Source organism: Mesorhizobium sp. M0189 (assembly GCF_040322135.1).
Lineage (GTDB): Bacteria > Pseudomonadota > Alphaproteobacteria > Rhizobiales > Rhizobiaceae > Mesorhizobium.
The window spans coordinates 57,672-114,436 of record NZ_JAMYSW010000011.1 but is presented as its reverse complement, the minus strand read 5'-3'; the positions used below and the strand labels follow the sequence as shown (position 1 = coordinate 114,436).

Sequence of the window (56,765 nt, the reverse complement as noted above, 5' to 3'; positions counted from 1 at the left end):
GTCGAATTGGCCGAAGCCGCCGGTATTGCCATCGCCAACGGCATCCGCGTCGACCAGCAGATGCGCACGTCGGTGCCGGAAATCCTCGCCATCGGCGACGCCGCCTCCTACCGGCACTGGTTCACCGGCGGCGATGTGCGGCTGGAATCGGTGCAGAACGCCACAGACCAGGCGCGGCTCGCCGCGCGCACCATCATCGGCCATGCCGACAATTACTCGGCGGTGCCGTGGTTCTGGTCCGATATCGGCGACATGAAGCTGCAGATGGTCGGCCTGATTGCGGGCGGCGACAGCCATGTCGTGCTGGGCGACGTGGCCGAAAACAAATTCTCGATCTACCACTACGCCGCAAGCCGGCTGCTCGGCATCGAATCGGTCAACCGGCCCGGCGACCATATGCTTGGCCGCAAGATGCTCGGCGCCGGCTTTTCGCCGTCGCCGCAGATTGTCGCGACCGGGCCCGACGGGCTGAAGGCGGCGCTCGCCGCCTTCCAGCAGGCAGAGCCTGCAAGAGCGGCCGGATAGCTCAGGCGGCGCGAACTTCGCGGATCGAGCTTTCGAGGATGTCGAGCGCTTCGTTCATGACGGCGTCCTGGATGGTGATCGGCGCGAGGAAGCGGATGACGTTGCCGTAGACGCCGCAGGTCAGCAGGATCAGGCCCTTGTCGAGCGCCTTCAGCCGCACCGCATTGGCGAGTTCCGACGACGGCAGCCCCTTCGTCACATCGTTGAACTCGACCGCGTTCATGAAGCCAGGTCCTCGGATATCGACAATCTCAGGCGCTTCGTCGCGGATCGATTGCAGGCGCTGCTTCAGACGGTTGCCTAGCGTGTTGGCGCGGTCGCAGAGCTTCTCCTCATCGATGACGTCGAGCACGGCATGCGCCGCGGCGACGCCGATCGGGCTGCCGCCATAGGTGCCGCCGAGCCCGCCGGGGCTCGGCGCATCCATGATCTCGGCACGCCCGGTGACGGCCGCCAGCGGGAAGCCGCCGGCCAGGCTCTTGGCCATGGTGGTGATGTCGGCCGCCACCTCGTGGTGGTCCATGGCAAACATCTTGCCGGTGCGGGCAAAGCCGGTCTGCACTTCGTCGGCGATCAGCAGCATGCCGTGCTGGTCGCAGATCTTGCGCAATGCGGTCATGAAGTCGCGCGGCGCCTCGTAGAAGCCACCCTCGCCCTGCACCGGCTCGACGATGATCGCGGCGACGCGGGCCGGGTCGACATCGGCCTTGAACAGCCGGTCGAGCGCGGCCAGCGAATCGGCGACCGAGACGCCGTGCAGCGCCACCGGGAACGGCGCATGGAAGACATCCGCCGGCATGGCGCCGAAGCCGACCTTGTAAGGCACGACCTTGCCGGTCAGCGCCATGCCCATGAAGGTGCGGCCGTGAAAGCCGCCGGAAAAGGCGATGACCGCCGGCCGGCCGGTGGCATTGCGGGCGATCTTGATCGCGTTCTCGACCGCCTCGGCGCCGGTGGTGAGGAAAATCGTCTTCTTGTCGAACTTGCCGGGGAGCATGCCGTTCAGCCGTTCTGCCAGCCTGATATAGCTCTCATAAGGCACGACCTGGTAGCAGGTGTGGGTGAAACGGTCGAGCTGCGCCTTGACCGCTTCGATCACCCTAGGGTGACGGTGGCCGGTGTTGACGACAGCGATGCCGGACGAGAAATCGATATAGCGGCGGCCTTCGACGTCCCAGATCTCCGAATTTTCGGCGCGATCGGCATAGATCTGAGTGGTCATGCCGACGCCGCGGGAAATCGACTGGTTCTTGCGTTCGGAAATGGCTGAATTTGTCATCGTACCCCTCGCCGGGCCGGCGCCCGCTCTCGTTTGATGGCTGTTGAGACTCTTCTGGGCTTATTTCAGTTTTTCCTCAAGTTGGCACCGCCGCCGGGCGATTGGGCCTGCCGGTCGGCGTCAGCAACCGAACGCCCGTCGCTCATGCCGTCCTGACAAACCCCTCGCTGGCCCTCAGCAGATTGCGCGTGTAGTCCTTGGTGACGCGGCGCTCGACAAGGTCGCCGGCGGCGAGGTGCTCGACCGCCTCGCCGTTCTGCATCACCATCAGCCGCTCGCACATATGGGTGATGATGGCGAGGTCGTGGCTGACCATCAGGAAGGTCAGCTTGCGGCGCCGCCGGATCTCCTCCAACAGGTTGAGCACTTCGGCCTGTACGGAAGCGTCGAGCGCCGACGTGGGTTCGTCGAGCAGCAGGATCGAGGGTTCGAGGATCAGGGCGCGGGCGATCGCGACGCGCTGGCGCTGGCCGCCCGACAGTTGATGCGAATAGCGGAAGCGGAATCCGGTTCCCAGGCCGACCTCGTCCAGCGCCCGCTGGATGCGCTTTTCACCGTCAGCGAAGCCGTGAATGGCGAGTGGCTCCTGCAGCAGGCGGTCGACGGTCTGGCGTGGGTGCAGCGAGCCGTACGGGTCCTGGAAGACCATCTGCACCTCGCGATAAAACGCCTTGTCGCGGCGCGCGCCGAGCGTTTTGCCGTTGACGGTAATGGTGCCTGATGCGGCCGGCGCCAGGCCGGCGATTGCCCTGAGAAGGGTCGACTTGCCGGAGCCGGATTCGCCGACGAGGCCGAACGATTCACCGGATTGCACCTCGAGGCTGACGCCTTTCAGCGCGCGGAAGCGGTCGAACATCACCTCCAGCCTGTCGACGGAAAGGGCTGCCGTCATGCCGCCCACTCCGGCTTGCGGTCGAGCACCGGCAACGGGTGGCGGTCGGCGCCGATCTTGGGCATGCAGTTGAGCAGGCCGCGCGTATAGGGATGCTGGGCGCGGCCGAGCTCCGAGGCCTTGAGCTGTTCGACGACCTTGCCGGCATACATGACGATGACACGATCGCAGAAGGACGAGACCAGGCGCAGATCGTGCGAGATGAAGATCAGCCCCATGCCGCGCTCGCTGACCAGCCTGTCGAGGATGCCGAGCACGTCGAGCTGCACGGTGACGTCGAGTGCCGAGGTCGGCTCGTCGGCGATCATCATCTCCGGCCCGGCGATCAGCATCATGGCGATCATGGCGCGCTGGCCCATGCCGCCGGAAACCTCATGCGGATGCAGGTCGAAGACACGGGCCGGATCGCGGATCTGCACAGCCTCCAGCATGGCAAGCGCGCGCTCGCGGGCTTCGGCCTTGGAGACCTTCTCATGCGTGCGCAGCGTCTCGACGATCTGGCGGCCGATGCTCATCACCGGGTCCAGCGAATATTTCGGATCCTGCAGGATCATGGCGATACGCTTGCCGCGCAGCGCGCGGCGCTCGCGCGGCGAGGCGGCCAGCAGGTCGATGCCGTCGAAAGCGAGCGTCTTCGCGGTCACATCGGCCTGCGGCGGGGTGACGCCCATGATGGCGCGGCCGGTCTGCGATTTGCCCGATCCGCTCTCGCCGACGATGCCGAGCCGCTCGCGGCCGAGCGAGAACGAAACGCCGCGCACCGCCTCGATCAGGCCGGTGCGCGTCGGAAAGGTAACGCGCAGGTCGTCGACTTCGAGAAGCGTGCTCATTGGTCACCGCTTCGGGGATCGAGCGCGTCGCGCAAGCCGTCGCCGAGCAGGTTGAAGCCGAGGCTGACGATGAGAATGGCAAAGCCCGGCGCGCCCGCAACCCACCACTGGTCGAGCACGAAGCGGCGGCCGGACGCGATCATCGCGCCCCATTCCGGCAGCGGCGGCTGCGCGCCGAGACCGAGGAAGCCGAGACCGGCGGCGGTCAGGATGATGCCGGCCATGTCGAGCGTCACCCTGATGATCAGCGAGGAGATGCAGAGCGGCATTATGTGGCGGAGCACGATGCGGAACGGCGAGGCGCCCATCAGTTGCACGGCCTTGATGTAGTCCGAATTGCGCACCGTGAGCGTTTCGGCGCGCGCGATGCGGGCATAGGGCGGCCACGAGGTGATGGCGATGGCGAGCACGGCGTTTTCGATGCCGGGGCCGAGCGCGGCGACGAAGGCCAGCGCCAGGATCAGCTTCGGAAAGGCGAGAAAGATGTCGGTGATGCGCATCAGGATCGCATCGGTCCAGCCGCCGGCATAGCCGGCGACGGTGCCGACCAGCAAGCCGATGGGCGCGGCGATGATGGCAACCAGAATGACGACGTAGAGTGTCCAGCGCGAGCCGAAGATGATGCGCGAATAGATATCGCGGCCGAGATCGTCGGTACCGAACCAGTGCGACGCACTCGGCGCCAGCAGCCGCGAGCCCTTGAGGTCGCCGAATGTCGGCGAATAGGGCGCCAGCACATCGGCGAAGGCTGCGACCAACAGCAAGGCGATGATGATGAGCAGGCCGAGAAATGCCAGCCGGTTGGCCGAGAAGCGTCGCCAGGCCACATAGGCGCGGCCGAGCCTTGCCTGCACGCGCGACGCCGGCCGCTCGCTGAGCAGCCAGTCGCGGCGGGTTTGAATCGCTTCCGTGCTCATCCTGCCTTCGTCCTCATCCTGCCTTGGTCCTGGGATCGAGCACCCGGTAGAGCAGGTCGGAGAATAGATTGATGGCGATGAAGACCGAGCCGATGATGATGGTGCCGCCGAGCACGGCATTCATGTCGGCGTTCTGCAGCGAGTTGGTGATGTAGAGGCCGATGCCCGGCCACGAAAACACCGTCTCGGTCAGCACCGAGCCTTCGAGCAGCCCGGCATACGACAGAGCGATCACCGTAACCATCGGTACAGCGGCGTTGCGCAGCGCGTGACCCCAGATGATGCGCGTTTCCGACAGGCCCTTGGCTCGTGCCGCGACGATGTATTCCTGGGTGAGTTCGTTCAGCATGAAGGAGCGCGTCATGCGGCTGATATAGGCGAGCGAGAAATAACCGAGCAGCGAGGCCGGCAGGATGATGTGGCGGAAGGCATCGGCAAATACGTCCCACTGCCGCTGCCAGAGTGCATCCAGCAGGTAAAAGCCGGTAATCGGCGTGAAGGTGTATTCGTAGACGACATCGAGGCGGCCGGGAAAGGCGACCCATTGCAGCTTGGCGTAGAACAGAACCAGCGCCAGCAGCCCCAGCCAGAAGATCGGCACGGAATAGCCGACAAGGCCGATGATCCGCACGACCTGGTCGATGACGCTGCCGCGCCGCACCGCGGCCAGCACGCCAAGCGGCACGCCGATCACCGAACCGATCAATGTTCCCAGCGTCGCCAGTTCGAGCGTCGCGGGAAAGGCGCGGCGGATATCGGTCATCACCGGATTGGTGGTCAGCACCGAGGTGCCGAAATCACCGTTCAGGGCATGTTTGACATAGATGTAGAACTGCTCGACCAGCGGCAGGTCGAGGCCCATCTCGCGGCGCGTTCGTTCGACGACATTGGCCGGCGCCCGGTCGCCGAGCACCGCCAGCACCGGGTCGATCGGGATGACACGGCCGATGAAGAAGGTCACCGCGAGCAGACCGAGATAGGTCGTTATCGCGATGACCAGGAACCGGGCGATCGATGAGGCCACGGCAACGGCGCGGGCGCCGCCGCGCCCTGCCGTCACTTCGCTTTCAGCCACACTCATACGGCGCGTCCGCCGGCGTCACTCCTTCGAGACGGGGCCGACGAAGTTGGTGTCGAAGCTCGGGCCGAGCGCAAAGCCCTTGAGGTTCTTGCGCAGGCCGGCCACTTCCAGCTGCTGGTGGATGATGACGAAAGGACTGGTGTCGAGGATCTTCTTCTCGAGATCCTGGTACATTGTGGCGCGCTTGGCCGCGTCCTTCTCGAGCAGGGCGGCCTCCGTTTGCTTGGTCAGGTCCGGAATGTCCCAGGCGTTGCGCCAGGCCAGCGTCTTGGTCTTGCCTTCATCCGAATTGTCCGGGTTGCTGGCAAAGGTCTGCGCATTGGAATTCGGGTCGAAATAGTCCTGGCCCCACTGGCCGATATAGATGTCGTGGTTGCGGGCGCGGTATTTGGTCAGCGTCTGCTTGCCGTCGCCGGGGATGATCTCCAGCTTGATGCCGGCCTGTCCCAACGTCTGCTGGATCGATTCCGCCATGCCCGTCGTCGGCTGGCCGGTGCGCACGTCCATGGTGACGCTGAAGCCGTCGGCGAGACCCGCCTTGGCGAGCAGTTCCTTGGCCTTGGCGACGTCGAACTTGAACGGATTTTCGTCCAGCTCGCCGAGTACGCCCTTGGGCAGGAAGGTCTGATGGATCTCGCCGATGCCCTTGAGGATGGTCGTGCTCAAGGCATCGTAGTCGACCAGATATTTGAACGCCTGGCGAACCTCGGGCTTGGCGAGGTTCGCGTTCTTCTGGTTGAGGCTGATGTAATAGACCGTGCCCTTCGGCGCGCTGGTGGTGGTGAGGTCGGCATTCTTGGCGATGGCGTCGAGATCGTTCGGCTCGAGATTGCGGGCGACGTCGATGTCGCCGGCTTCCAGCGCCAGGCGCTGGCCCGAGCTTTCCTTCATGTTGCGATAGATGACACGGGCAAGCTTGGCCTTCTCGCCGTTGTAATTGTCGTTGCGTTCCAGCACGACGGCCTCGTTGGCGCGCCATTCGCGCAGCTTGAAGGCGCCGGAGCCGGCATAGCCGGTCTTCAGCCAGGCATTGCCGAAATCATTGTCCCATTTGTAGTCGGCGCTCGGCGTGACCGCGGCGACATGCTCCTTGACCAGCTTGGCGTCGACCACCGAGGCGACCGTCGCCGACAGGCAGTTCAGCACGAAGCTCGGCGCATAGGCCTTGTCGACGGTGAACTGGAACGTCGTATCATCAACGGCCTTCGCCTTCGCGGTGACATTGCCGCCATCGATGCCGAACTGGCCGATGATGAAGGCCGGGCTCTTGTCGAGCTTGATGGCGCGCTCGAACGAATAGGCGACGTCCGCCGCCGTGATCGGATTGCCGGAGGCGAATTTGAGGCCGGGCTTGAGCTTGAACGTGTAGGTCAGGCCGTCGTCGGAGACGCTCCAGCTTTCCGCGAGATCGCCTTTGACCTTGGAGGTGTCGCTGAGGTCGAGGCGTACCAGGAGATCATAGGTGTTGCCGGTGATTTCGGCGGTCGACAATTCGAATGCCTCGCCCGGATCCATGGAGATGATGTCGTCGATGGCGAAACCCTCGACCAGCGTGTCGGCGGGCGTGACCGCGAAGGCAGGCGCAGCGGCCAGAAGCAGCGCGGACATGGCCGCGCCCGCGAGCAAGAAGCGGGAGCGTAGAGCAAACTTTTCCATCATCATTTTAACTGTTCCCTGTTTTTGTTGACCTGAGTTCCCGGCTCAGGGTTGTGGCATTTTCTTGCCGCGTCGAACGGTGATTCCCGGACCATTGTCTTGGCAATTTTTGTGCAGTTCCGGCTCACCATATCCGGCGGTTTCGAGCGCGGCAACGAGCATTTGCAGAACGGTCGATTGGGCCAGACCGGCGGTGCGAAAACCCGGCTATTTCAGCGCGGTAACCAGGTCGGCGTCGGGAAAGCAGGTAGCGGAACGGCCGTTGCTGGCCTGCCATTTGCCGATCGAGCGGCGCGTCTTGAAGCCGGGCAGGCCGTCGGCGCTGCCGACATCATAGCCCTTGGCTTCCAGCGCCCGCTGCAGGGCGGCGATGTCGGAGCGGTAGAGCCCGCCGACCGCGCCCCAATTGCCCGAGAAATTACTGTCGCCATGGGCGATGCGATCGGCGCCATGGCCGATAAACAAGGCATAGAGATCGCTGGTGTTATACTGCTTCAGCACGTAGAAATTGGGCGTAACTATGAAGGCCGGGCCGCTGCGGCCGGCCGGCATCAAAAGAAAGCCCTCGGCTTTCAGTTCGCTCGCCGGGAACGGTTTACCCGACACACGCCTGATACCCATATCAGCCCATTGCGAAATCTTCTTGCCCTGGTCGGGACCTTCGAGCGAGCACGAGACGCTGTCCGGTATCGTCACCTCGAAGCCCCAGCCGCGGCCCCTGACCCAGCCATAATGCACGAGATAATTGGCGATCGACGCCAGTATGTCGGGCCTCGAATTCCAGATGTCGGTGCGGCCGTCGCCATCAAAATCGACGGCATGCTTCAGAAACGACGTCGGCATGAACTGCGGCTGACCGAGCGCACCGGCCCAGGACGATTTTATCGCGCCGACCGGGGCAAGCCCGCGCTCGACGATCTCGAGCGCCGCCAGCAGCTCGGTGCGGAAGAATTCTTTCTTCGTCGACATGAACGCCTTGGTGCCCAGCACCTCGAAGGCGTCGTAGGGCAGCTTTGCCGCACCGAAGCCGCTCTCGCGGCCCCAGATCGCCAGCAGCACTTCGCCGGGCACGCCATAGCGCTTCTCGATAGCGGCAAGGGTCCTAGCGTTGGCCGCCTCGCGGGTGCGGCCGCCGGCGGTGACCGCGCGAACTATCTTTTCGGCGAAATAGGCGCCCGGCGAACCGAACTCGGCCTGATGCTGCTTCCGCGGCGTCGTCGCCTTCTCGCCCGGCAGCACCAGGTCGGGCAGCTTGAGGTTCGGCTTGACGCCGTCGAAGGCGGCATCGAAGGTTTTCCTGGAGATGCCTTTGGCCTTGGCTTCGGGCCAGAGGTCGTTGCCAAGCCAGGCGCGGAACTGATCGTCGATTTTTGCCGCGGAGACGGGGGTGGCGAGGAGGAAGGCGGCAAGTGCGGCGAGAAGAAACGCGACGGCTATTTTGTGAAAGCAGCGATCCGTCCCACCCCCCTCTGTCCTGCCGGACATCTCCCCCGCAAGGGGGGAGATTGGCTGTCGCCTCTGCTTCCGCCAATTTTCGACGTTGAAAGATTGGCGGCGAGATTGACGCTGCCGATCTCCCCCCTTGCGGGGGAGATGTCCGGCAGGACAGAGGGGGGTGTGACAGAGTGCCCGCCTTAAAAAATGCGCAGCAGCCATCATCCGCACTCTCCCCGCCACTCGCCTCAAAACGCCGTCCGCGAGCGCAGTGCGGCGGCCAGCGTGCCTTCGTCGAGATAATCGAGCTCGCCGCCGACCGGAACGCCATGCGCCAGCCGCGTCACCTTGATGTCGAAGCCGGAAAGCTGGTCGGTGAGGTAGTGCGCGGTGGTTTGGCCCTCGACCGTGGCGTTGACGGCGAGGATCACTTCCTTGACTTCGCCGCCGGCGACGCGATCGACCAGCGAACGGATGTTGAGCTCATCAGGACCAATGCCGTCGAGCGGCGACAGCGTACCGCCGAGCACATGGTAGCGCACGTTCATGGCGGTCGCCCGCTCCAGCGCCCAAAGGTCGGCCACGTCCTCGACGACGATGAGCGTGGTGGGGTCGCGGCGCGGGTCGGTGCAGATCATGCAGGGATCGGAGGTGTCGACATTGCCGCAGGTCGAGCAGATGCGCACCTTGTCGACCGCCTCGCCCATGGCGGCGGCGAGCGGCGCCAGCAGCTGCTCCTTCTTCTTGATGAGGTGGAGCGCGGCGCGCCGTGCCGAACGCGGGCCGAGCCCCGGCACCTTGGCCAGCAGCTGGATCAGGCGTTCGATCTCGGGACCGGCGATTCGCTTCGACATCGCACCGGTTTAGGATTTTTCAACGGGTTTTGGAACACCACTGAGGCGCGTGCTGTCCAGCGGGCAGAGAGGCAATCGCCAGGTTTGCGCCGCCCCTCATTGCCCTGCCGGGCATTTCTCCCCGTATAGCGGCGGGGAGAAAGGGCTGACCGCAACCTCGGTCCCTTTTTTTGCGACGCCGGAAATTGGCGAAATCCTTGGCCACAGCGTCCTTCTCCCGTCACTATACGGGGAGAAGATGGCGGCAGCCAGATGAGCGGCGGCGCCGACGTTGACCGTCTCAGTTTTCTTCCAGCGGCCGGGTCTGGCCGGCGATCATCGCGCCGATGGCGTCGGTGTTCTCGGGCGTCGCCTCGAACGACATTGTCGGCTCTGCCGGCGCTGCCTCGAAGGAGGTGACAGGCCGTGCGCTCGCGGTCCCACCGAAACGGGCCGCATCGGGCTCCTGCATTGGTTCTTGCAGCGCCACCAGCACCGGCTTCTCCTGGGTGGGCTTCTCTGGGGCAGCCCTCTCCGGGGTCGCCATCCCGGCAGTCACCCTTGTCTGCTTTGCCGGCTGCGATGCGGCGGCGGTCACATAGGTCGCCTTGGCGAATGTCGGCTTGGCGTCGCGCGCCGGCTCGGCCGAGGCGACAAGTATGGCCTGAGCGGCAGGCGCTTGCGGCTTGGCCTGGGCCACGGCGACCACCGGTTCGTCCGGCAGCGGCTGCCAGTTGCGGCCGCGCTTTTCATAGAAGGCATTGCCGCCGGCGACCATGGTGTAGTGCATGTTCTTGTAGGGGAAGCGCAGGCCGGCGGTGTGGAAGTACATCGTGTTCTTCAGCTTGGCTTTGCGCTCGCCCTTGAGCACCGCCGCGGCGGCTTCCTCGACATCGGGCATCGCCTTCGAATTCATCGGCCGCGTCATGACGCCCGGCGCGAATTGGCCGCGCTCGCCAACGACCTGGCAGATGGTGTTGCCATGCTTGCCGGACCGCAGCCGGTTCATCACCACCGTGCCGACCGCAATCATGCCGTCACGGCTCGACCGGTTGGACTCGAAGAACATTGCCCGCTCCAGGCACTCCTTTTCCTTCGGCGTGGAATTGTAGGAACGCGAGCTCAGGAAACCCGGCGTAATGGCATCGGTCAGGCTGGACATGCCGTGCGAGGCGGTCTGACTGCAAGCGGCCAAAAACAGCGGCGAGATAACGACGCCGAGCCGCAACGGCGTCTTCCATCGGGTAGAGATCAACAGGCGTCCCCTCATTCTGCTGCCAGCCCGCCCCTGGTTGCGGCAAGAATGAGACACTTTCAGGCAAAAAGATGGCTAAAGCGTTATTAAGTGTGGGGAGTTGCCTAATAGACACAGCCGGCGGAAGAGCAAGCACTGGCTGCTGCACTCTTCGGCCACTGTAACGGCATACCGATTGACTAAAAGCGCGTCGCGTTCGACCGGCCTCAGGCGACGCGCTTTACGTTCTTGTTTCGATGCATGTCGTTACCGCAAAACCGCTGCACACTTTTGCGCGACATGCATTAGCCTTAGAAGGGCAGTTTCATTCCCGGCGGGATCGGCAGTCCCGCGGTCAGCGCCTTGGTCTTTTCCTGCATGGTTTGCTCGACCTTGGTCCTGGCGTCGTTGTGGGCAGCGAGAAGCAGATCCTCGAGAATCTCGACCTCGTCCTCCTTGAACAGCGACGGGTCGATCTTCAGCGACTTCATCTCGAATTTGCCGGTCAGCGTCACGCTGACCAGGCCGCCGCCGGCCTGTCCGGTGGCTTCCAGCGTGGCGATCTCATCCTGCATGGCCTGGAACTTGGCCTGCATTTCCTTTGCCTTGCCCATCAGGCCGAGAAGATCTTTCATCGCACGGTCCTTTGCAGTTGGTGCCGGTTGTTTCAGGTTTCGTCGTCGTCTGCCGGCGGCTCGACCGGCACTTCGCCCTCGGCCGCATCGGCCTCCGGCGCGTCGGGAATGCGCACGTCGATGATCTTGGCGCCGGGAAAGCGCGCCAGGATGGCGGCGACCGTCGGATCGCTCTTGGCATCGAGGAAGGCATTTTCGCGCTTTGTCGATTCCATCTCGGCCAAGGTCTGGCCGCCCTCTTCCTTCGACAGCGACACCAGCCAGTTGCGGCCGGTCCAGGCGCGCAATTTGGCGGTCAAATCGTTGAGCAGCATCTTCGGCGCATCGTCGGTCAGGCTGACGTCGATACGGCCGGGCTCGATGCGCACCAGGCGCACGCAACGCTTGACCAGCACCTTGAAGGCCATGTCGCGCTGGGCGTCGGCAAGGGCAACAATGTCGGCCAGCGATTTCACCGCCACCGGCGGCGCCTCGACCACCGGCTCCGGCGGAGCAACGAAATTGGTCGGCACCGGCTCGGGCTCGACCAGGCGCATCGACTGCGCGCCGCCATTGGCCGTCGGCATCCGCGTCTGCGCCACGGCACCGGCACCACCGCTTGCAGGCCCATGGCTTGCGGGGCCGGGGCTTGCGGGGCCGGGGCTTGCCGGCGCGCCATTCGCGCGCGGCGCGGAGCCGGGCAGCGAAACGCCGCTCTCCAGCGATCTCAGCGCCTCGTCCAGCGTCGGCAGGTCGGCGGCATGCGCCAACCGGATCAGCACCATCTCGGCGGCGCTGACTGGACGGTTGGAAGTCTGCACCTCGGGAATGCCTTTCAAAAGCATCTGCCATGTCCGCGACAGCACCTTGACCGACAGCGTCCTGGCGAAATCGGCGCCGCGCCGGCGCTCGTCCTCGGACAGCGAGGCGTCGTCGACAGCAGCCGGCACGAAGCGCAGACGGGTGACCAGATGGTTGAACTCGGCAAGGTCGGTCAGCACCGCGGCAGGATCGGCGCCGGTATCGTACTGGGCACGGAATTCGGCAAGCGCGGCGGCGACGTCGCCCTTCATGACATGTTCGAACAGGTCGACGATGCGGGCACGGTCGGCCAGGCCCAGCATGGCGCGGACCGCTTCGGCGCTGACCGCGCCGCCGCCATGGGCGATCGCCTGGTCGAGGATGGACTGCGCGTCACGCATCGAGCCTTCGGCCGCGCGGGCGATCATCGCCAGTGCATCGTCTTCGACTTCGATGCCCTCCAGACCCGCTATCCTGGCAAGGTCGGCCTTGATCATTGCCGCATCGATGCGCCTGAGGTCGAAACGCTGGCAGCGCGACAGGACGGTGATCGGCACCTTGCGGATTTCGGTGGTGGCGAAGATGAACTTGACGTGCGGCGGCGGCTCTTCCAGCGTCTTCAGCAGGCCGTTGAAGGCCTGGTTGGAAAGCATGTGCACTTCGTCGATGATGTAGACCTTGTAGCGCGCCGATACCGGGGCGTAGCGCACGCGTTCGATGATGTCCCTGATGTCGTCGATGCCGGTATGCGAGGCGGCGTCCATCTCGATGACGTCGACATGGCGGCCTTCCATGATCGCCTGGCAATGCTCGCCGAGCACGGCAAGGTCGACTGAAGGCTGGTCGACGGTCGATGTTTTATAGTTCAGGGCCCGCGCCAGTATGCGCGCGGTCGTCGTCTTGCCGACGCCGCGCACGCCGGTCAGCATCCACGCCTGGGCGATGCGGCCGGTGGCAAAGGCATTGGTCAAGGTGCGGACCATCGGCTCCTGGCCGATCAGTTCGGAGAAATTCGACGGTCGGTATTTGCGCGCCAGCACGCGATAGGCGGCAGGCTTGTCCGATTTCCCGGCGTCGTTTCCGGCTTCGCTCATTCGCCCGTTAAGCTCCAAGGGCTGCCACTGGAGGCGGCCGATTCCTGCGCATAGTTTCGCCCGCACGGCTTGGCGCCGTCAATGTCGGGGCAAAAGGCGAAGAGGCGGGAGGCTGGAACAATGACCCGTTCCGGGCTCGTTAGGGCTGCTTCCTTCCGGACCTGACCCGGTTGGCGAGTGGACCGTCCACCACCAACCTCCCGGCCTCCATATCGGCAATCCGGCGATGAAATGCAAGTGCGGATGATAGGACGTGAGCGACGGCGAAAGCTGAAAGCAAAAACCCGCCTCGGCGGGCGGGTCGTTGGCGCGAATAGTCACCATAGCGAGATTAGTAGCATAGCTGCCGGCACAAAGCAAGAACAAAATGTGGCTGCGGTCAAAATTGTCGACCTCGGCGGGGCAGCGCCAACCTGATGCAATGCCTTGGTCCTCGGTTCTTCGCGCACAATCAGCGCCACGACGGCCAATGTTGCTTGCTGCCCCTTGCGGCCCCCCGGTAGCCGCTCTAGCGTCGATAAAGTTCAAAAAACGTCAAAATGCGAGGGAAACGCCGATGCTGCCGGGCCTCAAGGCCGGATTCACGCTTGACGCTCAGCTGGAAGCCGACAGCGAACAGCTGATGTGGCTCGGCCTGTGCGAATTGCGCGTCATGAACGACCGCCGCTGGCCGTGGCTGCTGCTGGTGCCGCAGCGACCGGGCATCGAGGAAATCCACGACATGACGCCGCTCGACCAGGCGATGCTGACCTTCGAGACCAACATGGTGGCGCTGGCGCTGAAGCGGGTGACCGGCTGCACCAAGATCAACACCGGCGCGCTCGGCAACATCGTGCGGCAGTTGCACGTGCATGTTATCGCGCGCTCGGAAGGCGATCCCGGCTGGCCCGGCCCGGTGTGGGGGCACGGCCTGCGCGAGCCCTACCAGCGCTCCGACATTCGCAAGTTTGCGGAAAAGATCAAGGCAGCGCTATAAGCCTCTCCCGTGTCCATCTTGAACCTTCCCGAGTCCGCATGAGCTTTAGCCTGTTTGACGCGCCCTTGCGCGAGCCGAGCCAGTTCGTCGGCTTCGCCGGCAACATCATCGACCGGCAATCCGAAAACCGCGCCGACGATTCCGTCGAAAAGGCGCTCGCCGATCCGACGACTCGGCTTTTGCTGATGCATGGCGGCCGGCTCTATCTGAAGCTTGCGCAAGACGCATTCGATCCCTGGTTCGGCGTGGCCGAAAGCCGGCCGCTCGAGGCATCGCCCGAAAACGGCGTCCTGCTCGGCTTTTCCGAAAGCGGCCCGGTGCTGGCGGTGCCGGCCGGGATCGAGCCCGAGCAGCTTCCCGAGACGATCAAGGCGATCGACTATCGCTCGGTCTATATGCAGGGGCTGATCGACGAAGCGGCGGCCGGCGCGCTGGCACAAGGGGCGGCGCTGCTCGCCTGGCATGCCAGCCATCGCTTCTGCAGCAAATGCGGCACCGAAGCCGAGATGCGGGCCGGCGGTTACAAGCGGCATTGCCCGGCCTGCGGCACCGAGCACTTTCCGCGCACCGACCCGGTGGCGATCATGCTGACGGCGACGCGCGAAAAATGCCTGCTCGGCCGCGGCCGGCATTTCGGGCCCGGCATGTATTCGGCGCTCGCCGGTTTCATCGAGCCGGGCGAGACGATCGAGGCGGCGGTGCGCCGCGAAACGCTGGAGGAAGCCGGCATCCGGCTCGGCCGCGTCGTCTACCACGCCAGCCAGCCCTGGCCGTTTCCCTATTCGCTGATGATCGGCTGCTTCGGCGAACCGCTCAACGACGATATCCAGGCCGACCTTAACGAGCTGGAAGATTGCCGCTGGTTCTTTCGCGACGAGGTGCTCTCGATGCTGGCCCGCGAGCATCCGGGCGGCCTGGTGACGCCGCCAAAGGGGGCGATCGCCTATAACCTGATCCGCGCCTGGGCCGACAGCGCGTAGCGCAGGGACATCACAGGAGCAGAAAATGATCCGTCACACCGTCGTGTTCACGCTGAAGCATCCGCCGCACTCGCTCGAGGAAAAAAGGTTCCTCGCCGATGCCAAGAGAATCCTCGCGGCGATAAAGGGCGTCACGCATTTCGAGCAGTTGCGGCAGGTCAGCCCCAAGAACGAGTACCGCTTCGGCTTCTCGATGGAGTTCGCCGATCAGCGGGCTTACTCCGGCTACAACGATCATCCCGACCACGTCGCCTTCGTCCGCGACCGCTGGATCCCCGAGGTCGAGGCGTTTATGGAGATCGACTACGTGCCGCTCGGCTGGGGCTGAGACGGGGAAGCGGCGCTCCAAAAAATCAATACCCCGCGTCGCGGTCCACCACATTTTCCAGCGCTTCGCCGCGCTCGAAGGCGTCCATCTGGCGCAGCATGATCGGCGCCAGGTGGACCGGATCGGAAGTTGCCGCCGCATGCGGCGTCACGAACACTTTAGGATGGTTCCATAGCGGGCTGGTCTTCGGCAGCGGCTCGACCTCGAACACGTCGAGGCTGGCTTCCTTCAGCGTGCCGTCGTCCAGCGCGCGCAAAATGTCGGCGTCCTTCTGCAGCCTGCCGCGCCCGGCATTGATCAGCACCGAGCCGCCGAGACCGTTGCGCTTGCGTAGCTCCTTCAGCACGCCGTGGTTGACGATGCCGTGCGTCTGCGGCGTCAGCGGCAGAAGCACCACCAGGATGTCGGTAGCGTTGAGGAACGGGATCAGGCCGGCCTCGCCCGCATAAGTCGAGACACCTTGCATCGGCCGATCGCTGCGCGACCAGCCATTGACCGGAAAGCCGAGCGACAACAGCACCGACGCCGCCGCGCGGCCGAGCGTGCCGAGCCCCATAATGCCGACCGAGATGTCGCTGGCCGGCCGCTGCTGCGGTTCGTGCCAGATCTTCTTCTGCTGCTGGGCGCGGTAGAGCATGCCCTGGCGATGGTGGTCGAGCACCCGCCAGACGACGTACTCGGTCATGTACTGGGTCAGGTTGTCGGCCACCACCTTGACGACCGGTACGTCGGGCAAGGTGGGATCGGCGAAGATGTGGTCGACGCCGGCGCCGATCGAGAAGATGGCGCGCAGATTGGGCAGCGACGACAAGAGGTTCGGCCGCTGTTTCCACACCACCGCATAGGTGATCGACGGATCGGCGGCGCCATTCGGCTCGAGCACCACTTCGCGCTCCGCCGACAGCAGTTCGCGCCAACGCAGCGGATGAATACCGGTGAGGGCAAGCAGGATGCGGCCTTTTTCCATTGCGGATTGTTTTTCCTTTTTACCAACAGCGTTCGCGTCCCGACGTGCAAGGGCGCGGCAGCGTTTTGATTTTGTGCATGATCTCTGGCGAAAATCTACTCGCTAACGATGCCGACCGGCGCCGTTTCGATCTTGAAGGCGGCCGAGATCAACGCCTTTGTATAGTCGGTCCGCGGGTTGCCAAAAATCTGATCGGAAGGTCCGGCTTCGACGATCCTGCCATTGCGCATGACGATGACTTCATTGGCGAGCGCGCGGATGACCCTCAGATCGTGGCTGATGAAGAGATAGGCGAGGTCGTGCTTGGCCTGCAGGCTGCGCAAGAGGTCGACGACCTGCGCCTGCACGCTCATGTCGAGCGCCGAGGTCGGCTCGTCCAGCATGACGAAGCGCGGGTTGAGCACCATGGCGCGCGCGATGGCGACGCGCTGGCGCTGGCCGCCGGAGAATTCGTGCGGATAGCGGTTGCGCGTCGCCGGATCGAGGCCGACTTCCTGCAGCACGTCGACGACACGCTCGTCGCGCGCATCGGGCGACAGTTTCGGCTCGTGGATCTTCAACCCTTCCTCGATGATCTCGGCGACCGACATGCGCGGGCTGAGCGAGCCGAACGGATCCTGGAAGACGATCTGCAGTTCGCGCCGCAGCGGCCGCATTTCGTTGAAGGATAGCTGATCGATGCCGCGTCCGTTGAACTGGATATTCCCGGTCGACGAGATCATCCTGGCCAGCGCCAGGCCGAGCGTCGTCTTGCCTGAGCCGGATTCGCCGACGACGCCAAGCGTCTGACCGGCCCGCACGGTGACGTCGATGCCGTCGACCGCCTTCACATTGTCGACGGTGCGCCGGAAGAAGCCCTTCTTGATCGGAAACCAGACCTTGACGTCGTTGCCGACCATCACTGGCTTGGCGGCCTGGTTGGCCGCCGGCGGCTTGCCCTTCGGCTCGGCGGCAAGCAGATGCCGGGTGTAGGCGTGCTGCGGATTGGCGAATATCTCCTTGGTCGGGCCGGTCTCGACGATCTTGCCCTTGGTCATCACGCAGACCCGGTCGGCGATCTTCCTGACGATGCCGAGATCGTGGGTGATGAACAGCATCGACATGTTCTTGCGGCTTTTCAGGCCGGCGAGCAATTCGAGGATCTGCGCCTGGACGGTGACGTCGAGCGCCGTCGTCGGCTCGTCGGCGATCAACAGTTCAGGCTCGTTGGCCAGCGCCATGGCGATCATGACGCGCTGGCGCTGGCCGCCGGAAAGCTGGTGCGGATAGGCGTCGAGCCGCTTCTCCGGTTCGCGGATGCCGACCTCGTGCAGAAGTTCCAGCGTGCGCGCCTTGGCGGTGCGATCCCCCAGGCCCTGGTGCAATTTCAGCACCTCGACGATCTGCTGCTCGATCGTGTGCAGCGGGTTGAGCGAAGTCATCGGCTCCTGGAAGATCATGGTGATCTTGTTGCCGCGCACACGGCGCAAGTCTCTCTCGTCCGTGGCCAGCAGGTCGGCGCCGAGGAACAGGATCTTTCCCGAGGGGTGGCTGGCGGTCGGATAGGGCAGCAGCTTCAGCACCGACAGCGCGGTGACCGACTTGCCGGAGCCGGATTCGCCGACCAGCGCCACCGTCTCGCCCTTGGCGAGGTCGAAGGAAATATGGTCGACGGCGATCGACTGGTTGCCGCCTTGCGTGAAGGCGACGCTGAGGTCTTGTATGGAAAGGAGAGGGGCGGTCATGGCTCAACTTCCGCGACAACCCTGTCCAAGGCGGAAATTTCCTGTCGCATGATCGAAATTTTGACTGCCATTTGAGGGGGGACGAGACGATTTGGTGCGATAGAATAGGTCTCTTTCAATCTCGTGTCCGCGGTCTGCTTTCTGCCGTCGTTCAGTGAAATGAGCTGAAGCATTTTTTTGCAAGCGCATCGTTGTTTTCAAAGGCATAGATGAAAATGTTGGTGTCGACATAAAGCCGGACTGCAGCCATCAATCCTCCCACTCATCGCGGAGGGCACGAACACGCGCGACAGCCTCGTCGAGGCTTGTTCCCGGCGCGTTGGCCTGAGCATTCCGCATGAGTTCAAGCAATTGTTCGCGGCCAAGAGGCCTGTTGGCCTCCTCTTCCACTGTCACTTTGACCGAGGCGCTCGGAGCTGTGCCCCTTCGCAGTTCATCCGGGAGCTTCGATGCCGGGTAGTGTTCAAGGATGACCTTATTCATAACCCTTTCCTTCCCCGACGTGCGGCTTGACGGACTGAACCGACGCCAACACCGTCATGGGTCCGGGTTCGCTCGATATCGGCCGGAATATAACATGCCGAATGCCAGCCCGCATCGCTCTCATCTGAACGTCTTGCGCGGATCGAAAGCGTCGCGGGTGGCCTCGCCGACGAAGACCAGCAGCGACAGCATCAGCGAGATGACGACGAAGCCGGAAATGCCGAGCCATGGCGCGTTGAGATTGCGCTGTGCCTGCTTCAACAACTCGCCGAGCGAGGCGGAGCCGGGCGGCAGGCCGAACCCGAGATAGTCGAGCGAAGTCAGCGTCGAAATCGAGCCGCTGAGCAGGAAGGGCAGGAAGGTCAGCGTCGCCACCATGGCGTTGGGCAGCAGATGCCGGAACATGATGGTGATGTTGGACACGCCGAGCGCGCGCGCCGCATTGACATATTCGAAATTGCGGGCGCGCAGGAACTCGGCCCTTACTACGCCGACCAGTGCCACCCAGGAAAACAGCAGCATCAATCCGAGCAGGATGAAGAAGCCGGGCGGCAGGATGGCGGCGACGATCAAGAGCAGATACAGCACCGGGATGGCCGACCAGATCTCGATGAAGCGCTGGAACAGAAGGTCGGTCCAGCCGCCGAAATAGCCCTGCAAGGCGCCGGCCGCCACGCCGATCAGCGCCGAGCCGGCAGTCAGGACCAGGCCAAACAGCACCGAGACCCTGAATCCGTAGATGACGCGCGCCAGCACGTCGCGGGCCTGGTCGTCGGTGCCCAGCCAGTTCCAGTTGCCGACGTTGCAGTTGGGGTCCGCTTCGCCTTTCGGATACTGGTTGCAGCGCGTCTTCTTGTCGTAGAGCCAGGATGGCTTGGTCGGTGCTGCTTCGGGAATGGCATTGTTGACGGTCTGATAGGAGTAGCGCACCGGCGGCCAGATCATCCAGCCATTGGCGTTGATCTCGTCCTGGATGACCGGGTCGCGGTAGTCGGTGACCGCATAGAAGCCGCCGAACTTCTCCTCGGGATAGGCGACCAGGACCGGAAACAGGATCTCGCCCTTGTAGGAGGCGATGATCGGCCTGTCGTTGGCGATCAGTTCGGAAACCAGCGACAGCATGAACAGGAACAGGAATATCCACAACGACCAGTAGCCGCGCCGGTTGGACTTGAAGTTCTGCAGGCGGCGCCGGTTGAGCGGCGACAGAAAGGGCCGCGCGATCCGTGCCGGCGCCGCTTCGGCTATGGCCTGCGCCATCAGACGTCTCTCCGCTCGAAGTCGATGCGCGGATCGACCCAGGTATAGATCAGATCGGACAGCAGCCCGACGAACAGGCCAAGCAGCGAGAAGATGTAGAGATTGGCGAAGACCACCGGATAGTCGCGCTGCACCACCGAATTGAAGCCGAGCAGGCCAAGGCCGTCGAGCGAAAAGATGTTCTCGATCAGCAGCGAGCCGGTGAAGAACGCCGAGATGAAGGCGCCGGGAAAACCGGCGATGACGATCAGCATGGCGTTGCGGAAGACGTGGCCGTAGAGCACCTGCCGCTCCGACAGGCCTTTGGCGCGGGCGGTGACCACATATTGCTTGCGGATTTCCTCGAGGAAGGAATTCTTGGTCAAAAGCGTCGTCGTGGCGAAGGCCGACAGCACCAGCGCGGTCAGCGGTAGGGTCATATGCCAGAAATAGTCGACGATCCTGGCCGGCCACGACAGCTGGTCCCAATTGTCGGAGGTGAGGCCGCGCAGCGGAAACCAGTCCCAGAACGAGCCGCCGGCAAACAGCACCATCAGCAATATGCCGAACAGGAACCCGGGGATGGCGTAGCCGACGATGACGACGCCGCTGGTCCAGACGTCGAAGGTGGAGCCGTCCTTGACCGCCTTGCGGATGCCGAGCGGGATCGAGATCAGGTAGGACAAAAGCGTGATCCACAGCCCGATCGAGATCGACACCGGCATCTTTTCCAGGATCAGGTCGAGCACCGATATGTCGCGAAAGTAGCTGTCGCCGAAATCGAAGCGGAGATAGTTCCACAGCATCATGCCAAAGCGCTCGAGCGGCGGTTTGTCGAAGCCGAACTGCTTCTCCAGCTTCTTGATGAATTCCGGGTCGAGCCCTTGCGCGCCGCGGTATTTCGAGCCGACGTCGCCGGCCACGTCGAAATTGGCGCCGCCGGCATCACCCCCGCCGCCGCCGAGGCGATCGCTGCCGCCCTGGTTGGTCAGCCTGGCGATGACCTGCTCGACCGGCCCGCCAGGCGCGAACTGGATGACGGCGAAGGACACCGCCATGATGCCGAACAGGGTCGGGATCATCAGCAGGATGCGGCGCAGTATATAGGCGCCCATCAGTTTTTACCCTCCTTAGGGAGGACCACTGTGGCTGGGGGTGCCCCCGAGGCAATCGCTTCAGGCCAATTGTCGACGCCGGCGCCGCCTCTCGTTGTCCTGCCGGACATTTCTCCCCGTATAGTGACGGGGAGAAAGGGGCTGGCCGTAGTCTCGGCGCTTTTGTTGCCATGTTTGTGGTTGGCGAAATCCTCGATGAAAGCCCCCCTCTCCCCGTCGCTATACGGGGAGAGGATGCCGGCAGGCAGGTGAGGGGCGGCGCCAACGCCCGCAAGAAATTCAGCCTTTGCCAATCTTTGCCGCCTTGTCCCTGTCGAACCACCACAGCGCTTCCATCGCGAAGCCGTAGTCGGGTTTCGTTTCGTCGAAACCGAACATGTCCCAGAAGGCCACGCGGTGATTCGCCGAATACCAACTAGGAATCCAGTCCATGCGCGCGCGCAAGACCCGATCCAGCGAACGCAGCACTGTCGTCAGTTCCCGACGGTTTTTGACGCGGTCTATCGCCTCGACAAGCATGTCGATCGCCGGGTCTGCCGTGCCGGACAGATTGCGCGATCCCTGCAGGTTGGCCGAGCGTGAATGGAAGATGCCGTCCATTCCCTCCCGTGTTGGCGTCGGCGAGAACAGCACCGCCATCGCTATCATGTCGAAATCGAAGCTCGCCTGCCTGGCTTGGTGCTGTGCCGACTCGACCAGGCGGATTGAGGCGTCGAAGCCGATGGCCTTCAAATTCTCTGCCCACGGCCCATAGATGCGCACCAAACCTTCGTCGTCAGCAAGGATTTCTAACCTGAAAGTTTCGCCGGCGGCATTCTGGAAAAATTGACCGGACCGTTTCCATCCCGCGTCAGCCATCAGCTTTTGCGATGCGCGCAGCAATTTCCGGTCACGGCCGCTGCCGTCGGATGGGGGCAGAGCATAGACTTCGCCGAAGACTTCAGGCGCAAGCTTGTCGCGAAGCGGTTCCAGCAGCGTCAGTTCGTCAGGAGACGGTACGCCGGTGGCTTTGAATTCCGATCGTTCGAAATTGGATTGCGAACGATCATAGAGGCCGTAGAACAGCGATTTGTTGGTCCATTCGAAATCGAAGCACAACGCAATGGCGCGGCGCACGCGCATGTCCCGAAACCGTTCGCGCCGCTGGTTCAAGGCTGTCGCGTACATTAACGGGCGCTTTTCGGAAGGAAACTCGCGTTTAACCACCTTGCCCGCGGTGAGCGCCGGAAAATCGTAGCCGGTAGCCCATACGCGCGACGTTGCCTCTTCGCGGAAATGGACTTCGCCCTTCTTGAAAGCCTCGAAAGCCGCCTGACGGTCGCCATAGAACTCTATGCGCAGCTTGTCGAAATGGAACTGTCCTTTATTGACCGGCAGGCCGCGGCCCCAATAGTCCACGACGCGCTCGAACTCGATTGTCTGTCCCGGACGCACCAACCCGACCTTGTAAGGGCCGGATCCGAGCGGCGCCTTCATGCGGGAGCTGTCAAACGGGGCGATCGCGAAATATGCCTTGGAGAGGATCGGGAACGTTGCGACATCCAGGATGGTGCGTTCCGATTGCTTGCCCGAAAAAGTCAATCTCAGCGTTCCAGTATCGGCGGCGACGGCTTGGGTCATCTCACGGAGCGGCAGCGAGAGATCGGGATGGCCCTGATCCTTGAAAAGGGTGAACGTATATGCGGCATCCTCTGCGGTCAGCGGCGAGCCGTCATGCCAGCGCGCCTGCGGGCGCAGGGCGAACTCGAACATGTTGCGGTCCGCCGAGATCGTCACGCTTTCAGCCAGCAGTCCATAGATGGAATCCGGCTCGTCCTGTGCGCCGGTCATGAGCGAATCGAAACACATTTCCATGCGCGGCGGGGCGTCACCCTTGGGCACGAAGCTGTTCAGCGTGTTGAAGGTGTAGGGATTCTGGTTGAACACCCATTGCGATGGGCCGAAATTGAAGATGCCGCCCTTGGGCGCGTCGACATTCACATAGTCGAAATGCGGGAAATCAGGAGGATATTTGAGATCGCCGAAGGCCGACAACCCGTGCAGTTTCACGCCGGTCGGGATCGCGGCGAAAGCCCGGCCCGGCAGCCATGAAGCTGCCGCGGCGGCACCACCCAGGGCGAGGAAGCCGCGACGAGGCAGCGCTGCCATCAATTGCCACTCTTGTATTTGGCCGCCAGCGCCTTTTCCTTGACCGGATCGACCCACCAGGAATCCGTGTCCACGCCTAAATAGGCAGGCTGCTTTTCAGGCATGCCGAACTTGTTCCAGTAGGCCAGCCAGACCACGGGCCTGTGCCATTGCGGCACGACATAGTAATTCCACAACAGCACCCGGTCGAGCGCATGGGTGGCAGCAACCAGATCGTCGCGGTCGGTGGCGTAGATAACGCGGTCGACCAGCGCGTCGACAATCGGATCCTTAATGCCCATCAGATTGCGTGAGCCAGGTGCGTCGGCGGCTTTTGAGCTCCAGAAGTCGCGTTGCTCGTTGCCGGGCGAATCCGACTGTGGGAAGATCCCCGTCACCATGTCGAAGTCGAAGCTACGGGTGCGGTTCACATATTGACTGGGGTCAACAATGCGAAGTGCGGCATCAATACCGATCTTTCGCAAATTATCGACGTAGGGATTTGCGATGACTTCGTCTGTCGGGTCCCGTCCCAGGATCTCCAGCTTGAATTGCTGGCCCGTTTGGGCATTGACCATTTTGCCGCCCTTGATGACCCAACCAGCCTTGGCGAACAGGTCGACCGCGGACTTCAGGTATTTACGCTCCGCCTGCGGCGTGTCGTAGACCGGCAGTTTGAATTCCTCGGTGAACACTTCAGGCGGCAGCTTGTCACGATATTGCTCGAGAATCTCCAGCTCCTTGCCTTTCGGCAGGCCGCTGGACGCCAGGTTGGTGCCCTGGAAATAGCTGCTCGTGCGGGTGTTAAGACCGAAGAACAGCGTACGATTCATGCTTTCGAAATCGAGCACGTCGGTCAACGCCTCGCGTATGCGTCGATCCTGAAACTGCGGACGTCGCAGATTAAGCGCGAAACCCTGCATCGGCTCGGGCGACTCGGTCTTGAACTCCCTCTTGATGACGTCGCCTTGCTTGATCGCGGGAAAGTTATACGCCGTCGACCAGCGTCTGGAGCTGTTTTCCGCGTTGATGTCCTCAAGCCCACCCTTGGTGAATGCCTGCCAAGCCGCATTCTCATCGAGGATGTAGGTGTACCGCTTCGTGTCGAAATTCTCTCGGCCGATCTTCACCGGCAACTTGGCGGCCCAATAGTCAGGCACGCGCTGCCATACAATTTCCGAACCTGGCTTGAAGCTGGCGATCTTGTAAGCGGCCGAACCCAGCGGCGGCTCCAGCGTCGGCCGGGTGACGTCGCGCTTCTTGCCGTTGGCGTCAGTGCCATCCCACCAGTGCTTGGGCAGTACGACGAGGTCGCCGAGAATCTTGGGCAGTTCGCGATTGCCCTTCTGGCTGAAATGGAACTCGACCTCACGATCGGAGATTGCGACCGCATCGGTAACGTTCTCGAAATAACGGCTGTATTGCGGGCTGTTGGCCTTTAGCACCTGGAACGACCAGATCACGTCGTCGACGGTGATCGGCTGGCCGTCATGCCACTTCGCCCGCGGATCGAGCCGGTAGGTCGCCGAGGAATAATCGGCCGGATATTTATAGGCTTCAGCGACCAGCGAATGGCTGGTGCTGCCTTCGTCGGTCGCCTGCTCCATTAGCGTGTCGTAGAGCAGACCGCCGCCAAAAGGGACGAAGCCAGCGGCGGCAGAACCCTGGACGATGTAGGGATTGAAGCTGTCAAACGTGCCGGGCGCCACCGAATTCAGCGTGCCGCCCTTGGGTGCATCCGGATTGATGTAATCGTAGTGCTGGAAGTTGTCGCCATATTTGGATTCGCCGATCAGCGACGAGGTCGTGCGCCATTCGTCCGCGAGGGCCGCCTGCAGGCCGCCGGCAAAAGCAGCCAGCATAAGCACCGATTTCAGAAGCGTCCGCGCTCGGCCAACCGTCATGCGTTCTCCTCTTCGCGATATAGCGCCGTCACGATAGCGTCTGGGCCCAATCTAGATCATTTGGCGCCGCTGAAAACCGCAACCGAGCGGCTTTGTCGTCGCATATGCATTTTTCCTAACGAAAAAGCCGGGCTGAACCCGGCTTTTTCAAGGATTATGTCATTACAGTTTTGTTATTTTGCGGGTGCAGCCGGAGCGGCTGGCGCCGCGCCTTCTGCCGGCTTGGCAGGGGCTGCACCTTCGGCCGGCTTGGCGGGCGCGTTCTCGGCCGAGGCGCCGGGCGCCGGCAGCGGCTTCGGATTGTCCGACAGCGTGCGCAGATAGGCGATGACGTTGGCGCGGTCCTCATCCTTCGGCAGGCCGGCGAAACCCATCGCGGTGCCCTTCACGAACTTCTTCGGCGAGGTGATGAAGTGGTTGAGGTTGTCGTAGGTCCACTTCTCGCTGCCGCCCTTGGAGAACTCCTTCATGCCGGCAGAATAGGCAAAGCCCTCATGCTCGGCGACCGGACGGTCGATGATGTCCCACAGATCGGGGCCCACCTTGTTGGGGCCGCCCTTTTCGCCGGAATGACAGGCCTGGCATTTCTTGAAGACGGCGGCGCCCGCTTCGGCGTTGGCGGTGGTCAGCAGCTCGGCGATCGGCTTGGCCTCCGCGGCGGGAGCGGCCGGGCCGCCTTCGGCAGGCTCGGTCGCCTCGATGGCAAAGCCGGGCTTTTCCGGCGCCGGCGAGGCAAACAGCGCGTCGGACACGATGCCAACGGAAAAGACAATGAACACCGTGCCGAGGAAAGCGGCGAGCAGCTTGTTGACTTCGTTGGAATCCATACGCCCCAGGCTCCCTTTTCCGGCGGACCGATCCGTCCACTCCGTCCGTCGGTATCGTGAACCACCCTGCGAGGCGGTCAAATCGCGCGGAAACTAGGTCTTTTGCTCCGGCGTTGCAACACCTATAAGGGCGCTGCCAGTGAGACCTTTTGCCACTTTTGTCCTCCTCTTTTTCGAGCCCCTGCCCGCCTCATGTCCACCCTCATCCTGATCCCGGCCCGCATGGCCTCGACCCGCCTGCCGGGCAAGCCGCTGGCCAACATCGCCGGCACTCCGATGATCGTCCACGTCGCCCGCCGTGCTGCCGAGGCCGGGCTCGGCCGGGTCGTCGTCGCCACCGATACGCAAGGCGTTGCGGAGGCGGTGCGCGCGCATGGTTTCGAGGCGGTGATGACACGGGCGGACCACGAAACCGGCTCCGACCGCATCTTCGAAGCGCTGACCATTCTCGACCCTGGCAACAGCGTCGAGACCATCGTCAATGTGCAGGGCGATCTGCCGACCATCGAGCCCCTTGTTATCGGCGCCGCGCTGAAGCCTTTCGAGAACGCAGCGGTCGACATCGCCACGCTCTGCGTCGAGATCGTCCGCGACGAGGAAAAGACCAATCCGAACGTCGTCAAGCTGGTCGGCTCGCCACTCTCGGCGACGCGGCTCAGGGCGCTCTATTTCACCCGCGCCACCGCCCCCTGGGGCGAAGGCCCGCTCTACCATCATATCGGCCTCTATGCCTATCGCCGCGCCGCACTCGAACGCTTCGTTGCGTTGAGGCCGTCGCCGCTGGAGCGCCGCGAGCGGCTGGAGCAGTTGCGGGCGCTCGAGGCCGGCATGCGCATTGATGCGGAGATCGTGCAGTCGGTGCCGCTTGGCGTCGATACGCCGGACGATCTCGAACGCGCCAGGGCACTCCTTTCCAACTAAGAAATTCTTCCCCCAATTCCCGAGACTCTGCGCATGCCTGAAAAGACCAACAAAATATCCTTCCAGGGCGAGCCGGGCGCCAATTCCGACACCGCCTGCCGCAACATGTTCCCGTCGATGGAGCCGTTGCCGTGCCCGACTTTCGAGGACGCCTTCAACGCGGTCGAGACCGGCAAGGCCGATCTGGCGATGATCCCGATCGAGAACACCATTGCCGGCCGCGTCGCCGACATCCATCACCTCTTGCCGGAATCGAAGCTGCACATCATCGGCGAATATTTCCTGCCGATCCACTTCCAGCTGATGGTGTTGCCCGGCGTCAGGCGCGACGAGATCAGGACCGTGCACAGCCACATCCACGCGCTCGGCCAATGCCGCAAATACATCCGCAAGAACGGCTGGAAGGCGACGGTTGCCGGCGACACGGCGGGCGCCGCCAAGATGGTCGCCGCGATGAAGGACCGCACCATGGCCGCGCTGGCGCCGGCGCTGGCCTCGACCCTCTACGGGCTCGACATCATCGAAGAGAATGTCGAGGACACCGACAGCAACGTCACCCGCTTCGTCGTGCTGACAAAGAACAAGCAATGGGCCGAACGCCCCTCGGCCGACGCCAAGATGATGACGACCTTCATCTTCCGCGTCCGCAACGTGCCGGCGGCGCTCTACAAGGCGATGGGCGGCTTCGCCACCAACGGCATCAACATGACCAAGCTGGAAAGCTACCAACTCGGCGCGTTTACGGCGACGCTGTTCTACGCCGACATAGAGGGCCATCCCGACGACCCGCTGGTGAAGCTGGCGCTCGACGAGCTCGCCTTCTTCTCGCGCGAAATGCGCATTCTCGGCGTCTACCCCGCCAGTGCCTCGCGCGAGCAATGGAAGGTGGCGGATTAGGGTCCGGTCAGGTCAGGCTGAGCTTGTTCTGCTTGGCCGGCTTGCCGCATTCGCGGCGGCTGATCGACCGGCTCATGGCGTCGATCTTGCCGCTTGCCTGGTCGGCGTCACGTTTGGCTTTTGAGCGCATGTCCGGCGTGAACGGGCCGAAGCCCGTCGCCGGGTTGGAGAAGGACGGCTTGGCGTCCACCGGCAAATGATATTGCTGCGCCAGGCCGTTTCGTTGCGCCAGCAATTGGTCGCAAGGCACCTTGTCATATAGCAGCGAGGACTGGACGTTTTCGTCCTGCCGTTCGGACATCGAATTGCCGACGCAGCCGGCCATCGCCAGGCAAGATGCCAAGACCATCATGTTCCAGCGCATGAACGTGCTCCTTGTCTTTCGCAGCTGCCACTCTCCTGTGCAGCGGCAGGAGTCTTAGCCAGATTTTACGCTGCCGGAAAGCAAGCTTGCCAGTACGGCAAGCCCTTCGACCGGTTCGCGGCGATCCTGCCGGATAATCGTTGCCTGCAGCGACAGGACCGAAAAGCCGTTGGCGTCCAGAACCCGCTCTACATAGCTTTGCGAATGCGCATAGCGGCGCGACGGCTGCAAGGCGAAATCGCCGCTGCCAGATAGGTCGCCGCCGGAGAGCGTCTCGACGGAGAACGCAAACAGACCGCCGCCGGCAAGCATTCCGGCAATCTTGGTCACCACCTTGTCGAGTGCGCCGAGATAGATGAACACATCTGCCGCCGTCACCAGATCGGCTTTCGGGCCTGAATAGCAAAAATCCTGCAGGTCCGTCTTGACGAGCAGATCGTAGACGCCTTTGGCGCGCGCCTGCCTCAGCATGCCGGCCGAGATGTCGTAACCCTCCAGCCGATCGGCGATCGGCCGCAGTCTCTGGCCCATGAGGCCGGTGCCGCAGCCGAGATCGAGCACCAGCGAAAACCGGCCCGGCCGTGCTGCCCGGATGGCTCGGTCGAGACATTCGGGCAGACGATAGCCTAGCCTGTCGACCAGCTCACCCTCGAAGCTTCCGGCATAGTGGTCGTACAGCGTCTCGACAAAGGCGCTGGGCGGCGCCTGGGCGGCCGCTGCCTTGCCGATCAATTGCAGCTTGAGCACCGCGCCGAGCCTGTCCGCCGGGTCCAGCCGCAGTGCCGTCGTCCAGGCCTGCGCGGCGAGATCGGGCGCGCCCGCCGCCTCCTGCATCTCACCGAGGCGGAACCAGCCGGCCGGCCATTGCGGCGCCAGTTCGAGCGCGCCGAGCAGCAATTCCGACGCTGCCGCATGATCGCCGGACGCATGGAGCATTTCGGCATAGTCGGCGCGGCGGTCGGCGGTCGGATCGCCGGACGAAGTCTGGAGCGGTTTCATGGCGATCAGGTTCCGCCGGTGTTTTGCGGCCGGCCTGCGCTCTATGCTGGAGTCAGCAGTGACTTACAACAGGCTTCCCGCGCCGGAATTAGCGCCTATCTTGGGGCCATGCGCGCCAGCGACCTGCTTCATCCCCGGCCGGAAGGGCTGTATTGCCCGCCCGGCGATTTCTTCATCGACCCGGTGCGGCCGGTCAACCGGGCGCTGATCACACATGGCCATTCCGACCATGCCCGCCCCGGCCACCGCTCGGTGATGGCGACGCAGCAGACGCTCGACATCATGGGGCTGCGCTACGGCGAAGATTTTGCCGGAACGACGCAAGCCGCCGTGCTCGGCGAGACGATCACGCTCGACGGCGTCACCGTCAGCTTTCACCCGGCTGGCCATGTGCTGGGCTCGGCGCAGATCAAGGTCGCGCATCAGGGCACATGCATCGTCGCGTCCGGCGACTATAAGCGCCAGAAGGACGCGACCTGCGAGCCGTTCGAGCCACTCAAATGCGACGTCTTCATCACCGAGGCGACGTTCGGCCTGCCGGTGTTCCGCCATCCGCCCGATAGCGAAGAGATCGCCCGGTTGCTGAAATCGACCGAGCAGTTTCCCGAACGCACGCATCTGGTCGGCGCCTATGCGCTTGGCAAGGCGCAGCGCGTCATGCGCCTGCTGCGCGATGCCGGCTACGAAAAGCCGATCTACATCCATGGCGCGCTGGCCAAGCTCAGCGAGTATTTCCAGAGCCAGGACATCGATCTCGGCACACTGGAACCGGCGACCGTCGAGAGCGGCGCGAAAAGCGACTTTGCCGGCGCCATCGTCGTCGGCCCGCCATCCGCGTTCGCCGATCGCTGGGCGCGGCGTTTTCCCGATCCGATGTCGTGCTTCGCCTCAGGCTGGATGCGCATCCGCCAGCGCGCCAAACAGGGCGGCGTCGAGCTGCCGCTGATCATCTCCGATCACTCCGACTGGGACGAGCTGACAGCGACGATCAAGGAGACCGGCGCCGAGGAAATCTGGGTGACGCATGGCCGCGAGGAGGCGCTGGTGCGCTGGTGCGAACTCGAAGGCATCGCCGCCAGGCCGCTGCATCTGGTTGGCTATGAGGACGAGGGCGATTGATGGTGGAAATCGCCGGTATGGCGTTCTGTCGCGCCCCCCTCTGGCCTGCCGGCCATCTCCCCCACGAGGGGGGAGATCGGCAGCTTTGGCGCCGCGCTCGTTCCCTCAACGCTGGAGATTGGCGAAACCAGTGGCGACATCCAATCTCCCCCCTCGTGGGGGAGATGTCCGGCAGGACAGAGGGGGGCGCGAAGGATCGCAAGCTTCCCCCCTTGGCGCTCCTCCCATGAACCGCTTCGCCGAGCTTCTCGACCGGCTGGTGCTGACGCCGTCGCGCAACGGCAAGCTGACGCTTTTGACCGATTATTTCCGCAGCGTCGAGGATCCTGACCGCGGGCTGGCGCTGGCGGCCATCACCGGCGATCTGTCCATCGCCGCGGTCAAGCCGGCGATGCTGCGCACGCTGGTCGTCGAGCGCATGGATCCGGTGCTGTTCGGCTATTCCTACGACTATGTCGGCGACCTGGCCGAGACCGTGTCGCTGGTCTGGCCGCAAGCGCCGGTCGACATTGCGAACCACGAGCCGACGCTGGCCGAAGTGGTGGCGAAGCTGCAGGCGGCGAGCCGTTCGGACGGGCCTCAGGTGCTGGCCCGGCTGCTCGACAGCGCCAGCACTTCGGCGCGCTTTGCCATCATAAAGCTGGTCACCGGCGGCCTGCGCATCGGCGTCTCGGCGCGGCTGGCCAAGCAGGCGCTCGCTGATTTCGGCAGGGTCGACATCGCCGAAATCGAGGAACTCTGGCACGGCCTGACGCCGCCCTATATCGCGCTGTTCGCCTGGCTGGAGGGTAAAGCGGAAAAACCCAGGAAGACGGCGCTGGCGCTGTTCAGGCCGGTGATGCTGTCGAATGCCGTCGGTGACGGCGACCTCGAAAAGCTCGACCCGGCCGACTACGCGGCCGAATGGAAATGGGACGGCATCCGCGTCCAGGCGGTTTGCGAAGGCGGCATTCGCCGGCTCTATTCGCGCACCGGTGACGATGTCTCCGGCGCCTTTCCCGATCTTGCTGAGGCGATGGATTTTTCCGGCGCCCTCGACGGCGAGCTTTTGGTCGGAGACCCCAGGCAGGCGACGGGCACGTTCTCGGACCTGCAGCAGCGGCTGAACCGCAAGAGCGTGTCACCCAAGATCCAGCAGCAATACCCGGCCTTCATGCGCTGCTACGATGCGCTGCAGATCGGCGACGAGGATGTGCGCGGACTTCCCTTCCGCGAACGGCGCGGCCGGCTCGAGGCCTTTGTGAGGACACTCGATCCGAGCCGCTTCGATCTGTCGCCGCTGGTCGAATTCACCAACTGGCAGGCGCTGGAGGAATTGCGCCGCAAGCCGCTGCATCCGGTCATCGAAGGCGTCATGCTGAAGCGCTGGGATTCGCCTTATGTGGCCGGGCGGCCGAAGGGCCCCTGGTTCAAATGGAAGCGCGATCCGCACACGGTCGACGCCGTACTGATGTATGCCCAGCGCGGCCACGGCAAGCGCTCGAGCTTCTATTCCGATTATACATTCGGCGTCTGGTCCGGGCCGGAAGGATCGGAAGAGCTGGTGCCGGTGGGAAAAGCCTATTTCGGCTTCACCGACGAAGAACTGAGGCAGATCGACAAATATGTCCGCGACAACACGATCGAGCGCTTTGGCCCGGTGCGCTCAGTGCGTGCCGACCGCAGACAAGGCCTCGTACTGGAGGTGGCATTCGAAGGGCTCAACCGCTCGACGCGGCACAAATCGGGCGTCGCCATGCGCTTCCCCCGCATTTCACGATTGCGCTGGGACAAGCCGGCGGCCGAAGCCGACCGCATCGAGACGCTGCAGGCGCTGCTCGACAGTTAACTTAAGGAAGGACTGAAACGCGGATCTCGTAGATGTCGACCGACTTGCCCTGCTTGTCGAAGTCGGAATTGATGGCGATGGTGCCGGCAGCGCCCGGACGCTTGTCGGGAAGGCGCACGTCGAACAGATATTCATTGCGCTCGCGACCGACCGCATAGCGCTTGCGGCCACAGTCGCCGAGTTCGCCGAAATTGCAGTCGACGGAAATCTGCGTCTCCTGCCCCTCCTCGGAGCGTGCGATGATGTCGAATGTGGCATGCTTGCCGGCGATCCTCTCCAGCACGCCTTGCCCGACGTCGAAGCTGATGGCCGAGCCGGATGCGCCCGAGCGGATGCGCAGGAAGGAACCGCTTTCGTCCTGGACAACGTCGGCCTTGGCGTCCGACGGCGCATTGACCTGCGTCGGGTCGCCCGGCGAAAACACGTTGATCCAGTCGCGCGCCTGGTCCTCCTCGCCCTGCTTTGGCGGCGAAGCGGTGTCATCCGGCGTGAAATCGTCGCCGTCGACCGTTGGCGGCACTTCCGGCGGCGCCGTGTCGAGTTCGGTTGCCGATTTGAAGACGCCGGTCTGGTTGGCGAAATAAAGGCCGATGCCGGCGGCTGCGAGCAGCGTCACACCGAGGAAGATCGCGGTCAAAGGCAGGCGGCGCCGCCTCGCCCGCCGGTCGTCGCGGTCGGGCGTCACTTCCGCATCGTCGGTTTCGACGTCGGCTTCGGTCGGAGCCGAGGCCCCCATGTCGATCACCGGCACTTCGGCAACAGGTGCATCGGGCATGATGTCGGGGACGACCGGCAGGACGCGCGACCGGGGCGCATCGGATTCGGGCGGCTGCGCCGGACCGTCAACGACGACATCGGACGACGGCACGGGCTCGGCTTCGGTTTCGGTTTCAGCTGGAGGCTCCACCGCCGGTGCTGTCTCCAAACTGTCGGTCGGCGCGGCGACATCGGGAACCGCCGGCAGGAATTCCGATTCGATTTCGGTGATCTTGGCCTGGACCGCCTTGCGGCGCTTGATGGCGACCTCCACGGTGACGTTTGGATTGGCCTGCAGGGCACGGTCGAGTGCCGCGAAAGCCGATCGATAGACCCGCTCGCGAAACGCCCGGTCGTCGGCATTGCCTTTCTCGAAGGCATTGCGGATCGCTTTTTCGATCGCGTCCAAGCAAATTCCCTCTGCAATTTCATTCACATTGTCATGATCGTTAGCCGCAGGCGACCAATCAATCAACAAGCGAGCGGCCGCATTCTGCCTTGCCGAGGGGTGCAAAGCTCATTTCGGCGGTTTTCGGTAAAGGAATCAACATTTTTCGCTGCTTTTCCGGTCACGACGCCAACGTGGCGGTCGCGCGGCCTGCTGGTGCGGCATCGCGCGACCTAGGCGGATCGGCGCGGCTGCTGCCCTTGCGCCCGGCCTCGGACCGATACGAATTGCCAAGCCTCGTCCTTGAATTCGCTGCTGCCATCTTGAATTCAACGCTACCATCTTGAATTAAACGCTGGTTGCGTCTATCACCCAGCCGATCTTGGAAGCACGGCTTCCCGGGCCGCTTTAGCTCAGTTGGTAGAGCACATCATTCGTAATGATGGGGTCAGGTGTTCGAGTCACCTAAGCGGCACCAAACGATTTACCCGCGCGCCTCCTTCAACCAGCGCTCAGCCGAGTGGAAAGGCCGACGCCGCCGAGACGAGGGCGAGCATTGCCAGCACGACCCCCGCCGCCCGGCAGATGACCCGATGATGCCGCATCGCGGCAGCGCGCACGACCGGACGCGAAAGGGCGACGGCCAGAAATCCGTACCAGCCAATGTCGATGATGGCGACGATGGCCGCGACCATCAGCATCTCGTTCGAATTCCGGATCGGCAGCATCAGCCCCATGAAGGCGACGGCAAAGAAAGTGGCGGTTTCAGGCGAGAGAATGCTGATGAGAAACCCGCCGGCAAACAATCCGGCCTGTCGTCTCTGAGGCTCGTCGCCGACGGCCGGCGGCGCCGTTCTGGCGATGCGCAGGGCCATCCAGCCAAGGACCGCCGCACCAGCGATCTTGACCGCCGGCACCGACAGCGACCCGGAAAGATGAACGGCGCCCAATGCCACCAGGACCGCCAGCACGGCGGTTCCGGCGCCGATCCCGGCCACGAGCGGAACCGTCCTGCCAAAGCCGTGCAGGGAGGCAAGGCTGCCGGTCGCGAGCCCGATCGGGCCTGGCGTGATCATGATCACCGTATATGCCGCCAGGAATTGCAGCATGGCCGTCGACGGCAGAAGCGAATTTGACATTGCAGCCTCCCGTTTGTGGCGTCGATCACAGAGCGGCGAGGAATTCCGTCGCGCCCCAGCCGCCGGACGCCGGCGGCGGTTCCCCGCACCGCCGCCGTTGCCCGCCTTCTCCCCCGGATCGTGAAGGCGTCGTGGTGTTGGGAGGTCCATCCACGCTGCGAGCAGAAGCCTACGCGGAGCGGCGGGCATGCAAATCGGTACCGCCACCCATTTTTAGGCGGTCGATTTCCCAGTTTTCGCGGAGATTTCGCTGCGGGAACTACCCAGAGCCTGTTCCATCCCGACAGAATCAGCTGGAATCATGGTCCCGTCTGGTGCGGTTCCAACGGATGGGTGCCCGTCAGGAGCCACGGCTCGCCGCGCAGCCGCAGGAGGATTTCCATACGGTTTGCGGCGTTGAGCTTGCCGAGCAGCGAGGAGACGTGATGCTCGATCGTGCGGGGCGAGCGCGACAAATGTCGCGCGACTTCCTTGTTGCTGATGCCCTGGGCGATCAGGGCGAGCACCTTCTGCTCGTGCTGTGTCAGGCCGAGCGGATGGCGACGGGCCGCCGCATAGGGTCCGCGCTGCACCTTCGGCAGCAGGCCTGACAGGCCCTGACGCTGCGCGAGCTTGCGCGCCAGCGCTGCGGCCGCGGGCGCGTCGATCTCGTCCAGCATCGCCACGGCGCGAGCGAGCGCCGTTCCGGCATCCGCCCCACGAACCTGCATGAGGGCAAGTGCTGCCTCGTAGGGCAGCGAGAAACGCGTCCACTCCGCCGCGGCGGCCTGCGGGTCGCCGACAAGCTCGGCGGACCAGGGCGACGGTATGGGCGCCGATAGCGCCGGCAGCGATCCGGGCATTCCGCATCGACGCCACCAGACCGACAATTCGCCAAGGTCCCTGGGGCGGAAATTGTCGAGGTTCATGGCCGCCAGCTCGGTAAGCTGCGCGTGGCCGGCGCCGATATCCTCGGCAAGCCAGGCCGCCTCCGTCAGCGCCAGGCGAACCGGGACGATACGCTGCGGCTCGCCGGTCGTCTGCCCCTCCGCAAAGGCCCGCTGCAAAAGGTCGACGCCGTCGGTCTCGCCCAGCCTTACGCGGACCGTGCCAAGCACGGTGAGCGCCGGCAAGTGCATCACCATCGGCAGGCGCTCCACATTCATGACGCCCTGAGCGATGGTTGCGGCCTCGCGAAACCGGCCCTGTTCCATGCAAAGCTGCGCCTGCCGGCCGAGCAGGTATTGCGCCGCCGAATCGAGGTCGTGCCTGGTGCAGAATGCGATGCCTTCGGCCAGCAGCCGCTCCGCCAGCTCGAAGTCCTTGGCCACCACCGCGCATTCCGCAAAGTTCGTATAGGCCCGCGCCGCATGGTCGTGGAGCCCGTGCTCGAGCGCCAGGGCAAGGCTTTCCTCCAGCCGCTCACGGCCGCCGGGACGGTCGGCGAACATGAGCGCGGTGCCGACATTGTTGAGGGCGTGAACGCGCGTCTCGACCTCACCCAGCCGATCGGCCAGGCTGATCGCGCGCTCGCCCCATTCGATCGCCTCGTCGAAACGATAGTGCAGCATATGGAGCTGCGAGCGTGTGCTGTAGGCCATTGCCACTTCGGGACCCGGCGGCAGGCCTTCCACTTCATGCACGGCCTGGTCGGCATACTCTTCCGCCTGCGGGCCTTCGCCGCGCCGCCAGTGCAGCCGCGACAGCCAGCGCAAATTGAGCCCTATCTTGTCGACCCGGTCCAGCTGCCGCCAGATGGCGATGGCGCGATGCCGGGCCTCGATGATGGCATCATAGACAAGCAGTGCCAGGCCGGCCTCGTAGGCCCAGTCCTCGTGCAACTGCGCGGCCAGTTCCGGCGGGGCTTGGTCGACATATCTGAGTGCGGTCGCCAGATGCGAGGCCGCCTCCCGGTGCGCGCCCAGGCGGGCGGCCTGCCGGGCGGCGAGCGGCGCGAGTTCGAGCACGCGTTCGCCATTGTCGGCGCCACCGGCGTGATGGACGCGGCGCGAAAGCAGAGCGCTTGCCTGCGACGCCGGAACTTCCGAGAGTGCCGCTTCGACCTTGGAATGAAGCAAACGTTGCAGAGAGGGGGAGAGCCGGTCGAGCGTCGCTTCCCTGGCAAGCTCGTGGCGAAATGTCAGCGCGCCCTGATCGTCCCGCCGCAGCAATCCACGGTCGACGCATCGATCCACGAGCGCTTCGGTCTCGTCCCCGAGAAGGGCCCGGATCAGCCACGGCTCAACGCTGCCCGGCATGATGCTCATGACCTCCAGCACGTCGCGCTCTCCAGGCGTCAGGCGCGACAGGCGGGACCACACCGCGTCGCGTATGGAATCGGGCACGCGCGCCGATTCGGTCTCGCTGCTGGACAGGAGCTCGGTAACGAAGAAGGGATTGCCCTCAGTAATGCGGTAAAGCCCGTCGGCGGAACGGCCGGCCTGTTCGGCCAGCATCGTAACCGCCTGGGGAGACAGCGGTTTAAGCGTCACGCGGCGTACGGAGGCGGCGGGAAGATCGCCGAGCACGTGGGTCAGCGGGTGATCGGCGTTCAAGTCCTCTCTGCGCATGCTGAGCACCAGCATGGTGCGGAGCAGGGAGACGCGGCGACCGAGATATCTTACGAGGTCGAGCGTCGCATTATCCGCCCAATGCATGTCCTCGAAGATGAGCACGGTCGTGCCCTTGGCGCGCTGCAGCGCGTTCAGCAATGCCGGGAAAAGCCGCTCCGGGGCTGCGGTCTCCTCAAGCAGCGCTGCCACGCGCGGGTCGAGCAAGTGCGCCATGTCCTGGAGAGGGCCCAATGGACGCGGCGTGAAGAGCGCCTCGCACCAGCCCCACAGCACCCGGCAGTCCCGGTCGGCGTTTTCCGCGAATTCGCGCAGCAGAGAGGTCTTGCCTAGGCCCGCCTCGCCATGCACCAGCACGGTCCCGCCATGTCCGGCAGCAGCTCTCTCGGCCGCGGCCAACAAAGCTCCAAGTGGGTCCTCTCGCTCAAGCAGCATCAAACCCGCGCCTCCAGAACATTGAAGGTACAACAGTAGGCAATGAGTGCAACACGCTCATTTCACATGACCTCACATGACCGCGGCGATTTGGCAAATCACCCCTGGGAAGCGGGCGTTATTTTGTCCCGGAGCCGATATGTTTGCTGCTGCCATAGGCATGAAGACTACAAACAGGCAGACAACCAAGGCGGCGACAAGACCTAGCGAAGCGGGCTGGATAGCCTCACTTCCGTGATGATAGCGTGAAAGAAACGCGTTCCATCGATCCAGCCCAAAGCCTATCTCATCGTCGGCCGTTCCGGCCTGACGTTCAACAGGGGGTGAAAATCATGGAAGAGGAAGACGATGTCCTAAGCGACCTGAGCTATGTCGCCGAAAATTTCGATGATGTGGCAAAGGAAACGATCGTCCTGGTGCTGGAGGCTGCGATCGCCGAGATCATTGGCCTCAGAATTGCCCTGCAGACTGCCGCGTCGAAGGCGACACGGGCAACAGACTGAGTTGCAGCCGGGGTTGAACGAGCGCCTCAGCTCGGCGAGGTGTCACCCAGCGACGCCACGGTTTTCAGCGCGCCGTCAAGCATGTCGCCCTTCTCGTCCTTCAGCGCGGCTTCGCGCAGGCGTCTGATCCAGTCGGCGGCGTCCGGGCGGCCCTTGACCACGTCGAGCGCCGACAGCACGCGGTCGAACTTCGACTGCGCGCGGGCATGGGTATCGCTGTAGCCTTTGATCAGCCGGCGGCAGTTGAGGATCTCCGTGCCAAGCGCGTAGTCCTGGCCGACTTGGCCGAGCGCCAGCGCATACCAGCGCTCGAGATGGGCGGTCTCGACCTTGTGGCGCAGCAGGCGGCGGCGCCAGCGGCGCAGGCCGCCGATGAACCACAATGCGGCAAAGCCGGCAAAACTGTCGGTGCGGACGTGGCGGCCGCGATTGATGCGGCGGTCGAGAAAGGCGGCGAGCCTCGGCCGGCTTTCGATATAGCTGCCGAGCCCGGCCGGCAGCGTGCCGCAGAATTCCTCGATGCGCGGATGGAAGTATTCGGTCACCTGCAGGACCGAGCCGTCCTTGACGCCGACCTCGCGGCGTACGCGTCGGTCGCGGCTCGAGCGCGTCTTCAGGTCGGCGACGCGGATCATGTCGTCGTAGCACATCGCATTGGCCAGATGCTTGGCGGCGGCGATCGACAGCGCGTAGTCATGTTCGGCATTGTCCAGGACGACGGCCCGGTCTAGCCGGTCGAGATACTCGCCGCCATAGTCGATGTCCTGATAGTCGACAACCTTTTTCAGACCGCGCATCGCCATGTCGCGGACAGGAGCCGGCAAAGCATCGACCCGGGCGGCCAGGTGCTGCCAGCCTCCCAAGAGACTTTGCGGGCCGCTGACTTTTGTCGCCGCGCCCGAGCCAGTTTCAGCGGCTGCCGGCTGTGCCGTCTTATCGCCCGAAGGCGCACTCGCGATGCCGCGCGCCCGATCGTAGGAGGCACCGAAGGCGGCGAGGCTGGCCTTCACACCGCGGCCGCCGGCACTGACCGCCTGCTCGTAGCTCTCGCGTGTGAACGGCAAGGCATCGGAGCCGGCCAGCGCGCCGAGCAGGCTCGCCGAGATCACCGAGCCGTTGTCGGCGGCGATCTTCTCCATGTCGAAGGCGATGAAGCGCTTGGCCGCGGCTTCCGCCGTGGCATGCACCTTGGCGGACGAGGCGCGGCCGTCGCCAGGCTCGATCTTTTCCGAGACAGCTGCGATGCGGTGCGACGAGGCGATCAGTGTCGTGCGCTCCGGCGTGACGAAGCCGCGGATGATGGCGCGGCCGGCCTCCATCAGTTCGGCGGCGATCAATATATCGACGTCGCCCTGCGACGGCGACAGCGCGAAGACCGGCAGCCGGCCGCTGTCGCGGCACATCTCGACGTAATAGATGGTGGCGCCGGTGCGCTGGGCGACGCCGGCGACCGAGGTCGATTGCGCGACATAGCCGTTGCGCTCGGCGACGTCGGTGATCCAGTCGGCCAGCACGCCGCCGCCCTGGCCGCCGACCGCCAGCACGGCAAGCTTGATGACGCGCTCGTCGTCCGGCGCGCCGGCCTTGGAACGGGCTGATGGGACAGCGTCAAGCATCGGCGAATGTCAGGCGCCGGCTTTCACGGCGCCGCTGCAAGAGGCCGATCATGGCGCGGCGCGCCGCTTCCAGGAAACGGTCCCGGCGGCTCGGATTGTGCACCACGTCGGCGCGGTAAAAGGACGGGCAGAGCACCGCCGCGTCGGCAACCTCGCCGCAATTGCCACAGCCGACGCAGCTCTCGTCGATATGCGCCACCGGATCGTCGCGCAGCGGGTCGTCCAGCGACTTCACCGATAGCGACGGGCAGCCGGAAAGCCGCATGCAGGCATGGTCGCCAGTGCAGATATCCTCGTCGACGCCGAATTTCGGCTTGACCATCCGCTTACCGCCCTTGATCGCCTTGTCGACCAAAGGCTTTTCGCGGCGCTGCCGGTTGAGCATGCATTCGGACGAGGCGACGATGACTTTTGGGCCCTTCTCGTCCGTCGTCAGCGCTTCGCGCAGCGCGTCTTGCATCTTGGTTACGTCGTAGGTGCGGTCGATGTGGCGCAGCCATTTGACGCCCATCCCCTTCACCGCCTCGGTGATCGGATGCTTGGTCGACTTCGTCTTGTTGCCGGCGCGGGACGACAGGATGTCCTGCCCTCCGGTCGCGGCCGAATAGAAATTGTCGACGATGACGATGACGCCGTCGTTCTTGTTGAACACCGCATTGCCGATCGATGAGGTCAGGCCGTTGTGCCAGAAGCCGCCATCGCCGACGAAGGAGATCGAGCGGCGCCTGGCATCGGGCGAATTGAACGCCGAGGCCGAGGCCGGCCCCAATCCGTAGCCCATGGTGGTGGCGCCGAGCTCGAAGGGCGGCATGATCGAAAACAGATGACAGCCAATGTCGGAGGCGATGTGGTGCTTGCCCAACTCCTGTTCGACCAGCTTGGTCGCTGCGAAGATCGGCCGCTCCGGGCAGCCGACGCAGAAGCCGGGCGGGCGGCCCGGGACGACGTTGATCAGGTCGGCGGTGTCGAGCCCGTCGCCGATCTTGTTCGGCGCGCGGACCTCGCTTGGCAGCAGATGCGGGATGGTGGCGCGCAGGAATGATCCGATGCCGTCGAGCATCACCTGGCCGGTGTATTCGCCGGCCATCGGCAGATGTTCCTTGCCGACGAGCTTGGTGCCGCGCCCGGCCTTGTGCAGCATCGCGGCAAAGGCCTGTTCGATGTAGTTGGGCTGGCCTTCCTCGACGACGAGGACGGCGTCCTTGCCTTCGCAGAAGGACAGGAACTCGTCATCGACCAGCGGGTAGACGGCGTTCAGCACATAGAGCGGCACGTCGGTGTCGCCATAGGTGTCGGCGAGGCCGAGCCGCTGCAGCGCCCGGATGACGGAATTGTACATGCCGCCCTGCATGACGATGCCGACCGCGCCGTGCTCCGGGCCGAAGAACTCGTTGATCTTGTTGTCGCGGATGAAATCCACCGCCGCCGGCCAGCGTTTCTGCACCTTTTCCTTCTCGTGCAGGAAGGACGCGGGCGGCAGCACGATGCGGCCGGTGTCGCGGCGCGGCGCCTCGAGCGCATCGGCGACCGTCATCGCCGGGCGCTTGTTATCCTTGGCGATGAAATGGCCGTGCACATGGCAGCAGCGGATGCGCACCTGCAGCATGACCGGCGTGTTGGAAACCTCGGACAGCTCGAAGCCGTCCTCTACCGCCTTGACGATCGACGGCAGGTTCGGTCGCGGGTCGAGCAGCCAGACCTGGCTTTTCATGGCGAAGGCGTGGCTGCGCTCCTGCATGATCGACGATCCTTCGCCGTAATCCTCGCCGACGATGATCAGCGCACCGCCGGTGACGCCGCCGGACGCCAGGTTGGCCAGCGCGTCGGAGGCGACATTGGTGCCGACCGTCGACTTGAAGGTCGCCGCACCGCGGATCGGATAGTGCACCGATGCCGCCAGCATGGCGGTAGCGGTGGCTTCGGAGGCGCTTGCCTCGAAATGCACGCCAAGCTCGCCGAGGATATCCTGCGCATCGGCCAGCACGTCCATCAAATGGCTGATCGGCGCGCCCTGATAGCCGCCGACATAACCGACGCCGCATTGCAGCAGCGCCTTGGTGATGGCCAGAATGCCCTCGCCGGAAAACTCCTCGCCGGCGCCGAGTCTGAGCTTTTCGACTTCCTTGGCAAAAGACCGTTCGGCCATTTTGGGCTCCTTCCGTTGCCGCCAGGAATCTGGCGGCGCGTAAGATCAGATGTCGTGCTTGCGAATGTTCTTCAGCATCTTTTGCAGCGTCGCGATCAGCGCCGCGTATTCGGCATCGTCGATGTCGTCGAACATCGTCTCGAAAGCGTCGTGCATGGCCGGCCAGGCGCGCGCGAATTCGGCGCGGCCATCGTCGGTCAGGAACACATGGCGGATACGGCTGTCGGTAACCCCCTGCTCGCGCCGCACAAACCCTTGTCCCTCCAGCGTGTCGAGCGTGCGGCTCAAGGTCGACTGCTCGATGACGGTATAGACCGACAGATCGTTGACGGTGACGCCATCGGTGACCGACAGGACGGCCAGCGTCCTCACCTGCGGAATGGTCAGGCCCTGCTTGCGGAAATTGTCGCGCAAGGTGGCATTGTAGCGGCCCATGATGCGGTTCATCAGATAGGGCGCGAATTGCTGCAGGCCGATCTGGCCCAAAGTCGAGATGCGCTGGCGCTTTTCAACTTTCTGTTCCATCACAGCCTCCCCGCCAGGAGAAAGCCGGAGCCGCCGCCCAGCCCGGCGCCGGGATGGGTCGAGGCGCCGATGTGGTAGAGTCCCTTGACTCCGGTGGCGTGATTGCGGCTCGTCTTGAACGGCCGCCACAGGAACGACTGGTCAATAGTCGAGGAGCCGCCATAGGGATCGCCGCCGACCAGATTGATGTTCATCGCTTCCAGGTCGGCCGGCGAATAGGCGCGACGTGCGATGACGCTGTCCTTGAATCCTTCGATATGGCTGGCGAGGATCGCTTCGGCACGGTCGGCATAGGCTTCGCGCAGCGCCTCGGTCCAGCGGCCATCCGCAGGCGTCTCGAGCTTGCCGGCCGCATCACCCTTGATATTGCGAGGCGCCTCGGGAAGTTGAAGCCACAGGATCGCCTTGCCGTCTGGACAGCGCGACGGGTCGAGCGCGTGCGGCTGGCCGACGCAAATGGTCGGCACCTCCGGCAGCATGCCGCGCACGGCCTCGTTGCAGGCCTTCGAGACGCCGTCGAGCCCCGGCGTCAGATGCAGCAGCGCGACCTTGTCCAGGCCCTCGCCGCGCCATGCCGGCGGCTTGTCCAAGGCATAGTGGATCTGGAAATTGCCCTTGCCGTAGCGGTATTTTTGCGCCGCCTCGACGTCGGCTTTCGGGGCCGCGTCACCGAGCAGCCGCTCGTAGAGCTGGGTCGGCGTGACCGAGCAGATAACGCTCTTCTTCGCCGTGACCGTCTCGCCCGAAGCCAGCCGCACACCGGTGGCGCGGCCTCCGCTCTGGACGATGGAGGCAACGTCGGCGCCGGTGCGGATTTCGCCGCCACGTTCCCTGATCAGGGCTTCGAAGGCGGACAGCAGGTTCCTGGCACCGCCCTTGACGATCGGCGCGCCGGCCGCCTCAAGCGCGAAGGCGATGACCTTGGCGATCTGTCCCGAAAACGCATCTTCGGGCCCGAGGCCGGCATGCAGCACCCAGGGCGCCCACAGCGCGCGCATGGTTTCCGACTGGTAGGTGCTTTCCAGCCAGCCGCGCGCCGGCACCAGCGCGTCGCCGACAAAGGCGGCAAGGCCACGCGGGCCGCGCCGCCATGCCTCGCCCGCCAGCAGCTTTGCCGTCGGGTAAGACCACAGGCTGCCGCCGAGCAGCCCGAACAGGAGGCCGGCATTGCGCTCGATCTCGCCGACATCGCTGCCGTGCCGGTCGCCGTCGCCCGCGGCAAGCGCATTGGCCGCCGCGACATTGGCGGCGCGATCGGAGCGCAGGATGGCATGGCTGCCATCCGGACGCAGCACGCCGGTCGGCGTGGAGGTGTTGCAGAACTCCAGCCCGTGCCGCGCCAGATCCTTGCCCAGCGCCGCATAGGCCGGCGAGGTGATGAACAGAACGAAGGTCGTCGCCATCACGTCGTGGATGAAGCCGGGCGCGGTGATTTCTTCTGTGCGCATGCAGCCGCCGATGCGGTCGTTGCGCTCGAGCACCAGCACCTTCGCCCCCTTGCCGCCAAGCATCGCGGCGCAGACCAGCGCGTTGATGCCGCTGCCGACGATGATGTGATCAGGAGCGCTCATCGATGCGTGCTCCCGGTGAGCGGAAGGTGGAATTCATTTGCGCGGGTTGGCGTTCCTTCGCGCCCCCCTCTGTCCTGCCGGACATCTCCCCCACTTGGGGGAGATCGGCTGTCACCGCGGCCTTCGCCACTCTCCAACGTCGCAGGAATGAGCGGGGCGCCGAAACTGCCAATCTCCCCCCAAGTGGGGGAGATGTCCGGCAGGACAGAGGGGGGCGCCGTAGAGCCCCAGCTTTGCAAGGCTGCCGCTCCCAATTCGTCACTACAACGCTGCCTGCGCACATGATCTTCTCCCGAAGACCGCAGCTACCCTATTGCCTTGGCACCAACGCCAACGCGCGGATCGGGCTGCCGGTGCCGTGCTCGATTTTGAGTGGTGCGGCGATCAGGATCGCGCCTTTCGGCGGCAGCCGGTCGAGGTTGCACAGGCTGGCGAGGCCGTAGCGATTGGCCTTGTGCATCAGGCTGTGCGCCGGGAATGGCGGCTCCATGCCGCCGGCCTTGCCGGCATCGGTGCCGATCGTCTCGCTGCCCCAGCCCTTGATGTCCTTGCCGATCAGATACTGGATGGCTTCCGCGGTCGGGCCGGGCGTGTGAGGACCGGTCTCATTGGCGTTGAGGAACTCGGCTTCCGAGCCGTTGCGCTTATACCAGTCGGTGCGCATCACCACCCACTCGCCCGCGTTGATAACGCCATGTTCGGCTTCCCATGCCTTGATGTGATCGACGGCGAGCAGGAAATCGTGATCGGCGGCCGCTTCCTTCGAACAGTCGATGACATTGACGGGTCCGACAAAATTCTGCGCCGGAATGGTGTCGGTGGCGCCGTCCGGATAATCCTTACCGGTGATCCAGTGATTGGGCGCATCAAAATGCGTGCCTGAATGCTCGCCGAGTTTGAGCCAGTTCCACGCCCACCAAGGTCCGTTCCTGTCATAGGCGGAGATGGCGTGGATCTCGATCTTCGGCGTGTCTACCGCCAGTTCCGGCGGCAGCTTGATCAGCGGTGTGTCCGGCCCGAGCGGCGCCGTCAGGTCGACCACCTGGATGGCGCCTGAAAGAAGCTGGCCGGCGACTTCGCCGAGGAGTTGTTGCGTATCCATGGTCTGTGTTCCCTCTTCTTGGATGGCTCTGAAGGCTCGTTGCGGCCCTTAATATCCTACTAGACGAAAACATATGCATCTGCAATTATCTTTAAGCATAAAGGAAATGGGTTGGGTGGGATGTGAGCGAGTTCGACGCCATATTTGTCGGGGCAGGCCACAACAGTCTGGCATGCGCCGCGCATCTGGCGCTCAAAGGCTGGAAAACTGCCGTTTTCGAGCGCGATGCAACGATTGGCGGCGCCGTCCAGACGCGTGAATTCACGCTGCCGGGTTTCCGGCACGATTTCGGCGCGATGAATCTGAGCCTTTTTGCCGGCTCGGCCTTTCACAAGAAATATGCAAATGAATTGAAAACCCACGGGCTGGAATTCGTGCCGGTGGCCGACTGTTTTGCCAGTGCGTTCCCCGACGGCCGCTGGTTCGGTGTCAGCAGCGATCTGGAAACGACCGCTGCACGAATGGCCGCCTTCTCCGCAATCGACGTCGCCACATGGCGCCGCTTGGTTGCGGCATTCCCGGCCGAGGCCGAGCATCTGTTCCGGCTGCTGGGCTCGCCGATGAGCGGTCGAGCGCTCGCCGGCACTGCCTGGAACCTGTGGCGCAAGAAGGGTTTTGCCGGCGCGCTCGATACCGGGCGGCTGCTGCTTTCCTCACCCCGCGCGTGGCTCGAGGAGACTTTCCAGTCGCCGCATGCCAGGGCGACGCTCGCCACCTGGGGCATGCATCTCGACTTCGCCCCCGACATCGCCGGCGGCGCGGTGTTTCCTTACCTCGAATCCATGGCCAACCAGTGCTTCGGCATGGTGCTCGGCAAGCGCGGCGCCGACACCATCATCCGCGCTTTGTCGGGCATGCTCACGGCGGCCGGCGGCAAGATCGTCACTGGGGCTGACGTCGCCGAAATCACGGTGTCCGCCGGCAAGGCGACCGGCGTGCGGCTCGCTTCCGGCGAGATCCACACCGCCACCAGGGCCGTCATCGCCAGTGTCGCGCCCAAGGCGCTGACTGGGAAGCTGTTGCCTGACGGTTCGGGCGACGCCGTTTTCGACACGGCCATGAAAAACTTTCGCCATGCGCCGGGGACGATGATGATCCATCTGGCGCTCGACGATCTGCCGGACTGGCGCGCCGGCGCCGAGCTTCGGCAGTTCGCCTATGTGCATCTGTCGCCGTCGCTTGATGCCATGTCGCAAACCTATCAGCAGGCGATGTCCGGCATGCTGCCGGATGAACCGGTGCTGGTCGTCGGTCAGCCGACCGCGGTCGATCCCTCGCGTGCGCCGGACGGCAAGCATGTGCTGTGGGTGCAGGTGCGCATGCTGCCGGCCGAGATTGTGAGCGATGCGGCGGGCACGATCGCGGCGGCTCACTGGGACGAGGCTAGGGAGCACTACGCCGAGCGCGTCCTCGACATTATCGAGCGCTATGCGCCCGGCCTTCGCCGGAAGATCCTCGGCCGCGCCGTGTTCTCGCCCATCGACCTCGAACGCGAGAACCCCAACCTTGTCGGCGGCGACCAGATCTGCGGCAGCCATCATCTGGCGCAGAATTTCCTGTTCCGGCCGGCGCGCGGCTACGCCGGCTGGAACACGCCGGTCGGCAATCTGCATCTGACCGGGGCGGCAACATGGCCGGGCGCCGGCACTGGTGCGGGCTCGGGCTTCATGCTCGCACAACAACTTGGCGGGAGGTAAAGCCGTAATTTTCAACTCGGGTGAAGGAGGACAAGGCGCGGTTGCCCAAGGAGCCTGAACCCACCGATTGACAACGACACCGCGCATAAAAGCAACAGGGGAACGACCATGACAATCAACAGACGAGAATTGCTCGGATATGGCGCGGCCGCGCTTGGCGCTACGGCGCTCGGCCTGCCGCAAATCGCCAAGGCTGCCGGCGAACTGACCATCGCCTACAATGTCAACCTGCCGTCCTGGGACCCGACCACCGGACCTTCGGCAGTCAACCCGACCATCCAGGGCCTTTACCAATCGGTGTTCGACCAGTTCATCCCGCAGAAGCCGGACCTTTCCTTCGCGCCCGGCCTGCTCACCGAATGGGGCTGGAACGAAGATCGCAGCAAGATCACGATGACGGTGCGCGAGGGCGTCACCTGGCATGACGGCTCGCCATTTACGGCCGAAGACGTGGTCTGGTCGCTGCAGCGGGCGGGCGATGAAAAGACCGGCAACCCGATCCAGTTCGTCTGGAAGAACGTCAACAATTTCAAGATCGACGGCAACAAGATCACCGGCGATGTCGTGCAATTCGACCCAGTGTATTTCAAATGGATGTCGTTCCTGACCGGCTACATCATGCCGAAGGCCTATTACGAAAAGGTCGGCGCCGAAGGCTTCGAGAAAGCTCCGATCGGCACCGGGCCCTATATGGTCGACAAATTCGAGCGCAACGCCTTCCTGCGTCTCAAGGCCAACCCGAACTACTGGGGCAGCAAGCCGGCCTTCGAAAACGTGACCATCAAGTTCGTCACCGATGCGGCGAGCCGCGTCGCCGAGATCGAGTCCGGTTCCTCGCAGGTTACGCTCGAAATCCCCTATGAGGAATATGACCGCCTGATCGCCAAGGACGGGCTTGCCGGCTCGTGCAAGAACGTTTCCGACATCGGCATGATCTTTTTCAACGACATCGACGTGATGCTGGACAAGAATATCCGCCAGGCGGCGGTGATGGCGGTCGACAAGAAGCTGCTGGTCGACCGGCTGCTGCGCGGCTACGGACAGCCCATCGATACGCTGGAGACGCCGGAATACGCCGCCTACGATCCGTCGATCAAGGTCGAGCACAATCCGGAAAAGGCCAAGGAATTGCTGGCCGCATCCGGCTATTCGCCGGAAAAGCCGGTCAAGTTCACGATCCAGACGACCAAGGGCTTCAAGCCCAAGGATTACGAGATGATCCAGGCGATCGTCGGCATGTGGCGCAAGGTCGGCATCGAGGCGACGATCGAGGTCTACGAAATCGCCAAGCACTACGAGCTGCGCGCCGCCGACAAGCTGGCGCCGGCAGCCTTCTACAATTGGGGCAACGCCATCGGCGACCCCACCACTTCGACCGGCTTTGCCATGTATGGCCCGAGCCCGCATTCGGTGTGGGACAGCCAGGACTTGATCGACATGATCAACCCGCTATGGGGCGAGAAGGACGAGGCCAAGCGCATCGCCGGCTGGAAGGCCGTCGACAAATACATCGCCGAGCAGGCCTATGTGCTGCCGCTGATCCAGTATGCGCAGCCGATCGTGCATGCCAAGGGCGTCAATGTCGTGCAGCATGTGTCGGGCGCGCTGTTGCCGGCGCTGATGAGCCCGGCCTGAGATCGGCCCGGGACTAACGCGCGCCGTCTGCAACGACGGCGCGCCTTTTCCGCCAGGCATACAGGCGACCATGCTGCTGCAAAGATTCCTGATCCGTCTTCTGACGATGGCGATCACGCTGTTCGGCGTGGCCGTCGTCGTCTTTATCGTCATCCGCGTCGCCCCCGGCGATCCGATCGCGATGATGCTGCCGCCCGGCGCCACCGATGCCGACATCGCGCGGCTGCGCGCGCTGTACGGGCTGGACAAGACGATCGTCCAGCAATTCTTCATCTGGCTGTCCGGCGTAGTCAGAGGCGATTTCGGCACGTCGATCTCACTGCGGCAGGATGTGCTGGGGCTGGTCTTCAATCGCCTCCCGGCGACGCTGGAGCTCGCCTCCGTCGCGCTTGTGATGGCGGTGGCGATCGGCGGCACGATGGCGATCCTCGGCGCGCGCGAGCGCGGCACCGCGGTCGAGGCCGGCATCGACATTGCCAGTGGTGCGGCGCTCTCAATTCCCGATTTCCTGTGGGGTCTGGTGCTGATCTTGTTGTTCGGCGTGCTGGTGCCGGTGTTCGACATTTCCGGCCGAGTGTCGCCGCAACTCGACCTGCCCTTCGCCACGCAATTCTATCTGTTCGAAAGCATCGTGCGACTGCGCTTCGACCTGACCAGGGACCTGCTGGCACACATGCTGATGCCGGCGATCGCGCTGGCGCTGCCGCTGGCCGCGATCATCTCGCAGCTGCTGAAACAGTCGCTGAAGGAAGTGCTCGACCTCGACTATGTCGTGCTGGCGCGGGTAAAGGGCTTTTCGGAAACGCAGGTCATCCTGCGCGAGGCGTTGAAGAACGCGGCGCTGCCGACGCTCACTCTGGTCGGCGTGCAGTTTACCTTCCTGATCGGCGGCACGGTCATCGTCGAACGGCTGTTTTCCTATGAAGGTCTCGGCAATATGGCGATCGATGCCGTCATCAATCGCGACCTGCCGCTGATCCAGGGCATCGTGCTGGTCTTCGCGCTGTTGTTCGTGCTGATCAACCTTGCCGTCGACATGATGTACGCGTTGCTCAATCCGAGGCTGCGCCATGGATGAGGCCCGCATTTCAAGACATGGCTCGCGCGCCCGCCTGTGGCTGGCCGGCGGCTGGCTGCTGATTGCGCTGTTGGCCGCAATTTTTGCGCCGCTGGTCGCACCGCAGGACCCACTGGCGCAGGATTTGATGCTGGAGCGCCTGCCGCCGTTCTGGCTGGGCGGTGCCGAGCCCGGCTACTGGCTCGGCACCGACAGCCTCGGTCGCGATCTGTTGTCACGGCTGATCTTCGGTGCGCGCATCGCCTTCATCGTCGCCTTCGCGGCGGCCTTTGCCGCCTGCCTGGTCGGCTCGACGCTCGGCCTGATCGCCGGCTATTTCGGCGGCTGGGCCGACCGCATCATCTCGCGTATCGTCGATGTCTGGATGGCGTTTCCGCCGGTGCTGTTTGCCATCCTTCTGGTCGCCGTGCTCGGCACCGGCTTGAGCTCGGTCATCATCGCCATCGCCGTCATCGACTGGACGCGCTTCTGCCGGGTGATCCGCGCCGAGACCATGGGTCAGTCGCGCATGGACTATGTCGAGAACGCCCGCATCGCCGGCTATGGCCGCATCGGCATCATGCTGCGCGAGGTGCTGCCCAATGTGGTGCCGTCGATCGTGGCGCTGCTGTCGCTGGAGATGGGCATTGCCGTCATCGTCGAGGCGATCCTGTCCTTCGTCAATCTGTCGATCTCGACAGACGACCCGACCTGGGGCGGCATCATCGCCGAGGGCCGCCTGTCGATCCATCAGGCCTGGTGGGTGCTGGTGTTCCCGCTGGTCACGCTGATCCTGACGGTGCTGTCGTTCAGCCAGTTCGGCGAGGGCCTCAGGGCGCGTTTCGATCCGGTGCTGCGATGAACGCGCCTGCGAAACCCTGCCTGGACATACGCAACCTTAGCGCGGTGCTGCCTAATGGCTTGCGCGTGCTGCGCTCGGTGTCGCTCGCCGTCGAGCCCGGAGAAGTCCGCGCGCTGGTCGGCGAGAGCGGCGCCGGCAAGACAATGATCGGCAAGGCCGTGCTCGGCGTGCTGCCACCGAGCGTGCGCATCGTCGAAGGCAATATGCTGCTCGAAGGCGAGGATCTGGGCCGGCTGGCACCCAAGGCAAGGCGCACCCTGATCGGCGCGCGCACGGCGCTGATCCCGCAAGACCCGCTGACGGCGCTCAATCCGTCACGGCGCATCGGCCCGCAAATGACCGACCGGCTGGTGCGCATCCTCGGCTGGAGCGGTGAGAAGGCCGATGCACGCATCCGCCAATTGCTGGACGAGGTGCAGATCCGCGACCCCGAGCGCGTGCTCAAATGCTATCCGCACGAGCTGTCCGGCGGCATGCGGCAGCGCGTGCTAATCGCCGCGGCGTTTGCAGCCGAACCAAGGCTGATCGTCGCCGACGAGCCGACGACCGCGCTCGACGTGACCGTGCAGAAACAGATCTTGCGGCTGATCGCGCAATTACAGCGCGAGCACGGCACGGCGATCCTGTTCGTTACTCACGATCTCGGTGTGGTTGCCAAGATCAGCCAGAAAGTTTCGGTGCTCTATGCTGGCAAGGTGGTGGAAGAGGCCGATACCGCAGCGCTGTTCGCCGCACCCCAGCACCCTTATACGCTGGCGCTGATGGCGGCGACGCCGCGCTACACCGATCCGTTCGCCTCGCTGAAGCCGGTCGACGACAAGGTGCTGGCCGGGCTGGCCGCGGAGATCGCCGCCGCCGACCAGGCATGGAGGCGACCGCATGGTTGAGCCGCTGTTTTCCGTGCGCGGGTTGAAGGTTGCGTTGCCCGACATGACGCGCAAACCGCTGATCGGCCGGGCGCCGCTGGCCGAGATCCTGAAAGGCCTGGATTTCGACCTGCCAAGGGGATCGGTGACCGGCATCGTCGGCGAATCCGGCTCCGGCAAATCGACGCTCGGCCGTGCCTTGGTGCGCCTGCTGGAGCCCAGTGCCGGCAACGTCATGTTCGACGGCCGCGACATCACACATCTGCCTGAGGCCGAGCTCCGGCCGCTGCGCCGCAATCTGCAGATGATCTTCCAGGATCCGATGTCGTCGCTCAACCCGCGCCGCACCATCTTCAGCATCATTGCAGCACCCCTCAAGCAGAACGGGCTTGGCGACAATCTCAAGGCACGCGTCGCGGAGGCGCTGCAGCGCGTCGGCCTGCCGCAGAGCTTTGCCGGCCGCTACCGTCACGAAGTGTCGGGCGGCCAGCGCCAGCGCGTCGGCATTGCCCGCGCACTGGCGCTGTCGCCGAAATTCGTGCTGGCCGACGAAATCGTCTCCGGCCTCGACGTGTCGACCCAGGCGCAGATCCTGACGTTGCTGGAAAAACTCGCCGCCGAAATGGGCCTGACCGTTGCCTTTATCAGCCACGATCTGTCGGTGATCCGGAGGCTCTGCCGACAAGTGATCGTCATGCGCGAAGGCGCGATCGTCGAAGCCAGCGCGACGGATACTTTGTTCGAGCACCCGCGGCAGGCCTACACGCGCGACCTCCTCGCCGCCATTCCCCTGCCCGAGATCGATGACGCCTGGCTGCTTCCCGCCCCAAAGGCGCCGGCATGAAGCACAATCCTATTCGCACGCCGAAGAGCGGGCCTCGGGCGTGCGCCCGGCAAAATGTCTGCTATGGAGGATGACTGATATGAAGAATGCGATCCGATATGCGACGCTTGCAGCCACCGTGCTGGGAAGCATCGGCACCGCTTGCGCCAGTTCCATACCCGGCATGCGTGGCCACGACCACACCGGCGTCACCGTCCCCGACATGCAGCAGGCGGTCGATTTCTTCACCGAAGTGGTTGGCTGCAAGAAGGCGATGTCGTTCGGCCCGTTCGCCGACGACAAGGGCACATTCATGCAGGATCTGCTGGGCGTCGATCCCAAGGCGGTGATCGAGGAGATCACCCTAGTCCGCTGCGGACACGGGTCGAACATCGAGCTGTTCAAATACACCGCGCCGGACCAGAAGGACCTGACGCCTCGCAACAGCGACATAGGCGGCTTCCATATCGCCTTCTATGTCGACGACATCGCCGCCGCAAAAGCCTATCTTGACGGCAAGGGCGTCAAGACGCGAATGGGACCGCTGCCGGTTACCGAAGGCCCCGCCGCCGGCCAGGCCATCCTTTACTTCCAGGCCCCTTGGGGCTTGCAGTTGGAAGCGATCAGCTATCCCAATGGCATGGCCTATGAAAAGGATGCAGAAACGGTGCTGTGGAGTCCGAAGAACCCGGAAAAATAGCTCGGGAGTCCCTGGCCTGCGGAGCCGACTGCCGGCAAGGCGAGTTATCCGGGCGGATTGTTTCAATCTTGAAACTTCAAGCTTGAATTAATTTTTCTCAGGCGTAAACTCGACAAACAGAAGCGAAGAGGAGATCGCACGATGAAAGTTGCGGTTCTCGGCGGCGGACCAGCCGGCCTCTACTTTGCCATCTCGATGAAGCTCCGGGATGCGGCGCATGAGGTGACGGTGTTCGAGCGCAACCGTGCCGACGATACGTTCGGCTGGGGCGTCGTGCTGTCGGCCGAAACGCTGGAGAACCTGACCAGGAACGACCCGGTCAGCGCCGTCTGGATCCGCAAGCATTTTGCCTATTGGGACGATATCGCCGTTATCCATGACGGCGTGCGCACGGTCTCGACCGGTCACGGCTTTTGCGGCATCGGCCGCAAGCGGCTGCTCACGCTGCTGCAGCGGCGGGCGCGCGAACTCGGCGTCAAGCTGGTCTTCGAGACCGACATCGCCGATCCCAAGCCATATATGGAGACGCACGATCTGGTCGTCGCCGCCGATGGGCTGAACTCGAAAGCGCGGGGCGCCTTCGTCGACGTGTTCAAGCCCGATATCGATGTCCGCAAATGCAAGTTTGTCTGGCTCGGCACCCGTCAGAAATTCGACGACGCCTTCACCTTCATCTTCGAGAAAACCGAACATGGCTGGGTCTGGGCGCATGCCTACCAGTTCGACAGCGATACCGCGACCTTCATCGTCGAATGCAGCGAGCAGACCTGGCAACGCTTCGGCTTCGGCGCGATGTCTCAGCAGGAATCGATTGCCGTCTGCGAGCGCATCTTTGCCCGCCATCTCGGCGGCCACGCGCTGATGACCAATGCCAATCATATCCGCGGCTCGGCCTGGATCAATTTCCCGCGCGTCTTGTGCGAACGCTGGTCCTACAAGAACCTGGCGCTGATGGGCGACGCGGCGGCGAGCGCGCATTTCTCGATCGGGTCCGGCACCAAGCTGGCGCTGGAAAGCGCGGTGGCGCTGGCCGACTATGTCGAGTCCGAGCCGGACCTCGAGGCAGCCTTCCGCAAATATGAGGACGCCCGCCGCACCGAAGTGCTGAAGCTGCAGTCGGCGGCACGCAATTCGCTCGAATGGTTCGAGGAGGTCGAGCGCTATCTCGGCCTCGATCCGGTGCAGTTCAATTATTCGCTGCTGACGCGTTCGCAGCGCATCAGTCACGAGAATTTGCGGCTGCGCGATGCCGAATGGCTGGCCGGCGCCGAGGAATGGTTCCAACGTCAGGCCGGTGCTGGCGGCAACAGTCTGCGTCGCGCGCCGATGTTTGCGCCGTTCCGGCTGCGCGACATGGCGCTGCAGAACCGTATCGTCGTCTCGCCGATGGCGCAGTACAAGGCGGTCGACGGCTGTCCGACCGACTGGCATTTCGCCCACTATGCCGAACGGGCCAAGGGCGGCGCCGCTCTCCTCTACATCGAGATGACCTGTGTCAGCCCGGAAGGCCGCATCACGCCAGGCTGCCCCGGTTTCTATGCGCCCGAGCATGAGGTCGCCTGGAAGCGGCTGGTCGAGTTCGTTCATGCCGAAACCGAAGCCAAAATCTGTGCGCAGATCGGCCATTCCGGCGCCAAGGGATCGACCCGGCTCGGCTGGCAGGGAACCGACGTGCCGCTGACCTCGGGCAATTGGCCCGTCATGGCGGCGTCTTCCGTGCCGTGGTCGCCGCAGAACCAGGTGCCGAAGGCGATGGACCGCGCCGACATGGATACGGTGCGCGAGCAGTTCGTCGCTTCGGCCGAGATGGCGGCGCGCTGCGGCTTCGACATGCTCGAAATCCACGCCGCGCACGGTTATCTCCTGTCCTCCTTCATCACACCCTTGACCAACCGGCGCACCGACTCCTATGGCGGCTCGTTGGAAAACCGCATGCGCTATCCCTTGGAAATCTTTCATGCGGTGCGCGCCGTATGGCCGGCTGAAAAGCCGATCTCGATGCGCATCTCCGCCAATGACTGGCTCGGCATCGAGGGCGTGACGCCGGCCGATGCGGTCGAGATCGCGCGGCAGCTGCATGAAGCCGGAGTCGACATCTGCGACGTGTCGGCCGGCCAGACTTCGGCCGTGGCAAGACCGGTCTATGGCCGCATGTTCCAGACGCCATTTTCCGACCGCATCCGCAACGAAGTCGGCATGGCGACCATGGCGGTCGGCAATATCTACGAGCCGGACCATGTCAACTCGATCCTGATGGCCGGCCGTGCCGACCTCGTCGCACTGGCAAGGCCGCATCTTGCCGATCCCTATTGGACGCTGCATGCGGCGGTCACGCTTGGCGATCGCGGCGTCAAATGGCCGGATCCCTATCTGCCCGGCCGCGACCAACTCTACCGGCTGGCCGAGCGCGAAGCGGCGGCGGGGTTGAAAGTATGAGTTCCGCCGCAGCGATTTCAGGGCGACATGCGCTGGTCACCGGCGGCGGCTCCGGCGTCGGCCGGGCGATCGCGCTGGCGCTGGCCGGCGCAGGCATCGATGTGACCATCTGTGGCCGGCGCGTGGAGCCGCTTGCCGAGGTCGCCGCTCAGAACAAGCGCATCTTCGCCATTGCCGCCGACGTCACCGACGAGGCATCGATGGCGTCGCTCTACGAGGACGCGGAAGCGGCACGCGGACCGTTAGACGTCGTCGTTGCCAATGCCGGCATGTCCGGCAGCGCCTCGGCGCAGCGGACCTCGCTGGCAGACTGGCAGCGCACGCTCGACGTCAACTTGACCGGTGTGTTCCTGACGGTGAAGCCGGCGCTGGCCGGCATGGCCGCGCGCAAGACGGGCCGTATCATCTTCATCGCTTCCACCGCCGGACTGAAAGGCTATCCCTATGTTGCAGCTTATGTCGCAGCCAAGCATGGCGTCGTCGGTCTGATGCGGGCACTCGCCGTCGAGACCGCGAAGTCCGGCGTGACCGTAAATGCGGTGTGCCCGGGTTTCGTCGAAACCGAAATGCTGGAAGGCGCCGTTCGGCGCATCGTCGAAACGACCGGCCGCTCGGCCGAGCAGGCGCGGACAAGCCTTGCCGAGACCAACCCGCAAGGCCGCTTCATCCAGCCAGAGGAAATTGCAGCCGCCGTGCTCTATCTGTGTAGCGACGCCGCCGGGTCGATCACCGGACAAACGATTTCGATCTCCGGAGGTGAGACATGGTAGCCGGTCCCCTGCCCGCCCCGTCCGGACCCGGCAAGGACCGCCTGCGGCTGTGGATACGCTTGCTGCGCGCCTCGCGCACCATCGAGGCCGAGCTGCGCGAACGCTTGCGGCAAGAATTCAACACAACGCTGCCACGCTTCGACGTGATGGCCGCGCTCTACAGGGCGCCCGAGGGCATGCTGATGAGCGACCTGTCGCGCTTCCTGCTAGTGTCCAACGGCAATGTCACGGGCATCATCGACCGGCTGGTCTCGGAAGGGCTGGTGATGCGAGCCCGACGCAATGGCGACCGCCGCACCTCGATGGTACGGCTGACGGAAGAGGGATCGAAGACTTTCGGCGTGATCGCCGCCGCGCATGAAAAATGGGTCGGCGAATTGCTGGGCAATGTGAGCGAGGACGAGGCGCGCCGGCTGACCGGCATGCTGACCTCCTTCCGCAGCAATTGGGAGGGACGGGAATGGCAAAGATAGCCGGCCGCAAGCCGAAGCATTTCCTCTGGCAGGTCGAAGGCAAAATCGCAAAGATCCGGCTTGACCGGCCGGAGCGAAAGAACCCGCTGACCTTCGACAGCTATGCCGAATTGCGCGACACTTTTCGCGACCTTGTCTACGCCGACGACGTCGATGCGGTGGTGTTCCTTCCCAATGGCGGCAATTTCTGCTCGGGCGGCGATGTCCACGAAATCATCGGCCCACTGGTCAAGATGGACATGAAGGCGCTGCTCGCCTTCACTCGCATGACCGGCGATTTCGTCAAGGCGATGCTGAATTGCGGCAAGCCGATTATTGCGGCGGTCGACGGCGTGGCGGTCGGCGCCGGCGCGATTATCGCCATGGCCTCCGACATCCGCATCGCCACGCCACAGGCAAAAACGGCTTTCCTGTTCAGCCGCGTCGGCCTTGCCGGCTGCGACATGGGCGCCTGCGCGATCCTGCCGCGCATCATTGGCCAGGGTCGCGCCGCCGAACTGCTCTATACCGGCCGCACGATGAGCGCCGAGGAAGGCGAGCGCTGGGGCTTCTACAATCGGCTGGTCGATGCCGCAACGCTCGAGGCCGACGCGCTCGACATGGCCGCGCGCATCGTTTCCGGCCCAACCTTCGCCCACGGCATGACCAAGACGCAGCTGAACCAGGAGTGGTCGATGGGCCTCGACCAGGCTATCGAAGCGGAAGCGCAGGCGCAGGCGATCTGCATG

Annotated in this window: 49 protein-coding genes, 1 tRNA gene and 1 other RNA gene (2 of these 51 cut by a window edge); 21 read left to right on the top strand and 30 right to left on the bottom strand. The window is 64.0% G+C overall.

The window, feature by feature from the left end; genetic code table 11:
* Positions 1-525, top strand: partial view of an NAD(P)/FAD-dependent oxidoreductase gene (locus tag NKJ09_RS20305; RefSeq protein ID WP_352493761.1) — the 3' portion only. The gene continues 729 nt to the left of window position 1, outside the view; the window shows 525 of its 1,254 coding nt (coding positions 730-1,254); its start codon lies beyond the left edge, outside the window; its stop codon occupies positions 523-525.
* 1 nt (position 526) lies between these two features.
* Here NKJ09_RS20305 and NKJ09_RS20300 read toward each other — a convergent pair whose 3' ends face one another.
* The 12 genes from NKJ09_RS20300 to ffs form a co-directional block, all read right to left on the bottom strand.
* The gene (locus NKJ09_RS20300) at positions 527-1,804 is read right to left on the bottom strand and encodes a 4-aminobutyrate--2-oxoglutarate transaminase (RefSeq protein ID WP_352515768.1); all 1,278 of its coding nucleotides are present in this window, start codon (positions 1,802-1,804) and stop codon (positions 527-529) included.
* Between the two features lie 142 nt (positions 1,805-1,946).
* The gene (locus tag NKJ09_RS20295) at positions 1,947-2,696 is read right to left on the bottom strand and encodes an ABC transporter ATP-binding protein (RefSeq protein WP_352493759.1); all 750 of its coding nucleotides are present in this window, start codon (positions 2,694-2,696) and stop codon (positions 1,947-1,949) included.
* The gene (locus NKJ09_RS20290; protein ID WP_352493758.1) at positions 2,693-3,526 is read right to left on the bottom strand and encodes an ABC transporter ATP-binding protein; all 834 of its coding nucleotides are present in this window, start codon (positions 3,524-3,526) and stop codon (positions 2,693-2,695) included. Before NKJ09_RS20290 ends, NKJ09_RS20295 begins: the two co-directional genes overlap by 4 nt.
* Positions 3,523-4,443: a nickel transporter permease gene (gene nikC, locus NKJ09_RS20285; RefSeq protein WP_352493757.1), complete on the bottom strand. Its 921-nt coding sequence runs from the start codon at positions 4,441-4,443 to the stop codon at positions 3,523-3,525. The genes NKJ09_RS20290 and nikC overlap by 4 nt, the downstream gene beginning before the upstream one ends.
* A 13-nt stretch (positions 4,444-4,456) precedes the next feature.
* A complete protein-coding gene (locus NKJ09_RS20280) occupies positions 4,457-5,524 on the bottom strand; it encodes an ABC transporter permease (RefSeq protein ID WP_023719588.1) in 1,068 nt (355 codons plus the stop codon).
* A gap of 18 nt (positions 5,525-5,542) precedes the next feature.
* The gene (locus NKJ09_RS20275; protein ID WP_352493756.1) at positions 5,543-7,186 is read right to left on the bottom strand and encodes an ABC transporter substrate-binding protein; all 1,644 of its coding nucleotides are present in this window, start codon (positions 7,184-7,186) and stop codon (positions 5,543-5,545) included.
* 201 nt (positions 7,187-7,387) lie between these two features.
* Entirely contained in the window at positions 7,388-8,665 is a 1,278-nt protein-coding gene (locus NKJ09_RS20270; protein ID WP_352493755.1) for a lytic murein transglycosylase, read from the bottom strand.
* A gap of 197 nt (positions 8,666-8,862) precedes the next feature.
* Positions 8,863-9,468, bottom strand: a complete 606-nt coding sequence (recR, locus tag NKJ09_RS20265) for a recombination mediator RecR (protein ID WP_352493754.1) — start codon at positions 9,466-9,468, stop codon at positions 8,863-8,865.
* 280 nt (positions 9,469-9,748) lie between these two features.
* On the bottom strand, positions 9,749-10,702 hold the full coding sequence (locus NKJ09_RS20260) for a cell wall hydrolase (protein WP_023719592.1): 954 nt from the start codon (positions 10,700-10,702) through the stop codon (positions 9,749-9,751).
* Positions 10,703-10,992: 290 nt separating this feature from the next.
* Entirely contained in the window at positions 10,993-11,316 is a 324-nt protein-coding gene (locus NKJ09_RS20255) for a YbaB/EbfC family nucleoid-associated protein (RefSeq protein ID WP_023719593.1), read from the bottom strand.
* A gap of 32 nt (positions 11,317-11,348) precedes the next feature.
* Positions 11,349-13,190, bottom strand: a complete 1,842-nt coding sequence (locus tag NKJ09_RS20250; protein ID WP_352493753.1) for a DNA polymerase III subunit gamma/tau — start codon at positions 13,188-13,190, stop codon at positions 11,349-11,351.
* 104 nt (positions 13,191-13,294) lie between these two features.
* Positions 13,295-13,391, bottom strand: an RNA gene (ffs, locus tag NKJ09_RS20245) — signal recognition particle sRNA small type.
* 355 nt (positions 13,392-13,746) lie between these two features.
* On the opposite strand from ffs, the gene NKJ09_RS20240 reads away from it, so the two are divergent.
* From NKJ09_RS20240 to NKJ09_RS20230, 3 genes are read left to right on the top strand one after another with little or no spacing between them, the layout of a single operon-like run.
* The gene (locus NKJ09_RS20240; protein ID WP_023717834.1) at positions 13,747-14,166 is read left to right on the top strand and encodes an HIT family protein; all 420 of its coding nucleotides are present in this window, start codon (positions 13,747-13,749) and stop codon (positions 14,164-14,166) included.
* A gap of 38 nt (positions 14,167-14,204) precedes the next feature.
* A complete protein-coding gene (gene nudC, locus NKJ09_RS20235; RefSeq protein WP_352493752.1) occupies positions 14,205-15,146 on the top strand; it encodes an NAD(+) diphosphatase in 942 nt (313 codons plus the stop codon).
* A gap of 25 nt (positions 15,147-15,171) precedes the next feature.
* Entirely contained in the window at positions 15,172-15,474 is a 303-nt protein-coding gene (locus NKJ09_RS20230) for a Dabb family protein (protein ID WP_352493751.1), read from the top strand.
* Between the two features lie 25 nt (positions 15,475-15,499).
* Here NKJ09_RS20230 and NKJ09_RS20225 read toward each other — a convergent pair whose 3' ends face one another.
* The 8 genes from NKJ09_RS20225 to NKJ09_RS20190 form a co-directional block, all read right to left on the bottom strand.
* On the bottom strand, positions 15,500-16,441 hold the full coding sequence (locus tag NKJ09_RS20225; RefSeq protein WP_352493750.1) for a 2-hydroxyacid dehydrogenase: 942 nt from the start codon (positions 16,439-16,441) through the stop codon (positions 15,500-15,502).
* Between the two features lie 95 nt (positions 16,442-16,536).
* Positions 16,537-18,165, bottom strand: coding sequence for an ABC transporter ATP-binding protein (locus NKJ09_RS20220; protein ID WP_352493749.1), 1,629 nt, complete (start codon positions 18,163-18,165; stop codon positions 16,537-16,539).
* 249 nt (positions 18,166-18,414) lie between these two features.
* Positions 18,415-18,648 carry a hypothetical protein gene (locus tag NKJ09_RS20215; protein ID WP_352493748.1) on the bottom strand — a complete coding sequence of 78 codons (234 nt, stop codon included), beginning with the start codon at positions 18,646-18,648 and terminating at the stop codon, positions 18,415-18,417.
* Between the two features lie 120 nt (positions 18,649-18,768).
* The gene (locus NKJ09_RS20210) at positions 18,769-19,908 is read right to left on the bottom strand and encodes an ABC transporter permease (protein WP_352493747.1); all 1,140 of its coding nucleotides are present in this window, start codon (positions 19,906-19,908) and stop codon (positions 18,769-18,771) included.
* Positions 19,908-21,002 (bottom strand): microcin C ABC transporter permease YejB, encoded by a 1,095-nt coding sequence (locus tag NKJ09_RS20205; RefSeq protein ID WP_352483261.1) that lies wholly within the window; start codon positions 21,000-21,002, stop codon positions 19,908-19,910. The genes NKJ09_RS20210 and NKJ09_RS20205 overlap by 1 nt, the downstream gene beginning before the upstream one ends.
* Positions 21,003-21,281: 279 nt before the next feature.
* Complete coding sequence (locus tag NKJ09_RS20200) at positions 21,282-23,150, bottom strand: extracellular solute-binding protein (protein ID WP_352493746.1); 1,869 nt, start codon at positions 23,148-23,150, stop codon at positions 21,282-21,284.
* Complete coding sequence (locus NKJ09_RS20195; protein WP_352483263.1) at positions 23,150-25,033, bottom strand: extracellular solute-binding protein; 1,884 nt, start codon at positions 25,031-25,033, stop codon at positions 23,150-23,152. The genes NKJ09_RS20200 and NKJ09_RS20195 overlap by 1 nt, the downstream gene beginning before the upstream one ends.
* Positions 25,034-25,206: 173 nt before the next feature.
* Positions 25,207-25,860, bottom strand: a complete 654-nt coding sequence (locus NKJ09_RS20190) for a c-type cytochrome (protein WP_352483264.1) — start codon at positions 25,858-25,860, stop codon at positions 25,207-25,209.
* Between the two features lie 192 nt (positions 25,861-26,052).
* Here NKJ09_RS20190 and NKJ09_RS20185 point away from each other — a divergent pair, with 192 nt between their 5' ends.
* Both NKJ09_RS20185 and NKJ09_RS20180 read left to right on the top strand, forming a co-directional pair.
* Positions 26,053-26,781: a 3-deoxy-manno-octulosonate cytidylyltransferase gene (locus tag NKJ09_RS20185; RefSeq protein ID WP_352493745.1), complete on the top strand. Its 729-nt coding sequence runs from the start codon at positions 26,053-26,055 to the stop codon at positions 26,779-26,781.
* A gap of 33 nt (positions 26,782-26,814) precedes the next feature.
* A complete protein-coding gene (locus NKJ09_RS20180; RefSeq protein ID WP_352483265.1) occupies positions 26,815-27,678 on the top strand; it encodes a prephenate dehydratase in 864 nt (287 codons plus the stop codon).
* Between the two features lie 7 nt (positions 27,679-27,685).
* Here the strand turns inward: NKJ09_RS20180 and NKJ09_RS20175 are convergent, their stop codons facing one another.
* The gene (locus tag NKJ09_RS20175) at positions 27,686-28,042 is read right to left on the bottom strand and encodes a hypothetical protein (RefSeq protein ID WP_352483266.1); all 357 of its coding nucleotides are present in this window, start codon (positions 28,040-28,042) and stop codon (positions 27,686-27,688) included.
* Between the two features lie 54 nt (positions 28,043-28,096).
* Positions 28,097-29,041: a class I SAM-dependent methyltransferase gene (locus tag NKJ09_RS20170; RefSeq protein ID WP_352483267.1), complete on the bottom strand. Its 945-nt coding sequence runs from the start codon at positions 29,039-29,041 to the stop codon at positions 28,097-28,099.
* Between the two features lie 108 nt (positions 29,042-29,149).
* Here NKJ09_RS20170 and NKJ09_RS20165 point away from each other — a divergent pair, with 108 nt between their 5' ends.
* Together NKJ09_RS20165 and NKJ09_RS20160 are read left to right on the top strand one after the other, a co-directional pair.
* Positions 29,150-30,160 (top strand): ligase-associated DNA damage response exonuclease, encoded by a 1,011-nt coding sequence (locus tag NKJ09_RS20165; protein WP_352483268.1) that lies wholly within the window; start codon positions 29,150-29,152, stop codon positions 30,158-30,160.
* A 226-nt stretch (positions 30,161-30,386) separates the two neighbouring features.
* Positions 30,387-31,988, top strand: coding sequence for a cisplatin damage response ATP-dependent DNA ligase (locus NKJ09_RS20160; protein WP_352483269.1), 1,602 nt, complete (start codon positions 30,387-30,389; stop codon positions 31,986-31,988).
* 1 nt (position 31,989) lies between these two features.
* On the opposite strand, the gene NKJ09_RS20155 is transcribed toward NKJ09_RS20160, so the two are convergent.
* The gene (locus NKJ09_RS20155; protein WP_352483270.1) at positions 31,990-33,153 is read right to left on the bottom strand and encodes a hypothetical protein; all 1,164 of its coding nucleotides are present in this window, start codon (positions 33,151-33,153) and stop codon (positions 31,990-31,992) included.
* A 381-nt stretch (positions 33,154-33,534) separates the two neighbouring features.
* On the opposite strand from NKJ09_RS20155, the gene NKJ09_RS20150 reads away from it, so the two are divergent.
* Positions 33,535-33,610, top strand: a tRNA-Thr gene (locus tag NKJ09_RS20150).
* 34 nt (positions 33,611-33,644) lie between these two features.
* On the opposite strand, the gene NKJ09_RS20145 is transcribed toward NKJ09_RS20150, so the two are convergent.
* Together NKJ09_RS20145 and NKJ09_RS20140 are read right to left on the bottom strand one after the other, a co-directional pair.
* Positions 33,645-34,271 carry a LysE family translocator gene (locus tag NKJ09_RS20145; RefSeq protein WP_352483271.1) on the bottom strand — a complete coding sequence of 209 codons (627 nt, stop codon included), beginning with the start codon at positions 34,269-34,271 and terminating at the stop codon, positions 33,645-33,647.
* A 299-nt stretch (positions 34,272-34,570) separates the two neighbouring features.
* Entirely contained in the window at positions 34,571-37,255 is a 2,685-nt protein-coding gene (locus tag NKJ09_RS20140; RefSeq protein ID WP_352483272.1) for an ATP-binding protein, read from the bottom strand.
* Between the two features lie 332 nt (positions 37,256-37,587).
* Here NKJ09_RS20140 and NKJ09_RS20135 point away from each other — a divergent pair, with 332 nt between their 5' ends.
* Positions 37,588-37,758, top strand: a complete 171-nt coding sequence (locus tag NKJ09_RS20135; protein ID WP_352483273.1) for a hypothetical protein — start codon at positions 37,588-37,590, stop codon at positions 37,756-37,758.
* Between the two features lie 26 nt (positions 37,759-37,784).
* Here the strand turns inward: NKJ09_RS20135 and NKJ09_RS20130 are convergent, their stop codons facing one another.
* The 5 genes from NKJ09_RS20130 to NKJ09_RS20110 all read right to left on the bottom strand — a co-directional run bounded on the left by NKJ09_RS20130 (position 37,785) and on the right by NKJ09_RS20110 (position 44,718).
* A complete protein-coding gene (locus tag NKJ09_RS20130) occupies positions 37,785-39,374 on the bottom strand; it encodes an indolepyruvate oxidoreductase subunit beta family protein (RefSeq protein ID WP_352483274.1) in 1,590 nt (529 codons plus the stop codon).
* The gene (locus tag NKJ09_RS20125; protein WP_352483275.1) at positions 39,367-41,520 is read right to left on the bottom strand and encodes a thiamine pyrophosphate-dependent enzyme; all 2,154 of its coding nucleotides are present in this window, start codon (positions 41,518-41,520) and stop codon (positions 39,367-39,369) included. Before NKJ09_RS20125 ends, NKJ09_RS20130 begins: the two co-directional genes overlap by 8 nt.
* Before the next feature lie 45 nt (positions 41,521-41,565).
* Entirely contained in the window at positions 41,566-42,045 is a 480-nt protein-coding gene (locus NKJ09_RS20120; RefSeq protein WP_352493744.1) for a MarR family winged helix-turn-helix transcriptional regulator, read from the bottom strand.
* Positions 42,045-43,616: a phytoene desaturase family protein gene (locus NKJ09_RS20115; protein ID WP_352493743.1), complete on the bottom strand. Its 1,572-nt coding sequence runs from the start codon at positions 43,614-43,616 to the stop codon at positions 42,045-42,047. Before NKJ09_RS20115 ends, NKJ09_RS20120 begins: the two co-directional genes overlap by 1 nt.
* Before the next feature lie 310 nt (positions 43,617-43,926).
* Positions 43,927-44,718, bottom strand: coding sequence for a cyclase family protein (locus NKJ09_RS20110; RefSeq protein ID WP_352483278.1), 792 nt, complete (start codon positions 44,716-44,718; stop codon positions 43,927-43,929).
* A 122-nt stretch (positions 44,719-44,840) separates the two neighbouring features.
* On the opposite strand from NKJ09_RS20110, the gene NKJ09_RS20105 reads away from it, so the two are divergent.
* The 11 genes from NKJ09_RS20105 to NKJ09_RS20055 form a co-directional block, all read left to right on the top strand.
* Positions 44,841-46,415, top strand: a complete 1,575-nt coding sequence (locus tag NKJ09_RS20105; protein ID WP_352763363.1) for a phytoene desaturase family protein — start codon at positions 44,841-44,843, stop codon at positions 46,413-46,415.
* Positions 46,416-46,523: 108 nt separating this feature from the next.
* A complete protein-coding gene (locus NKJ09_RS20100) occupies positions 46,524-48,050 on the top strand; it encodes an ABC transporter substrate-binding protein (protein ID WP_352483280.1) in 1,527 nt (508 codons plus the stop codon).
* Positions 48,051-48,120: 70 nt separating this feature from the next.
* On the top strand, positions 48,121-49,128 hold the full coding sequence (locus NKJ09_RS20095) for an ABC transporter permease (RefSeq protein ID WP_023717865.1): 1,008 nt from the start codon (positions 48,121-48,123) through the stop codon (positions 49,126-49,128).
* Entirely contained in the window at positions 49,121-49,969 is an 849-nt protein-coding gene (locus tag NKJ09_RS20090) for an ABC transporter permease (protein WP_023717866.1), read from the top strand. The genes NKJ09_RS20095 and NKJ09_RS20090 overlap by 8 nt, the downstream gene beginning before the upstream one ends.
* The gene (locus NKJ09_RS20085) at positions 49,966-50,856 is read left to right on the top strand and encodes an ABC transporter ATP-binding protein (protein ID WP_031193635.1); all 891 of its coding nucleotides are present in this window, start codon (positions 49,966-49,968) and stop codon (positions 50,854-50,856) included. The genes NKJ09_RS20090 and NKJ09_RS20085 overlap by 4 nt, the downstream gene beginning before the upstream one ends.
* On the top strand, positions 50,849-51,679 hold the full coding sequence (locus NKJ09_RS20080) for an ATP-binding cassette domain-containing protein (protein ID WP_023717868.1): 831 nt from the start codon (positions 50,849-50,851) through the stop codon (positions 51,677-51,679). Before NKJ09_RS20085 ends, NKJ09_RS20080 begins: the two co-directional genes overlap by 8 nt.
* A 79-nt stretch (positions 51,680-51,758) precedes the next feature.
* Positions 51,759-52,358 (top strand): VOC family protein, encoded by a 600-nt coding sequence (locus NKJ09_RS20075; protein WP_352483281.1) that lies wholly within the window; start codon positions 51,759-51,761, stop codon positions 52,356-52,358.
* 141 nt (positions 52,359-52,499) lie between these two features.
* A complete protein-coding gene (locus NKJ09_RS20070) occupies positions 52,500-54,794 on the top strand; it encodes a bifunctional salicylyl-CoA 5-hydroxylase/oxidoreductase (RefSeq protein ID WP_352493742.1) in 2,295 nt (764 codons plus the stop codon).
* Positions 54,791-55,564, top strand: coding sequence for an SDR family NAD(P)-dependent oxidoreductase (locus NKJ09_RS20065; protein ID WP_023717869.1), 774 nt, complete (start codon positions 54,791-54,793; stop codon positions 55,562-55,564). The genes NKJ09_RS20070 and NKJ09_RS20065 overlap by 4 nt, the downstream gene beginning before the upstream one ends.
* Positions 55,558-56,037, top strand: coding sequence for a MarR family winged helix-turn-helix transcriptional regulator (locus tag NKJ09_RS20060; RefSeq protein ID WP_023717870.1), 480 nt, complete (start codon positions 55,558-55,560; stop codon positions 56,035-56,037). The genes NKJ09_RS20065 and NKJ09_RS20060 overlap by 7 nt, the downstream gene beginning before the upstream one ends.
* Positions 56,025-56,765, top strand: the 5' portion of a protein-coding gene (locus NKJ09_RS20055) for an enoyl-CoA hydratase family protein (RefSeq protein ID WP_023717871.1). 72 nt of this gene lie beyond the right edge of the window; the window shows 741 of its 813 coding nt (coding positions 1-741); its start codon is at positions 56,025-56,027; the stop codon falls past the right edge of the window. Before NKJ09_RS20060 ends, NKJ09_RS20055 begins: the two co-directional genes overlap by 13 nt.

Excerpts from the sequence above, each read along its gene's own strand:
- NKJ09_RS20075 (WP_352483281.1), top strand. The coding sequence starts at position 51,759 with ATGAAGAATGCGATCCGATATGCGACGCTTGCAGCCACCGTGCTGGGA.
- NKJ09_RS20240 (WP_023717834.1), top strand. The coding sequence starts at position 13,747 with ATGCTGCCGGGCCTCAAGGCCGGATTCACGCTTGACGCTCAGCTGGAA.
- NKJ09_RS20115 (WP_352493743.1), bottom strand. The coding sequence starts at position 43,616 with ATGAGCGCTCCTGATCACATCATCGTCGGCAGCGGCATCAACGCGCTG.
- NKJ09_RS20290 (WP_352493758.1), bottom strand. The coding sequence starts at position 3,526 with ATGAGCACGCTTCTCGAAGTCGACGACCTGCGCGTTACCTTTCCGACG.
- NKJ09_RS20170 (WP_352483267.1), bottom strand. The coding sequence starts at position 29,041 with ATGAAACCGCTCCAGACTTCGTCCGGCGATCCGACCGCCGACCGCCGC.
- NKJ09_RS20230 (WP_352493751.1), top strand. The coding sequence starts at position 15,172 with ATGATCCGTCACACCGTCGTGTTCACGCTGAAGCATCCGCCGCACTCG.
- NKJ09_RS20130 (WP_352483274.1), bottom strand. The coding sequence starts at position 39,374 with ATGCTTGACGCTGTCCCATCAGCCCGTTCCAAGGCCGGCGCGCCGGAC.
- NKJ09_RS20145 (WP_352483271.1), bottom strand. The coding sequence starts at position 34,271 with ATGTCAAATTCGCTTCTGCCGTCGACGGCCATGCTGCAATTCCTGGCG.
- NKJ09_RS20275 (WP_352493756.1), bottom strand. The coding sequence starts at position 7,186 with ATGATGATGGAAAAGTTTGCTCTACGCTCCCGCTTCTTGCTCGCGGGC.
- NKJ09_RS20080 (WP_023717868.1), top strand. The coding sequence starts at position 50,849 with ATGGTTGAGCCGCTGTTTTCCGTGCGCGGGTTGAAGGTTGCGTTGCCC.
- NKJ09_RS20270 (WP_352493755.1), bottom strand. The coding sequence starts at position 8,665 with ATGTCCGGCAGGACAGAGGGGGGTGGGACGGATCGCTGCTTTCACAAA.
- NKJ09_RS20220 (WP_352493749.1), bottom strand. The coding sequence starts at position 18,165 with ATGACCGCCCCTCTCCTTTCCATACAAGACCTCAGCGTCGCCTTCACG.
- NKJ09_RS20225 (WP_352493750.1), bottom strand. The coding sequence starts at position 16,441 with ATGGAAAAAGGCCGCATCCTGCTTGCCCTCACCGGTATTCATCCGCTG.
- NKJ09_RS20070 (WP_352493742.1), top strand. The coding sequence starts at position 52,500 with ATGAAAGTTGCGGTTCTCGGCGGCGGACCAGCCGGCCTCTACTTTGCC.
- nikC (WP_352493757.1), bottom strand. The coding sequence starts at position 4,443 with ATGAGCACGGAAGCGATTCAAACCCGCCGCGACTGGCTGCTCAGCGAG.
- NKJ09_RS20190 (WP_352483264.1), bottom strand. The coding sequence starts at position 25,860 with ATGGATTCCAACGAAGTCAACAAGCTGCTCGCCGCTTTCCTCGGCACG.
- NKJ09_RS20255 (WP_023719593.1), bottom strand. The coding sequence starts at position 11,316 with ATGAAAGATCTTCTCGGCCTGATGGGCAAGGCAAAGGAAATGCAGGCC.
- NKJ09_RS20250 (WP_352493753.1), bottom strand. The coding sequence starts at position 13,190 with ATGAGCGAAGCCGGAAACGACGCCGGGAAATCGGACAAGCCTGCCGCC.
- NKJ09_RS20065 (WP_023717869.1), top strand. The coding sequence starts at position 54,791 with ATGAGTTCCGCCGCAGCGATTTCAGGGCGACATGCGCTGGTCACCGGC.
- NKJ09_RS20060 (WP_023717870.1), top strand. The coding sequence starts at position 55,558 with ATGGTAGCCGGTCCCCTGCCCGCCCCGTCCGGACCCGGCAAGGACCGC.
- NKJ09_RS20210 (WP_352493747.1), bottom strand. The coding sequence starts at position 19,908 with ATGGCGCAGGCCATAGCCGAAGCGGCGCCGGCACGGATCGCGCGGCCC.
- NKJ09_RS20085 (WP_031193635.1), top strand. The coding sequence starts at position 49,966 with ATGAACGCGCCTGCGAAACCCTGCCTGGACATACGCAACCTTAGCGCG.
- nudC (WP_352493752.1), top strand. The coding sequence starts at position 14,205 with ATGAGCTTTAGCCTGTTTGACGCGCCCTTGCGCGAGCCGAGCCAGTTC.
- NKJ09_RS20165 (WP_352483268.1), top strand. The coding sequence starts at position 29,150 with ATGCGCGCCAGCGACCTGCTTCATCCCCGGCCGGAAGGGCTGTATTGC.
- NKJ09_RS20180 (WP_352483265.1), top strand. The coding sequence starts at position 26,815 with ATGCCTGAAAAGACCAACAAAATATCCTTCCAGGGCGAGCCGGGCGCC.
- NKJ09_RS20125 (WP_352483275.1), bottom strand. The coding sequence starts at position 41,520 with ATGGCCGAACGGTCTTTTGCCAAGGAAGTCGAAAAGCTCAGACTCGGC.
- NKJ09_RS20295 (WP_352493759.1), bottom strand. The coding sequence starts at position 2,696 with ATGACGGCAGCCCTTTCCGTCGACAGGCTGGAGGTGATGTTCGACCGC.
- NKJ09_RS20120 (WP_352493744.1), bottom strand. The coding sequence starts at position 42,045 with ATGGAACAGAAAGTTGAAAAGCGCCAGCGCATCTCGACTTTGGGCCAG.
- NKJ09_RS20300 (WP_352515768.1), bottom strand. The coding sequence starts at position 1,804 with ATGACAAATTCAGCCATTTCCGAACGCAAGAACCAGTCGATTTCCCGC.
- NKJ09_RS20110 (WP_352483278.1), bottom strand. The coding sequence starts at position 44,718 with ATGGATACGCAACAACTCCTCGGCGAAGTCGCCGGCCAGCTTCTTTCA.
- NKJ09_RS20140 (WP_352483272.1), bottom strand. The coding sequence starts at position 37,255 with ATGCTGCTTGAGCGAGAGGACCCACTTGGAGCTTTGTTGGCCGCGGCC.
- NKJ09_RS20095 (WP_023717865.1), top strand. The coding sequence starts at position 48,121 with ATGCTGCTGCAAAGATTCCTGATCCGTCTTCTGACGATGGCGATCACG.
- NKJ09_RS20280 (WP_023719588.1), bottom strand. The coding sequence starts at position 5,524 with ATGAGTGTGGCTGAAAGCGAAGTGACGGCAGGGCGCGGCGGCGCCCGC.
- NKJ09_RS20200 (WP_352493746.1), bottom strand. The coding sequence starts at position 23,150 with ATGGCAGCGCTGCCTCGTCGCGGCTTCCTCGCCCTGGGTGGTGCCGCC.
- NKJ09_RS20175 (WP_352483266.1), bottom strand. The coding sequence starts at position 28,042 with ATGCGCTGGAACATGATGGTCTTGGCATCTTGCCTGGCGATGGCCGGC.
- NKJ09_RS20185 (WP_352493745.1), top strand. The coding sequence starts at position 26,053 with ATGTCCACCCTCATCCTGATCCCGGCCCGCATGGCCTCGACCCGCCTG.
- NKJ09_RS20100 (WP_352483280.1), top strand. The coding sequence starts at position 46,524 with ATGACAATCAACAGACGAGAATTGCTCGGATATGGCGCGGCCGCGCTT.
- NKJ09_RS20205 (WP_352483261.1), bottom strand. The coding sequence starts at position 21,002 with ATGGGCGCCTATATACTGCGCCGCATCCTGCTGATGATCCCGACCCTG.
- recR (WP_352493754.1), bottom strand. The coding sequence starts at position 9,468 with ATGTCGAAGCGAATCGCCGGTCCCGAGATCGAACGCCTGATCCAGCTG.
- NKJ09_RS20160 (WP_352483269.1), top strand. The coding sequence starts at position 30,387 with ATGAACCGCTTCGCCGAGCTTCTCGACCGGCTGGTGCTGACGCCGTCG.
- NKJ09_RS20090 (WP_023717866.1), top strand. The coding sequence starts at position 49,121 with ATGGATGAGGCCCGCATTTCAAGACATGGCTCGCGCGCCCGCCTGTGG.
- NKJ09_RS20135 (WP_352483273.1), top strand. The coding sequence starts at position 37,588 with ATGGAAGAGGAAGACGATGTCCTAAGCGACCTGAGCTATGTCGCCGAA.
- NKJ09_RS20215 (WP_352493748.1), bottom strand. The coding sequence starts at position 18,648 with ATGAATAAGGTCATCCTTGAACACTACCCGGCATCGAAGCTCCCGGAT.
- NKJ09_RS20195 (WP_352483263.1), bottom strand. The coding sequence starts at position 25,033 with ATGACGGTTGGCCGAGCGCGGACGCTTCTGAAATCGGTGCTTATGCTG.